We start from the raw sequence: 47797 nt of genomic DNA, 5'->3' as shown, positions 1-47797 counted from the left end.
TGAAGACGACGAGGTAGATAGGTTGGAGGTGGAAGTGCAGCAATGCATGGAGCTGACCAATACTAATCGGTCGAGGGCTTATCCAAATGATAAAACGCAGATTCGTTTCGGATTCAGTTTTCAGGAATGAAGGTTCCTGAAGCATTTACGCTGTAAATGCCCGTTTGGTGGCGATAGCGGAGGGGTTCCACGCGTACCCATCCCGAACACGACCGTTAAGCCCTCCAGCGCCGATGGTACTTGGACCGAAGGGTCCTGGGAGAGTAGGACGCCGCCAAGCACATGAAGCCATTGTTGAGCAATCGACAATGGCTTTTTTGTTGTTTTGGCGGAATTTGAGGGATACTAGTAAGGAGATGTTCTGTTTACCTTATGAGGGTTGCCGTGTTGGCAGCGAATGGCTATAGATATTTATTGATGAAGTGTCCACTCCAAACGGACTTTCGTCCAAGAATTCGCTTACTCGTAGGCAGTTTTCTGAATAACTTCTCCCGTGATGTAATATTCTTGACAGGCCAAAAACCCTTTGCTAAGATGGCAATAATATATTTTTGGACAAGCATCTCAAACCTTAACTGAAGATACGAAAACGTATAGCTTCTAGGTCTTTATCAGTGTCTATCGGGTATGGACTTGAACCTTAGTTTCTTCATTCATAAAGTTTGCAGGCGTTTAGAATAAAGACATTTGAGGAGGAATGACCCAGGTGTGGGAAGATAAGTTTGGCAAAGAGGGATTAACTTTTGATGATGTGCTGCTGGTACCGCGTAAATCCGAGGTGCTCCCGAAAGAAGTGGAATTAACTACGGTATTAAGCAAGAATGTGAAGCTGAATATTCCTTTGATGAGTGCGGGTATGGACACGGTTACGGAAGCAGCAATGGCGATAGCTATTGCGCGTGAGGGCGGCATCGGCATTATTCATAAGAATATGTCCGTGGAGCAGCAAGCGGAAGAAGTGGACCGTGTTAAGCGTTCTGAGAGTGGCGTTATCACCAATCCCTTTTCCCTTACACCAGAACACTGGGTATCTGACGCCGAAGTCCTGATGGGTAAATATCGTATCTCCGGTGTGCCTATTGTAGATGACAACAACAAGCTGGTTGGAATTTTGACCAACAGAGACTTGCGGTTTATTCATGATTTCAATATTCAGATCAAAGAAGTAATGACGCATGAGAACTTGGTGACTGCTGCCGTAGGCACTACCCTTCAGGAGGCTGAAGTTATCCTGCAGCGCCATAAGATTGAGAAGCTGCCTTTGGTGGATGAGAACAACATTCTTAAGGGTCTGATTACAATAAAAGATATCGAGAAGGCCATTCAATTCCCGAATGGTGCCAAGGATGCCCAAGGCCGCCTGCTGGTTGGGGCTGCCATCGGCATTTCCAAGGATACGTTTGAACGGACAGAAGCATTGGTAAAAGCCGGTGTCGATCTCATCACTGTAGATTCTGCACATGGGCACCATATCAATATTATTGATGCTGTCCGCAAACTACGCGAACAATATCCGGATCTTACCATTGTGGCTGGTAATGTTGCCACCGGTGAAGCCACCCGTGAGTTGATTGAAGCCGGAGCATCAGTGGTTAAGGTGGGAATTGGACCTGGATCGATCTGTACCACACGTGTTATCGCCGGTATCGGTGTACCTCAAATTACAGCCATCTATGATTGTGCAACAGTGGCCCGCGAGTACGGTGTTCCCATTATTGCGGACGGCGGAATCAAATACTCCGGGGAGATCACCAAAGCCATTGCTGCAGGAGCATCTGCAGTTATGATGGGTAGCTTGTTCGCAGGTACGGACGAAAGCCCTGGGGATTCGGAAATTTATCAGGGACGTAAATTCAAAGTTTATCGGGGCATGGGCAGTATGAGTGCCATGAAGCAGGGAAGTAAAGATCGTTACTTCCAGGATGATGACAAGAAGCTGGTTCCTGAAGGTATTGAAGGACGCGTTGCTTTTAAAGGCAGTCTCTCAGATACGGTTCATCAGCTGATTGGCGGACTTCGTTCAGGGATGGGCTATTGTGGAACCAAGACATTGGAGGAGCTTCGTAATGATACCTCTTTTATCCGGATTACTGGAGCCGGTCTGCGTGAGAGTCACCCGCACGATGTGCAAATTACCAAGGAAGCACCTAACTATTCCCTGTAAGATTGGATAATCGGCATTTTAAGGGCAGATAGGACGAAATTCGTCCTGTCTGTCTTTTTTTGAAGGTACCCCTGTGTTAGAATAGAACAAGCAATGGATATGAGGGCAAAAGGAGAGTAGTAATCATTGAAGTACAAGCATAAATTCAGCAGTAAACAATTAGTGATTAAGACAGCGACAGTAGGTTTGCTTTTAAATATGCTGGCCTCACCTGTGAATTCGGCACTGGCTGATGCAGTAAAGGCCCCCGCTACTACAGAGTCAGGCACAGCAGCTACAAGTAAAACTGGAACCAAGGCAACAACTGCAGTCAAGATTCCTTCTGTAGAATCGCTGGGTTTGAATCTGAAATCAGCCGTTCTGCTGGAACCTACTACAGGTGAAGTGCTGTTATCACTAAATGCGGATGTGCCTCTGCCTCCGGCGAGCATGACCAAGATGATGACAGAGTATCTAGTTACAGAAGCCGTTAACAAAGGCCAGCTATCATGGGATAAAAAAGTCGTGGTGCAGGAGAATGCCTCCAAACAAATTGGATCACGTATTTTTTTGGCACAAGGGGACGAACATACAGTCAAAGAGCTATACGTAGCCATGGCGGTAGGCTCTGCAAATGATGCCACGGTAGCTTTGGCAGAAGAGGTTGCTGGATCTGAACAGCAATTCGTTGCTCTAATGAATGAAACAGCACAGAAGATGGGGATGAAGACCGCCTATTTCATCAACGCGACCGGGCTCGACCGGGATGATATGCCTGCGAAATTCCGGCCTGACACAGATCGTGAAACCGTAATGTCTGCTATGGATGCGGCACTCTTGGCTAAATTCATTGTAACCGATCATCCGGATTTCACGGATTTCACTACCATTCAATCCTACAAATTCCGTGAGCGTGATAAAGCGCCAATGGTTAACTATAACTGGATGCTGGAAGGAAACAAAGATGTCACGAATTTTAAAGCTTACGCTTATCCGGGGCTTGATGGTCTGAAGACTGGACATACTTCCAATGCGGGTAACTGTTTCACAGGTACAGCTGTCCGCGGCGGGATGCGGCTGATCAGTGTGGTAATGGGAGCCGATTCGGAGCCTCACCGTTTCACAGAAACCAAGAAAGTTCTCGATTTTGGTTTTAATAATTTTGAGATTAAGCAGGTTGTTGCTCCTAAGGCAGTTATTGCGGGCAATGAAACCGTTCCTGTACTAAAAGGGAAGAACAAAGACGTCTCCGTTGTAACGGATGCTGGCGTAACATTTATCGTACCGAAGGGAACTGTATCTCCACAAATTAAAACGACTGTTGTCACCAATGATCCATCAACCTTGGTTGCACCGATAGCCGGAGCCAGCAAAGTGGGGAAAGTCACTTATTCCTACCAGGTGGAAGGTATCACCCAGGTTCAGGAGAAGACCGTTAACCTGATTACGGCTGAAGAGGCAGAGAAGGCCGGTTGGTTCAAACTGCTGATGAGAGCCATAGGAGAGTTTTTTGGCGATCTGTTTAAAGGAATTAAGAACTTGTTCTAACGGCTGAAAAATGTCGAAAACAGGAGAAAATCCGAGTAAATAGGTTGTATATATAGCCGCCTTGCGGTAAAATTATATGTTAGATTAAGTAAGTTCATACGGGAGGCTTGGTCATGGAAACAGGAACATCGCGTGTAAAAAGAGGCATGGCAGAAATGCAAAAAGGCGGCGTCATTATGGACGTCATGAATGCAGAACAGGCAAAAATTGCTGAGGCTGCCGGAGCAGTAGCCGTTATGGCACTGGAACGCGTCCCTTCTGATATTCGTGCAGCGGGCGGTGTAGCCCGGATGGCCGATCCTACGATTGTGGAAGAGGTTATCAAGGTAGTAAGCATTCCCGTTATGGCCAAAGCCCGCATCGGACATTATGTAGAAGCGAAGGTTCTGGAATCCCTCGGTGTGGACTATTTGGACGAGAGTGAAGTGCTCACTCCGGCTGATGAAGTGTTCCATATTAACAAACGTGAATTCACAGTTCCTTTTGTATGTGGCGCCAAAGATCTGGGTGAAGCGCTGCGCCGTATAAATGAAGGTGCTTCCATGATCCGTACCAAAGGCGAACCGGGAACAGGTAACATTGTTGAGGCCGTGCGTCATATGCGGTACATCAACAGCCAAATCCGAAAGGTGACCAATCTTTCACTGGATGAGTTGTATAATGAAGCGAAGACACTGGGTGTTCCTTACGAACTACTGCTTGAAGTACATCAGTTAGGTAAATTGCCAGTTGTTAACTTCGCTGCAGGCGGTGTAGCAACACCGGCAGACGCCGCTTTGATGATGCATCTGGGTGCCGATGGCGTGTTCGTTGGTTCTGGTATTTTCAAATCGGATAATCCTGAGAAGTTTGCCCGTGCAATCGTTGAAGCAACTACTCACTTCACCGATTACAAGCTGATTGCAGAAGTATCCAAGAACCTCGGCACCCCAATGAAGGGAATCGATATTGCCTCATTGTCACCGGCAGAACGCATGTCGGAACGCGGCCGTTAACAGAGAGAAGGTTGTCCCGATGAAAATAGGAGTGCTGGCGCTTCAAGGCGCTGTAACAGAGCATATTGTCAGTATAGAGAAAACCGGGGCTCAGGGCCTGCCAATCAAACGTGTAGAGCAGCTGGAGGAGATCGAAGGATTGATTATACCCGGCGGCGAAAGCACTACGATAGGCAAGCTCATGCGCAAGTACGGCTTCATTGAAGCTATCCGTGATTTTGCCGGTCAGGGGAAGCCTATTTTTGGGACATGCGCGGGCATGATCGTACTGGCAAAGCATATTGCGGGGGGCGAACCCGGTCATTTAGAGCTGATGGACATCACCGTTGCCCGGAATGCCTTTGGCCGCCAGCGGGAGAGTTTTGAATGTGATCTGCAGGTTAAAGGAATCCTTGAACCGGTGCGCGCTGTGTTCATCCGTGCTCCTCTTATTAACGAGGTTGGGCCGGAAGTTGAAGTGCTCACGCTCTATAACGATGAGATTGTGACTGCCCGCCAGGGGAATTTGCTTGTATCCTCTTTTCATCCGGAGTTGACAGATGATTATAGGCTGCACCAATACTTTGCCGATATGGTAGAGCGTAGTGTAGTGGCCAATCAATAGAACCGCATATAAGAACATTCCGACTCTTTCAAAGCTGCAAACAGCATTTTGAAAGAGTTTGGGCTGTTTTCAGGAGGGAAACTTTGTGCTAGATGTAAAAATATTGCGAAGTGATTATGCCCGAGTAGAAGAGGCACTGAACAAGCGGGGCAAATCGCTTGAACTGATTGCCGAATTTCCACAGCTGGATCTGCGCCGCCGTGAGCTGCTGCAAGAGACCGAAGGATTGAAAAACCGACGCAACACCGTATCAGGTGAAGTGGCGAAGAAGAAGAAGAACGGCGAACCCGCAGAGGATTTAATCGTTGAGATGCGTACGGTATCCGACCGGATTAAAGAGCTTGATGATGAAGTAAGAGTGCTTGAGACCCGTATTGAAGAATTGACGATGAGCATCCCTAATATTCCGCATGAATCGGTGCCGGTAGGCAGATCCGAGGAAGAAAATGTGGAAGTGCGCCGTTGGTCACAGCCGCGTGAGTTTGAATTTACACCGAAGTCACACTGGGAGCTGGGACAGCAGCTGGACATCATTGACTTTGAAGCCGCTGCCAAGGTTACTGGCTCGCGTTTTGTCTTTTATAAGGGTCTGGGAGCACGTCTTGAACGTGCACTTATCAACTTCATGATGGATCTTCACAGCGGGGAACACCATTATGATGAGATGCTGCCCCCATATATCGTAAATAAGGACAGCCTATACGGCACCGGTCAGCTTCCTAAGTTCGAAGAGGATCTTTTCAAGCTTCGGGATACAGAATATTATCTGATTCCTACTGCTGAGGTTCCGGTAACCAATTACTATCGTGAAGAGATTCTTACGGCTGCGGATCTGCCGAAATATCATGTGGCTTACAGCTCTTGTTTCCGTTCAGAGGCTGGCTCGGCTGGCCGTGATACTCGCGGGCTCATTCGTCAGCATCAGTTCAACAAGGTGGAGCTTGTGAAGCTTACTACACCTGAGACCTCCTATGAGGAACTGGAGAAGATGACGGCAGATGCGGAACGCGTGCTACAGCTTCTGGAACTGCCATACCGGGTACTGGGACTCTGCACAGGTGATATGGGCTTCACCTCAGCCAAGACGTATGACCTTGAGGTATGGCTGCCTGAGAGCGGCATGTACCGTGAAATCTCCTCTTGCTCGAATACAGAAGACTTCCAGGCGAGACGGGCTAACATTCGTTTCCGCAAGGAGCCTAAGGCGAAGCCGGAATTTGTTCATACGCTGAATGGTTCTGCTCTTGCTGTTGGCCGTACGTTAGCCGCCATTCTGGAGAATAATCAGCAGGAAGATGGCTCGGTAGTAATTCCTACAGTACTACAGCCGTATATGCGTAATGTGAAAGTGATCAGCCCGAAAGCTGCACTATAATCATAGTTGCATAATGCTTGCATTGTGTGGTACAATCCTAATGCATGTGAAATTTAGATGCATTGGAGAGGTACCGAAGCGGTCATAACGGGGCGGTCTTGAAAACCGTTAGGGTGCAAGCCCACATGGGTTCGAATCCCATCCTCTCCGCCATTTCCTTTAAGAGATGAATACATGAAGATAGAAGCTGCCTTCTTTGGAAGGTGGCTTTTTTTGATCCAGCCGGATGGCTGGCTTTCGTTTGTTATGAACAGCAACAAGTATAAAAAACGCCCTTTCTCCGCAATGTAATAGGGAAGGAGGCTGATAATAACAATGAACCGACAATTACAGCTGGATCAGCAAAGTCTAGTTTCTGCTTGGCAGGAGCGCCTGCCTGCTCTGATGGAGGAGGGAGACAGCTTTAGCCTACAGGGTGATGCGGCGGACCCGAACAGTCTGCTCATTCATTTTAATGCTGCCGGACGGCAGGCCTATTCCCTTGATTTTCGTTGTACTTATGTCGATAGCCGTGAGGTAGCCGTAAGTTTGATTGATACCGAAGAGGCTGGCCGCCCTACCGATGAGCGGGCGGATGCCGTTCAGTCATTGGCGCAGCAGTATACCAGACAAATTCATGAATGCGCGCAGGCTCTTCAAGACCTTACCAATCCATAGGAGGAAACTTAAATATGAGCAAACCGAAGAGCATGCCTGTACCGGGCGTCGAGAACAACAATCAGGAGCGCCGCAAGGATCATAAACCCTCAGGTCCAGAGCCTTTATCCGGTTCCAAAAAGGTTAAACAGGCTAACCATGTAGACCATCATAATCCTCAGGGCTAATTTGCTTCTGGAGAATATATGTTGAGAAATGTTTCTCATTTTTCCCAAATGGTTTATCATTAGGGAGGGTGAAGAAACTTTTTACATGGGAGAGGAGATTTATAATGAACAAAAAATGGGGGTTGTCCGCTGCCGCATTGCTGCTAAGTGCTGCAATGATTCTGCCTGGCTGCGCGAACAAAGAGCAAGCACCTAAAGAAGCGTTGAAGTCAGCCGCTGTCAAAGCGACAACGCTCAAATCGTATGAGATGAAGAGCAAAGTGGTCATTAATAATCTGACTATTGATGCGCCAGCAAACGGGGAGTCGGATGCCACCACGGCGCAGGTGCTCAGTATGCTGAAGAATGCCGAGGTTACCGTTGATGGTGTCTATCAGGCAGATCCTATGCAAACTGAAATGACGCTGGTGCTCAATCTGAAGGGCGATATGACGATGTCTTTTAATATTCCAATGGTCATGACCGCGGAGAAGATGTATATCAAAGTACCTTCTATTCCGTTCCTGCCGCTTCCGAAGACGGTGGTTGGCAAGTTCGTAGAACTTGATCTGAAAGAACTGGCGGAGAAGCAAGGAACCGAATTTAACCCTGCCTCCATGGATACACAGAAGGTGCAGAAGCTCTCGAATGAGGTACTAAACACACTGCTTGGTGAATACGATGATCAAAAGTACTTCAGTGACATTAAGCCCAAGGACGCCGCTTTGCCGGAGGGTGTTGAAGCAAAACAGGTAGTTCAATTCAAAATCACCAATGATAACGTCAAAGAGGCACTTACTATTTTTGTAAATAATGCCCTGCCGAAGATCATCGATATCGTGGGTAAGCCAGAGTATAAGGAAATGTTGAATATTAAAGATGCAGACCTGGCTAAAGTCAAAGAAGAGCTGCAGTCCAGTAAAAGCCGTGCAGAGTTCGACAAAGACCTGGCGGATTTGGGAACTTATCTGACAATCAATCAATTTCATATGAACACGGCTATCAACAAAGATGATTTTCCGGTGTATCAGGATCTGCTGATGGATATTAAAGTAAATGATCCTGACAAAGGTGAGAATCTCAGCGTATCCCTAAATGCCAGCAATCAATATAGTAAAATTAATGAAAAGCAGACCTTCACCATCGGTATTCCGAAGGGAGAAAACGTTATTACCATGGATCAGCTTGAAAAGGAATTTGGTTCTACGGGTACAACTTACTAACCAGACCCTGCAATTCGAAAATCCCGCATATGAGCGCCGTCTTGGCACACATGCGGGATTTTTGGCTGTATCGTATGTAAGTGGGAAGAGCTCTGTACCGGGAAACGCGGTTACTCCTCATCCGGCTGGACATCATCAGCAAGTATAGCGTACGTACGATGATCTTGCCACTGTCCATTAATTTGGATGAAACGCCGAGCTATTCCTTCAGCCTGAAACCCGTTCTTCTCCAGAACCCGGCGGGACCCGTGATTATGAAGTAAAATGGCAGCCTGCACTCTATGCAGGTCAAGGGAGCGGAATGCGAACTTAAGGACAAGCCGAACGGCTGCACTTGTGTACCCTTTTCCCTGTAAGGCATAATCCATGAAATATCCAATATCTGCAAACTGGCCAACACCGCGCACTACATTGGAGATGGTGATCTGGCCAATCAGCTGACCGTCCAATAAAAATATACCGAACATATATGCCCGGTCTTGCCTAGAATCCTCCAAGCGTTGACCGATAAGCTGCAGCTGACTCTCAAGGGTAAAGTAATCCTCCTCCCTCAGAGGCTCAAAGGGCTGATGCTGTTCTTTATTACGCAGACGCAGTTGAAGTAGCTCACTTGCATCTTTGACCTCCAGCAGAGCAATATAAATGCCTTGAGGTGAGTCGTATAACTTATGAGACATGAAACGTCCTCCTTCATCCTAAGATTTCTTCCGAAGCCGGCGAAAAAAGGTGGTTAGCAGCTCTGCGCATTCCTGCTGCAATATGCCCTGAATGACCTCGGTCCGGTGATTAAAACGGGGTTCTTCCAGCAGATTCATTAGTGTGCCTGCGCAACCGGCTTTGGGGTCGGGTGTGCCATATACAGTAAGCGGTACTCTGGACTGGACCATCGCCCCGGCACACATGGGACAGGGCTCTAGGGTCACGTACAGCTGACAGTCCAGGAGACGCCAGGAATTGAGCAGAGTACTGGCCTCACGAATTGCAACCATCTCTGCATGGGCGGTAGAGTCCATGGTTGTTTCACGCAGATTGTAACCCCGGCCTATAATTCCCCCATTTCTGACTATTACGGCTCCGATAGGTACCTCACCCAGGGCCTCCGCCTTGCGCGCCTCCGCTATCGCTTCCCTCATCCAATATTCATGAACGGCCATTTCCTCCGAGGACAGTTCACTATGTATACGATTCAAGCTCATCTTCCCTTCCAAAACTACTCTTTGTGCAACGAACAAATATTCGTTCTTAACAAATTGTGCATAACTCTGTGGATAAAGCCCGACTTATACACAATTTTGTACACATCTCCATTTGATAAAATGTTTATATGTGCATAACCTGTGGATCGTTTCTTATTCATTGTAGAGAAAGTGTCTATAAAATTCAATATTTACCGAAGAAGGCTTTAGAAGTGAAATGTCTTTTCAAATGAGGGGGCAAAAGGTATGATAATGGTTGAACGCTCCGCTAAGATTTACCAGCGGATAAGAGGTGAACAGACAGCTTGTCTATAAAAATTAAGTTATCGGTAATCATTTTTGGTTCAGTACTTTTAATTCTGGCGCTAAATCTCACACTTAATCTTCAAGCAGCCCGTAACAATCTCCGTAATGAGAGCGTACAAAATATGAAGATGACCGCCAGTCAAATTGCCGTTTCCGTCGAGCAGAGCAGCTACAGCTCCAATTACGTGCAGCACCAGATCGCCCAGAACCTGAGACTGGCTGCTATTTTGGCTTCCAAGGAGCTAGATCCCGATATTAAAAATGTTAAGGACGCACAGCTGGTTGCTCTAGCCCATAAGCTGGGTGTGTCTAATATTTCACTTCTGGTCAAGACTGAGGATGATGTGGTCGTTGCCAAATCCTCGGATCCTGACGAACTTAATTTGTCTACCAAAGGCATGGGCTATTGGTATGTGGCTTTTCTCGAGCTGTTTGCGGGGCAGGAGGTATCAGTTGGGCAAGGGCAGAGCTTTGAGCATTTCTGGTCGGGGCCTTTTGAATATTCAACCTCCAATCCCAAATATATTGAGAAGTGGGGATACTATTATGATCCATCGAGAAACTACATTATAGATCCTTACATTCGCAGCACCGCTGTAAGCGATTATGTGAAGATTATGAACCCTGATGAGATTGTCCGCCAATCCAAAGGGGTCAATCCGGGGATCTTAGAGATCACAGGGATCAATCCCAAAACGTTTGGCGTATCAACCATGCAGTCCGATGGAAGTGATTCTGTATACCTTAAGCTGAAGAACCAGGCTATTAAGTATGGTACTTACAAATACGGCAACGTTGAAGAAGACAGGTCGGCGATTATGGAAGCGCTCAGCAGCGGTGAACCCATTACCCTGGACACACAAGCTCTTGGCAAAAGATTGCTGAAAACCTTCATTCCAATTAAGCAGCCTGGAGCTGAGGATTATGTCATCAGTGTAGTTATGGATTATTCAGTCATTTCATCGGTAATCCGGGAACAGCTGTTGAATAATGTGACTACGTCGGTTGTGTTGCTTATTGTATTTTTCATGGGAAGCTATATCCTTGCAGGTATTGTTACCCGGCCAATCCAAGATATCCTGGCAAAGGTCAACGATGTGGCCCGAGGCAAGTTCGAGCCTCCGCTGAATGTGGCCAGCCGTGATGAGCTTGGGCAATTGGCGCACCGTATTAATGCTATGACCTCACATCTGCTGCAGCACACGAACCGGCTGGGACAGACACTGGAAGAGAACCGGGCCGTCAAAGAGCGTCTGGAGTCTGTGATTAACGGTACCTCCGATGCGATTCATACGATGGATATGGAGGGCCGGATTATCAGCACGAACCGGGCCTTTGAGGAGTTGTACGGCTGGAGTGCGAATGATGTATGGCGTAAGATGCCTTATCTGGTGCCGGCCACTGCGCAGAAGCAGGAAGAAGCCAGGCTGAGAGAGCTGAAGAACGGCGCCATTCTGCCTCCGCTGGAGACTATAAGGTTAAAACGTGACGGCTCGCTCGTCGAAGTCAGCGTCAGCAGCTCGGTTATCCGTGACGAGGAGGGCAATCCGCAGTCTTTCGTCCATGTCTCCCGTGATATGACAGAGCGCAACCGGATCGAAGAACTGCTGAGACGCTCTGAGAAGCTGACGACCGTCGGCCAGCTCGCAGCTGGGGTTGCCCATGAAATAAGGAATCCGCTAACTACCCTGCGGGGATTTCTGCAGCTGCAGCAAGAGAAGAAGCTTCTGGTCCCGCTCCATATTGATCTTATGCTCTCGGAGCTGGAGCGGATTAATCTAATCGTAAGTGAATTTTTAATTTTGGCCAAACCGCAGGCCGTGCATTTCCAGCTAAGAGACGTCCGGCTTATTCTGGGTGATGTAATTTCGTTGCTGGACAGCCAGGCGCACTTGTTCGGCATTGAATTCGAAGCCCGGTTTTCCGAACAGCCGGCAACGGTGCATTGTGAAGAAAACCAGCTGAAGCAGGTGTTTATCAACATTGTCAAAAATGCGATTGAGGCTATGCCTGATGGTGGTACGATTACACTGGAGCAACATATGACAGACGATATTGTAGTGATCGTTATCTCTGATGAGGGAGAAGGCGTTCCAGAGGATATGCTGCCCAAGCTTGGGGAGCCCTTCTTTACCAACAAGGAAACAGGAACAGGCCTTGGGCTCATGGTCAGCCAGAGAATTATCCAATCCCATAAAGGCAGCATGGAGATACATAGTGAATACGGGTGCGGGGCGGAAGTTACCATCAAGCTGCCTGCAGCAGGAGAGCAGGCTCCCGGACAGTCTATGAATGAAGAACGGAGTGAAGATTGAAGTGAGAATTAATAAGTTCATCAGTGAGACAGGATTCTGCTCACGGCGTGAAGCAGACAAGCTGGTGGAAGGCGGTAGAGTTAGCATCAACGGAGAGCGTGCTGTGCTTGGCAGTCAGGCTGAGCAGGGAGATGAGGTGCGGATAGATGGTAAACTGCTTGAAACGGGCAGTAAGGTCGTCTACATTGCACTGAATAAGCCGGTGGGCATTACTTCTACGACTGAAGCGCATATTCAAGGGAATATTGTCGACTTTGTCGGACATCATGAGCGTATATTCCCCATCGGACGGCTTGATAAAGATTCTGAAGGATTAATTCTGCTAACCAATGATGGAGATATCGTGAATAAAATATTACGGGCCGAGGGTAAACATGAGAAGGAATATATCGTGACTGTGGATCGGCCCCTTACCCCATCCTTCATTACCGGAATGTCGAGCGGAGTCAAAATACTGGGCAGCCGGACGCTTCCCTGTGAAGTAACGCGAATCAGTGAGCGGGTCTTTCGGATTATTCTTACGGAAGGCAAGAACCGGCAAATCCGCAGAATGTGTTCTGCTTTTGGGTACGAGGTACGGCACCTACAGCGCATCCGTGTGATGAATATCCGCCTCGGTACCCTGCAAACAGGAAAATGGCGTGAGCTCTCTGCCCAAGAGAAGCAGGAACTGGGTACCATGCTGAACTATAAGCTGCAGTAACGGCGGTTATTGGACATAGAATCAACAATAAAGAGCTGTTCTGAAGGTCTTATCCAGACCTTTCGGAACAGCTCTTGTTGAATATATAAGATTCTATTTTCCGGTAGCAGCAGGATCTATAGTCTGCGCCCCATCCAGATACTTCCGGAGGATGGAGACCTCTACGCGGCGGTTCTTTGCCCGGCCTTCAGCCGTTGAGTTGTCAGCGATCGGATGATATTCTCCATATCCGATGGGACTGAACTTAACCGGGTCCAGATAGGGATTTAACAGCAGGATCTTCATGAATTGTAGCGCACGGGCTACACTGAGATCCCAGTTGGAAGGATACTCACTGTTGGAGATTGGGATATTATCCGTATGGCCCTCTACCAGTACGTCGTAATCAGGAAATTGCTGTAGCATCGTAGAAATGGATTTCGCCAGCTGACGGGAATCATCCTTTACCACGGCTTGTCCGGAAGAGAACAAAGCATTGTCGCTAATGGTGATGGTTAACTGTGATTGATTCAGCTTGGTGCTTAGCAAATCAGTCAAACCATTATTCTTGATATACTGATCGAATTGCTTCTTCAGCTTCTCAAGCTCCTCTTGCTCTTTTTGTTTCAATTTGGCAATTTCATCCTTGCCGGTATTAGGGGCAATGACATTGTTCATTTTTTCTTCTTTACCCTGATCCATTTGAGTATTTGTAGGAGCGTCGGACTTATATTCCAGAACTCCGGACCCGCCGTTAAATACGGATTTGAAGGCTTGGGCCATTTGTTCAAATTTCTGGGCATCCGTAGCACTCATTGCGTACATAGCAAGGAAAAGGGCAACCAGGAGGGTCATCAGATCGGAATAGGGCAATAGCCAGGATTCATCGGCATGCTCTTCGTGCTCCTCATGTCTAGTCTTTTTGCTCACTCGAAGCCCCCTCCTTATTAGCTAGTTTTTCGCGTTCAGAAGGCGTAAGGAAGACGGAAAGCTTCTGATTGATGGCGATGGTAGACACCCCGGACTGGATAGATAGAAGCCCTTCTACCATCATTAGCCTGATCTCAATTTCACCTTTGGAGAGCCGCTTCAGCTTGGTCGCAATCGGATGCCATAGTACATAACCTGTAAAGATACCGACTATGGTGGCAATGAAGGCACCCCCGATGGCGTGAGCCAGTTTTTCGACTGCGCTCATATCCGAAAGTGCGGCAATCAGCCCGATAACGGCCCCGAGCACGCCCAGCGTTGGTGCGTACATACCTGCTTGTGAGAAAATCAGTGCTCCGGCTTTATGCCGATCCTCTGTAGCGTGGATATCTTCCATTAATACATCACGGACAAACTCCTGATCATTGCCGTCGATAATCATCCGCATGCCGTTTCGAAGGAAGTTGTCTTCAATTTCGTCCACCTTGGATTCCAGGGCGAGTAAGCCTTCACGACGGGTAATGGAGGCCCATTCCATGAACATGGTAATCAATTCCGATTTGCTGACCATCTTCTTTTTAACAAATATTAGCTTGAATAATGACGGGATTTTCTTCATTTCCGAGAGCGGGAAAGCTATAAATAAAGATGCGGCTGTACCTAATAAGATAATTACGTAAGCAGCGGGTGCTGCCAAGGCAGTTAACGGTGCACCTTTAAGAAACATCCCCCATACTATTGTAACCAGACCAAAAATCAAACCGATTATTGTTGAAATTTCCATTTATGCACCTCGTCCATGAGAATTAAGATATGATCTGACTATACCGCGTGTATCATCCATGACCAGCGGTGTGACACTCTGCGTCTGACCAATAACGTATATTCTTATTTATCGACAGCATTCCCTTTTTTGTGAAGTCATTTTTTCGGCTATAATGAGTAAGGCAGGTTATTATTCATCTATGGAGAAAACGGAGTGATTGACGTGGGTGTGAAGCATGGAAGAGATTACAGTGATATTCTGAGTGAACTGACAGAAGCGGTAGGAAGAATTTCTGACGGGTATGTATTTTTTGAGATGGAACCCGATGAATGGCAGGAGCTCCCGCAGGAATCGAAGACGGAGGTATGGGAAGCACTCGCTGAGGATTTGTTCTACGCCTTGGGCAATGAACCGGTGATCGAGGTTGGCAGCGGCGTTGTAATCTACGATAAAGAAACACACCGGATAAATATTTTACTGGGCGAAGAGGATCTGGCTTCAGTCCTCCTGGTCTAAAAAACAGACAACCTTAAGGCGGCCGGTTTGCCCGCAGCCTGTGCCACGTGGTAAAATTGATGGAGCGGAGTACTATTTGCCAGGGTTTGCGAATACAATAAACCGAAAAATAGCCATCATCCTGGCGCATCCCTTGGACTTTTATAAGCTGAGGGATGTTTTGTTTAAGGCATCAGGTATCATCGAATGGAGAAGAGCAATAAGCTGTTAATTTAGTAAGGGAGGAAGAACATTGCAATTTACGGAGGAAGAGCTGCGGGAGCAGGTGAGTAAGCTGGAAGGATGGAAGCTGGAACCGAGTACCCTGGTGCGCAAATACATGTTCAACGAATATATGAAAGGCATTGCCTTTGTGGATGAGGTTGCAGCCATATCGGAAGCATTCGAGCATCATCCGCATATTACGGTTGATTATAAAACCGTTGTCCTGCGTCTGTCTACCCTTGGGGAGGATGGCCTTACAGCACTCGATATCCGGCAGGCCCATGAATTTAATGAGGCTTTTGAGAAGAACCGTTAAGAATCTATCTCATATGAGGCCGATCAGATTGGAAATTCATAACCCTTATATAAAAGAATGCCCGGTACAGGATCAATATGATCCGTGCACGGGCATTTTGTGTTCCATATGATGAGATAAGAAGTAAGGTTATTTCTTCTCCGCAAGCCACATCGCTACATTCGCGATCTCCTCAGGCGCCAGCTTATCCTTGAAAGAAGGCATCTGTCCGCGGCCTTTGGTGACAATGGTGAAAATCTCTCCGGCGGCATGCTTGCCGCCTTCCTGCTGGAGGCTAGGGCCTACGCCGCCCTGAAGCTGGTCACCATGGCAGGTGATGCAATTCGCCTTCTTTACTGTGGCCTCAGCGCTCGCCGCATCCATCTGCACTTCCGGCATCGTTGGTTTGTTCTCCTCGGCGACTTCGGCTTTGCCGGGCAAGGTGAACATTAAGATTACCGCAAAGGCACAGGCGGCAAAAAACAAACCGCTCATGATCCATTTCTGCATCTGCATCCGTCCCCTCCATGTAAGCTGCTTCCTACATTATACAAGAAGGTAAAGCGTTATCATAGCGTTTGTGACAAAAAAACGAATGATTTGTGCTATTTATCATAGACCATACAATAAAATAGCTTATCGCCCGTTGGAGTCCGGCGTTCATATGTATCCGTAATCGTAAAACCACTTTTTTGATAAGCACGAATGGCTCTCTGGTTCCAGGTAAGCACCTCCAGATCTATCTCGCGCTCCGGATATCGTGCCAGGGCTGCCTTGACGATGGCGCTCATGAACAGATGGCCCATGCCTTGCCCGCATAGATCAGGCCGCATACCAATTCCGAGCCGAACTACACCTTCCATCGGGAATAGCTGTGCAAAGCCACAGAGGAACCCTTGGCTGTTCACCACCGAGACGTATTGCTCACCCCGCAGCCGGGGATCACCGAACTCAATGTCCAGAGCCTGCATTTGCTCCCAGGACATCCAGCCATAAATGTTGTACGGGGGTTTGTATACCCATTCACAAATTTCTGCAGCGTGATTAACTTCCATGGGGACAACGTAAAAAGTTACCGGAGAACTAATCATCCGCCATCCGCCTCCCTTCAGAACAAAACGTTATATCATAATTATATACAAAACGGTTCCATTTCGACGCATAAACAATATATTTTAGAAAATTACAAAAATCGCGGTTTTTTATGTTTTGCAAATAACGAGAAGGGTAAATAATTTTTATAGAGACAAAAAAACAAGCCCCCTCCAAGATTTCGGCAAAAATCCTGGATAAGAGCCTGTTCGGTTATAAAAATTACTGCTTATTGCACATCGTCATTATCTTGGGAATCGGAAGCTACCGCTTGAAAAGCATCTGTGCTCATGATTCGTTTGGCGCCAACGTAGCGGTTGACGTAGTAGCTGTCACCCAGCGAGCTGATGGTTACACCACGCTTGGAAGAAGCGTGTGCGAACTTGCCTTCACCGACATAAATGCCGACATGAGATACCCCTTTACCGGTTGTATTGAAGAATACGAGATCTCCCGGTCTAATGTTATCGCGGGATACGGCAGTGCCCATCTGGTACTGGGAACCGGACTGGTGAGGAAGGTTAATTCCTATCTTATCAAACACATACATGGTAAATCCGGAGCAATCAAACCCGTTAGTCGAAATTCCGCCCGATACGTATTTAGTGCCGACGGCTTTGTCGATAACCTGATCCATTTTAGAGTCTGCGAAAGCGCTTCCTGCTCCGATGGTAAGAATGATCGAAAAGCTGAGTAGTGCTGCTGCTAGCTTCTTCTTCAAAAGTAAATACCCCTTCCAAATGCCTACGAGGTTAGCTTAAGGGTTCGGTTGAAGGTCCCCTATGACCCCTCTGTAAATAGGAGGTCAATTCACCCAAAATCGGTTCCCCCGTTTCCCTAATTGAATAAGGAACTCGGCACCACTGTTGATTAGATTAGCTTACGGATCAAAACAATGACAAAACCTTTGTAAATCAGGTTTGAATAATTACAAAAATGTTACTATCAACTCACTGCGATAATTGTAACAAAGACAGAAGCACTTGGCAATCACTTAAAGCATATTAATACATATTTTTTGAGCCTTTTAAGAGAAAAGGGCTTGATTTACGCGAGTTCTTTACGCCGTAAGTCAGCTGCATGGAAGATCTTAATGGGGTTTTTATCAAAAAGGTGTTTCGAAACTCTAAAAAGTGTGTAAAAGGGAGAATAAGGAAAAGGGAAAACCCGGAAAATGATTACGGCAATAATCAGCTCCGGGCTCGTATAAATTACATTTAGTTGTAAAGGTGTAATGTGAGGGGATCAAGCTTCAATTAATCGTAGGCAACAGTTTTGTAGGCTGTAGTGCTCATCACTCGTTTAGCGCCAACGTAGCGGTTGGCCCAGTAAGCTTGACTCAGCGAAGTTATGGTTACACCGCGTGAGCTGGAAGATTGTGCGAATCTGCCTCCACCGACATAAATGCCGACATGGGAAACTCCCGACCCAAAGGTATTGAAGAATACCAGGTCACCTGAACGCAGGTTGTTCCGTGATACGGAAGTTCCAACGCTGAATTGAGCCTTGGACGTGCGCGGCAGGGTAAGCCCGACATTTTTAAAAACATACGAGGTAAAGCCGGAGCAATCGAAGCCGCTTGTGCTAGTGCCTCCGAATTTATAGGTGGTTCCGATGGTTTTTGCGATAACGGTATCCATCTTGGAATCGGCGAAAGCGCTACCAGCTCCGATTGTGAATACCATCACTAGTGCAAGTGCGGCTGCGGTACATTTCTTCTTAAAATTCTGACTTCTCAAAAGATGTACTCCTTCCAAGGCCTGCGAGGTTAGCTTAAGGATTCGGTAGAAGGTTCCCCTATGACCCCTCTAAAGCGAGGTCAATTCACCCAAAATATGGTTCCCCCGCTTCCCGGTGCAGGGAATTTGGCGTTTTATGCACCAGAAGAGCGACGTGTCGACAATTAGTAAACGCTTGGAATGTTAATGTGTTTGAATGTGTTGCATCTTAGAGATTACAAATTTGTTACTAGTAGTACAGGCACCATTGTACCAGAGGATTTACAGTTTTGCAAATACTCTTATTCAGTTTGTAATCCAAAAAAGAGTCCCGCTCCCTCAAGGAGCAGCGACTCTTTTATTATGCCGGCTGAGCGGCTTAATTATTGTGGAAATGATTTACTGGACCAAAGGTGGTATTGAGCGGCGATTCCCCACATTTTGAACAGTGTATTGGGAAGGGGGGAGAACTGCCGAAGCAGAAGTGCCGGCATCCCCGGACAAAAGATCGATGCCGCTCCGCAAGCAAGCATCATGATCAAACTCCCTGCTCCCATCACAAAAGATAATCCCGCAGAAGGAAGGATCACCTTCAGACACACCAAGAGAGAAGAGAAAGTGCCTGTACCACCCGTATACCCGAACTGCATGTACAGCAGTACTTTTCGGATGAAGAACAGATATAGCAGCCAGGCCAGAATGTAAGGCACCAGTTTCAGCAATAGCTTATAATCCAGAATTCCGCTTAACAGCAGTCTGTACATTTTGGGAAGAAGCCAATACAGCGGCAGGGCTGTAAGCACCCATTCTGCAAGACTGAACAGCATCACCGGAAGCCCATACAGACGCATCCCCGGAAAAAAGAACATCCCGCGCTCCCCCTTACGCTCCTGATGGAGCTCATGGAGCAGTCCTGCGCGGATGAATGGGGAGAGCAGCAGTCTGAATGCGCTTAGCGCCAGCAGCATCCAAAGCCAGTGCTGAACACCGGAATCGGAACCCAGTGCGAGCTGGCCCTCCACATAATACAGCAGCCTGCCTATCCCGCTGCCGCCCGCATCCTGATCGGGGTAACGCAGCAGTACCGGGACTACGGCGCTTTTAACGAACTTGTACATGAAATAGCCCCAGAACAGCCGGTAGATAAACAACAGAATCAGTATATAAAATTGCTCTTTCATGCTGTGCCAGCCGCGGGATATCGATCTTTTCACAATCCTTCACCTCACCAGACAAGAGTTCCGAGCAGATTTTCAATCAGGTTGGTCATGCTAAGCGTCCATCGTGAGAGCGTGTCAGGTTCCAGTTCCGCGAGTCTGAAATTATTCAGATGCTTATTCTCCAGCAGGATGGAGTGCTCGGGATCAATCTCTGCCGATATCAGCGGCGCTTTGTAGGACAGCTGAAAGGTAGTTTGCTTGTCTTTTCCATTCCAATACCGTTGAACGGTGTATCCATCCGAAAAGGTGAACTTTACTGGCACATCCCCATACTGACTGCCTTTGTTGCTCACGGCGACTGATGAATCATAACGAAGGCTATCTATATCGCTCCCTTTGTGAAAGGTGTTGATAATGTTATCTATGGAAAAATCAGGAGCGCCGCCACTGTAAACATATTGATCGAAATACGCCTGCCACGATTTTTTGGTTACTTTTTCTACGGTCTTTTGAAAATCAGCTGTGGTAGGATGCTGGAAACGGTATTTGCGGGCATAGGCGGCCATGATGGCATCCATCGTTTTGGTTCCCACTTGCTGCTCAATGTCTTTGAGGACCAGTTTGCCCCGGATGTATACGTTACGTGTATAGGCATCATCTCCGGTGTATTTCCAGGTCTCCAGTTTGAGCGGCTGTGATGAAGTTACCAGACTGGCCTGAAGTGCAGAGTTGGAGGTTACACCATATTCCTGTTCCATCAGCCGGTCTTCTGCATAAGAGGTGAAGCTCTCATCCAGCCAGGCTTCCTCAAATTCATTGCTGGCTATCATGCCATAAAAAAACTGATGCCCGATTTCATGGATGACCGTACGTTCAAGCTGGGTACCTGGAGCATCTCCGGCTGCGCCGAAGGCAGTGATGAGAGTAGGGTACTCCATCCCGCCTGCGCCATTCCCCGCCTTTGGCGGAACGACGATAGATAGTGTGGAGTAGGGATAAGAACCGTACCATTTGCTGAAGGCGCTTAGAGCAGCTTTGGCCGCCTGAAAATAACGCTCCTGTAAACCCTTATGCAACGGGTCTAGATAGAGCTTAATCCTTACCCCGGGCACGCCAGGTGCAGAGAAGGCTTCCTCGGCAACTGCAAAGTCGGGAGAGGCCGCCCAGGCGAAATCATGAACATCATCGGCGTAGAACTGGTAAATCTTCTGGCCCTGCTTCAGCCTTGCGGTCTTCACCGGGAAGCCGGTCGCTGCGACTGTATAATTGGAGGGCACGGAAAGGGTTACACTGTAGATCCCAAAATCACTGTAGAACTCGGAGGTACCGTGGTACTGATGCAGATTCCAGCCTTCCTGTTTTGCCCCCCGGGTGCCAGCAGGCTCATACACACTAAGCTTGGGAAACCATTGTCCAGCCATTACAAAGTCACCTGAAATTCCCATGCGGGCGAATATTTTAGGCAGCTTGACCTCATACTTCAGCCTGAGCGTAACACTTTCCCCTCCGTTCACGGGTTGAGGAAGATGAACCTTCACCAGGGTCCTGTCATTCACATTGCCATCGTCAGGCTGGGCATACTGCAGACGCTGCATGAGTGAGACACCGTCAGAGGTCCGTAGATCGGTCAAAGTCATGCTGCCGTAACCATTCGCTGGCATTCTATCCCCGCGTAGTGTTCCTCCGGATTCTTTCATAAAGGTGGTATCTTCAGAAGCAAAAGCATTCGGATAAAGATGGAAGTAGAGGTCTTGTACCGGTTTTTGGCCGGGATGGGTCCAGGTCACCGTTTCGGAAGCCCTTAATGACCCGGTAGAGGGGATTAGCTGCGCGTCAATATGATATTCGACCACCCGCTCGCTTAGCGCCTCTGAGACGGGGAGCGGCTTACTCTCCGGGAGAACGGGTTGCGGAGCTTTGATCTGTGCAGCTACAGGGGACTTGGCCTCTTTTGGTGCGGCAGCTGTCAGAACATCGGGGTTGTGCCCTGATAACGCCCAAATTCCACCTCCTAGGGCGAAGGCGGCAAAGGCCGCAAAGATGAGGTTGTACCTTAATGACCGTGGCTTCATACTGTGATTCCTCCCGTGACAAGCATCTACGGGATGTATATGTTTGCATTCGGCGTATTATTAGCTAAAATTAAATTATATTCACGTTCTATTAGAGGGAAGGATGTGCACTTGTGGATAACAACCAACCAGAGGGTAAAAAACCGATGGCTCTGAATATCGTAAATGCCAAGAGCAAGCATAAAGGCTTCGGAGCAGGTTCCATCGATTTGAACAATGTATCGCCGGTTATTATTGACGGCGGTGAGGCCGTTATCGATATCGGTGCCATGCATGCCAAGAGCAAAGTGGAGAAGGGGATTAAATTCAGCCCGAACCGTGAGGATGTACCTGACGGAAGACAGGTATGGGTGGTCTGGGTAGCTGTGGACCGTACCCCGGAAGGCCAGTCTTACGGGGGGATTACTGCCTGTGAGATGTGGATAGATACTGAAGCCCGCCGGGGGTGGAAAATTCTTGCTGATCATGTGAACAAGCTGGATTCCGCGTTGAAGCGCAGAGTGATTCTGGAGGGGATTGGAGCAGCTGACAAAGCAGCCCTAAAGTCACTGCTGATTGCCCATAATGCAGAATGGTGGGACGCATCGACCGAGGAGTTAAAGGCAGCATTGTCGGAATAAGATGAACACCAGTCTTTATGAGGACCAATAAATTGCGTTTCCCAAAAACAGCCAAGCCCTCCAATTCAGGAGAGCCTGGCTGTTTGAATTGTGTATGAAAGCGCAGGATGCCGGGTATAGCATTGATCCTATGATCTACTGAGCAGGTTGAGCTTGCGCTTGAGCTGGCTAACACGGGCTTGGCTGATGCCAAGCACCTCTGCGAGCTCCTTCTGATTGGCATAGGGATGATCCTGTATAGCCTTCTCCAGGCGCTGGCTCATTTCCTCTGTCTTAGTCCGCCGCCCCCCGCGGATGGGTTCAGGATTAAAGTCTGCGGCGCTCTGCGGCTGAAGGTTGTCATCGGCTGTCCGTTCTGGATTGCCGAGCTCTTTCAGACAGCTGTTGCAAATGAACTGGTCTTTATAGTAGGTCACATGGTCAAGGCTTCTGCAGAACGTGCATTCCGTTGAGGTGTACTTTCTGAGTACGATGATTTCATCATCCAAAATAAAAAATTCGATAGGATCCCCAATGTCAATATTGCGAGTCATGCGGATTTCTACGGGAACCACAATTCTGCCAAGACTGTCTAAACTCCGGATCATGCCTGTATCTTTCATCCCATGTCCCTCATTTACATCTTTAATTTTTTGTGGATATCTACGATTATAGCAGTAATTGTAAGTTATGAGAACGGGGAAAGCGCATTCATATTAGATTTTTTTGTAAAAATCAGGAAAGTTTTTCCGTGGATTTAAAAATCTCTCCATTCGGGAAGTCCGAAAGGAGAGATGAATTAGGGTTCTTTTGTTTTTTACCCAATTCCGGGTGACCGAAACAGCCTTATCAAACTTTTGGGAGACGAAACGGCTGAGCCTGTCTATCTAAGACACTGACGTAAGGGTTGCCTCTGAGGTAGAACCGCCAGGGAAGCTGGGCGTATTCTTCGGCATAAGAAATATTGATTCGTGGTGCTTGTACAATATCCAGGGCATCAGGCAAGTCACCCTGCTCCAGCCACAGTGGCCCCGCAGGATCATTCAACGGACATCCGTTCAGACTCTTATCTATACGAAGTGCCCGGCACAACTTCCCCGGACCGCCGGAGAGGTCCGATGGCTTCTTGACCGTAATGCCACGATAGGCCGCCATCTGCCCCTCATCATAGCCAGTCAGCGGCTCGACCGCACGAATCAGCACGGCATGCGGATCATCCTTGGCGGCCGTTACTACATTTACGCAGTTGTACATACCGTAAATGAGATACACGTAAGCAACTCCGCCGGTTCTGAACATGACCTCAGTACGCGCCGTGCGGCGTCCGCCGTAAGCGTGGCTTCCCTTATCTTCTGAACCGCCATAACTCTCAGTCTCGACGATCCGGCAGCGGATCTCCCCGTCCTCCGTCCGCCGGACCACATGCTGTCCCAAAAGAAGCGGTGCAGCCTGGAGCGCCGTAAGTGTATAGATATGCGGGGACAAGAGTTTTCTGGAAGACAGTGCCTCCCTGTCACCAGCGTTATCCTTACGTTCCATAGATCAATGACACCTCTCTAGCCGAATCAGGCTATTCATTAGCGCCCTCTTCGATGATTGGTCCCATCGTACCGCAGGAACGGCAGCTGAGCAACCGGGATCAATTCATCCACCAGCGTTTGATGTCGTTCCATAGGGAGTGATCATCCTTGGTGTCCGCAGCAGGTGGAACAACTTTTCCGTCCTGAGGATCCGCGGAACCGCCTGCACCGTGCTGATCACAGTATTCTGTAGGCTCCGTGCCGCTGATGAAGGTTTCTAATTCCTTTTCGGGACATTCAGAGGTAGCGAGCTTACCAGATTCAGGATTAATATACACACTGACGACCCCGTCAGGAATCGGAAAGATTTTAGGCGGTACGTTGGCCAGTGCCTTTTCTGTAAACTGGGCGAAAATGGGGGCGGCACGCCGCCCGTCTGATGTAGCAATATTACGCCCTTTGTCATAGCCGACCCAGACGGCTGTTGACAGCTCTGGCGTGAAGCCGACCATCCAGCCATCGGTGTCGGTAGTGCCGGTTTTTCCGGCAACCGGACGCTTAATAATGGACGCCACACGGTTGCCTGTTCCTCCGCTCTCAAATACGCCTTCCATTAGCCGGGTCAGCACATACGCTGCTGCCGGTTCTACGACCTTCTCTCCTTGCTTCCGGGGAGCCTCATATAGAAGATTTCCATTGGCATCGGTAATCTTCAGAATTGCCGTGGCCGGAAGCTTTACTCCGCCTCCGCCTATCACAGCAAAGGCTGACGCCATCTCCAGCGGGCTCACTGGCGAAGTGCCCAGGGCCAGAGAAGGCACTTGCTGCAGCGGACTGTCGACCCCCATTTTAGCTGCCATTGCAGCCACTTTATCCGCGCCTACTTTCATAATCGTGTTCACCGCATAAATATTGTCGGAGGCAGCAATGGCTTGGCGCATGTTGATTTCTCCCAGGTACTTGTCACCGAAATTTTTGGGCTGATAGGTCTTGCGGTCATGATCATAATGGAACAGCGTGGGCTGGCTGTTAAATACGGATAGTCCCGTCATTGTTTTGGAAGACAGTGCGGTTAAATACATAATGGGCTTAAAAGAAGACCCGGGCTGCCGGGTAGTAGCCAATGCATGGTTAAACTGATTGGTGCGGTAATTTTTGCCTCCGACCATGGCTTTGATATAACCCGTCCGGGGATCGATGGACACAAGTGCAGTCTCCAGGTCACTGGCGGAATCCATCCCTTTGTCCACAGCCTCTTCAGCCGCCTGCTGCATATCAGGGTCGAGGGTCGTATATACGTTCAGACCGCCCTGATCCAGTTCTTCGCTGCTAATGTGCAGGGAGTCAATGGCCAGGCTGCGGACATAATCGCGGAAGTAAGGTGCAGCGACGAGGGTATCCTTTTCACCCTGTGGTTTGAAGCTTAAAGTCTCCAGTCTGGCGGACGTCGCCTGTGCCTCCGTAATATCGCCCATTTCCGTCATCGCGGCCAGAATAATCCGCTGTCGTTTCTTGGCATTGTCCATATGGGTGTAGGGAGAATAATAGGTCGGGCCTTTTGGAATTCCGGCAAGCAGAGCACTTTCCGCCAGATCGAGATCTGCGGCTGCTTTACCGAAATACATCCTTGAGGCGGCTTCGATCCCATAGGCACCATGGCCATAATAAATCTGGTTCAGATACATATTCAGAATTTCATTTTTGCTGTATTTCATTTCAAGCTGCATCGTGTAGAGGGCTTCTTTCGCCTTGCGCGTCCAGGTCTTCTCATGGGTCAGGTATAGATTACGAGCAAGCTGCTGGGTTAAGGTACTCGCCCCCTGCGTGCGGTCCCCGGACTCCAGGTTGGCAAGAACAGCGCGTCCCATGCCTCTTATATCAAAGCCGGAGTGATCGTAGAATTTACGGTCCTCCACAGCGAGAGTAGCCTGAATAAGGAGCGGCGAAATTTGACTGAGTCTTACGGGATCCCGGCTTCGGCCGTCTGTGGTAAAGGTAGTCAGCACATTCCCCCGGGAGTCGAGCAGCTTGGAGCGGATATCGTCAGCGATCGGTGGAAGATCCTTTTGATACAGGTAACCCAGCAGCGCGCAGGCTGCCAGCACAAATAGCACGCTCATCACAGCCAACAGCCGGAACAGCCGGCGGAGGCGGTGTTTAGGTTTTGGAGGTGTTGCAGGTTCGCGCGGCATGGCATCGGGCTCCTTCCTTTTTTGCGTACAACTTGTCAATTCTCATTATGGGAAAGGAAGAGCTTGGATATTCATAAGGCTATAAGGGCTTTTCCGAAAAGAACAACGTTTTCTGCAATACAGAATAAGGTGGTAACCAAATTGTTTTCATTTTGTGACTTTATCCAGGTAGAAAGAAGAGAGATTGGACAGTATAACAGAGTAGTGTCAAGTAGTATCTATTAGAGACGACAAATCGTTCAGGAGGTGTCATTATGAATTGGAATAAAATGCTGCATCAGGGGAAGCTGACTCTCCTGTCCGCAGTTCTGGTGGCGGTTTCTGCTTGGGGAATGCACGCTTCTCCATCACAGGCAGCCTCTGCGGCAACAGCTGTACCGGCTTGTGGCACCGGTGATCATGGATTGCTGAAAGAACTGCAAGCACGGCATGCTGCATCAGAAGAAACCCCGCTGAGTTTCTCGGATCTGCAATTTCTGAGTGCCGATACAGGAAGGGCAGCGGGTAGCGGCTTTATGATTGGAACCTCGGACGGGGGCTGTCATTTTCAGGAGATTTACCAAGGGCAGTGGAACTTCAGGCAGATTGACTTTCCAAATAATGTCCAGGGCTGGGCATTGGCTTCCGTGAAGGATACAGCGGCAACCTACCTCATTGCCACCACGAATGGCGGTTCTACCTGGACCCGGATAGGGAATACGGCAACGGATTTTGAAAGAATTGACTTTAAGGATAGTAAGCGGGGCTTCGGCTACAGCCGGAATGCTACCTCCTACACCACAGACGGAGGACGTACCTGGAGTCTGATCCGCACTCCGGCCAACACACGCAGCGCGGAATTTACCAGCCGTGACAAGGGTTATGCACTTGTGATAGCACCGGGGGCCGGCTACCGTGTCATGAAGACTTCGAATGGCGGTTCCACTTGGTCTCTCTCACTGCAATCGGCTTTTGCTTATCCTGAGTCCGGGAGAATCTATGCGAGCGGTGATCAGGTGTACGCTTTGCTGTATGGCGGAACAGGGATGTCGCAGACCTCATACTCACTCTATGCCAGCAGCAATAAGGGCGGAAGCTGGAAACGTGTGATTGCCCAGGATTCTGCCGGGGGCGGACCTGCACCAGGCAGCGGGGCGGCACAGCTTCGGTCCGGACCTGCCTCCGGCAAGCCGGGTAATATGCAGCTTATAGGCAGCAGCGCTGCCTTTCTGGTCGGCTTCTCGCCTGCCGGCGAAAAAGTAGCCGTAGGCCGTTCCTATAAAGGCGGCAAGGCGTGGACTAATCTTCCGGCTATTCCTGGCTATGAGGGGATGATCTCCTTCACAGGTCTTAAGGAAGGATGGATGGCTGTCCGCGGGCAGAATACTTCCTCCTTATACAGCACCGGTGACGGCGGATCGACATGGAAGTTGAAATTCGTTTTTAAGGGGACCGGGCAATAAGCTGAGATGCATATCCATTGGAATAAAGTGACGTAAGAGATCGGCCCGTACTGAACAGGCAGGAGCGGCTCCATCATCGGAGCTGCTTTTTTGCGTGCAGCCAACCGGATAAAACAACAAGGCACAGAGGCGCAGCATGGGCTTCAGGTGTGATTTTGCGAACCAATATGGTAAAATTTTAGATACTTTAGGAATGAACCCTATTCCATGCTTAGGAGGACTGCGGCTGTGTCCATTCGCGTATCTGCCATACAATATCATTTATCTACCATATCCTCCTTTGAGGAGTTTGCCGCCCAGTGCGAGCATTATATAAAAACGGCTGAGGAGTTCGGCACCGAGTTCATCCTGTTCCCCGAATTTTTGACGACACAGTTGATGTCCATTGGCGATGAACGGGGGAATGCCCTTAGCATAGAAGATCTGCCGCAATTTACGGACCGTTACCGGGAGATGTTCTGCGGGTATGCCCAGAAATATGCTGTGCATATCATTGGCGGGACCCATGTGCTACGTAGAAACGACAAGCTCTATAATGTGGCGCATCTCTTTTATCCGGATGGAAGAATTGCCGAGCAGGCGAAGCTGCACATCACACCGGCTGAAGTCGAGGGCTGGAATATGGGCGCGGGGGAAGGGTTGGAGGTGTTCCAGACGGATAAAGGAACCATCGCCATGCTGACCTGCTACGATATCGAATTTCCGGAGATTGTGCGCATGGCCCGTGCCAAGGGTGCGGATGTCATCTTTTGCCCTTCCTGCACGGATGACCGCCATGGTTTTCACCGGGTAAGATACACCAGTCATGCCCGTGCCATTGAAAATCAAATCTATGTCGTGCTGACAGGCACCGTAGGCTCGCTGCCTACCGTAGACCTGATGCGGGCGAACTTTGGCCAGGCTGCGGTGATAACGCCCAATGATATTCCGTTTCCTCCCAGGGGTCTGTTGGCCGAGGGTGAAATTAACGATGATATGATTATCACCGCCGATCTGGATCTAGAGCTGCTCTACAGGGTTCGTGAACGCGGGTCGGTGACCACTTGGCGGGACCGCCGAACGGATCTGTATACGGACTGGACGTAAGGAGGACGAAGAGGCATGTATAACAAGAGCTTTTACGCTTTCGACGGTAAAATCCCAGTGCCTGCGGTGCTCCGCAGCTACACGGAAGCCGATTTTGCGGAGCTGATTACCATTCAGTCCGAAGCCTTTCCGCCTCCCTACCCTGCTGAACTATGGTGGAACCGGGAGCAGCTGTTGAATCATGTGACGCTTTTTCCGGAGGGGGCGCTATGTGTGGAGGTGAACGGGGAACTGGCAGGGTCGGTAACCGGACTGAAAATTCATTTTGACGCTGAGGTCCCGGCGCTCCATCATACCTGGTCAGAGGTTACAGCAGATGGATATATTACTACCCACCAGCCGGGCGGGAACACGCTCTATATTGCCGATCTGTGCGTCCGCCCCAAACACCGCAATCTGGGGCTGGGCAAAGAGCTGGTACAGTCGCTGTATCATGTTGTGGTGGAGCAGAGGCTGGAGCGGCTGCTGGGAGCGGGCCGTATGCCAGGCTATCATCTTCAAGCCTCCAGGATGTCTGCGGAGGAGTATTTGGAAGGAGTGACAGCAGGCAAATGGTCTGATCCGGTGCTCACCTTTCTGCTGCGCTGCGGGCGGTCCCCGGTGGGAGTGGTGGCTGATTACCTGAAAGATGAAGAGTCGGGCAACTACGCTGCGCTCATGGAGTGGCGTAATCCTTTTCTATAATAAGTAAGGAAACATCTTTATCAGAATCGGAGGAAATCCTTGAGTATGGAATATACAAGAATTACGAGTGTCGCGGATCCTTTGTTCAGACAAGTACATCATCTGCTGTCAGAAGTGTTTCCCCCTGAGGAAGTTCTTGAATTCAGCTTGTGGAAGGAACCTCTGGAAGATCCCGGCATCCGTGTATTTGCTGCTGTGCATGATGGCGCTGTTGTGGGCACTACGGAATACCGCTACTACACCGACTGGAATGTGGCGATGACCGATTTCACTATCATTGGCCGGGAGGGCCTGGGGATAGGGCGCTTTCTGGCTCAGAGCCGCCTGAAAGACTTGAAGAAGCTGGCAGCAGGCAATGGTAAAGAGCTATTTGGCATGTTTGCCGAGATTTACGATCCTTACCGGGTGGAGTATGCATTTGGGGGCATCAAGCCTATGGACCCGTTTGTCCGCAGGGAGGTCCTGTCGCATCTGGGATACAAGCGGATGGATTTCCCATACGTTCATCCCTCCTGGCAGGGTGACGGGGAGGCGGTGTCGGGTCTTGACCTGTGCTTTATGCCCGGGAATGAGGATTTGGGGCAGGTCAAGGCTTCTTTGATTGCGGACTTTCTGACCCGTTATTATGCAGTACTTGTCGATAAGCCGGAAGCCTGGACGTCTATGGTAGAGGGGCTGAAGAGCAGGGATACGGTGTCGCTGCTGCCTTTGTGACCCTGGACTTCATCTGCTAAAAGCGGTATGGATCAAGAAATCCGGAGACAACAGCTCCCGGAAGTCCAAATTAGCGATTGAATTGCCCTCCCGATCTGGATATAGTGTACAATGGGAAAGCGAATATGCCTTAGATTATATAAGTGTGAATAAGCGAGGAACGTGTGATGACTGAAGTGCAGCAAGGCAAATACGGCGTTTCCGTAACGCTTACGAGTGCGCAGGGCGGGGAACGGAATGTGGTGCACGCCTCCGGTGAAGCTATTGCCAGAGGAAATCAGCTGTATATCCGTTATGAAGAAACGCAGACAGGCCCCAAGGGGGAGCCAGTTTCTGTCCGAACCACTTTGAAGATTTCAGACAGTGAACTGAAGCTGATTCGACACGGCGGTGTCCAGTCGGAGCAGTCCTTTGTTCCGGGACAACGTCGGCCAGGATTCTACCGCTCGCCATATACACAGTTTAATCTCTCCACAGCCACCCGGAAACTGGATATGAAGCGTGAGGGAAGATCGCTTGCGGTTTCGTGGGAATATGATCTTTACGTATACGGGGAATTATCGGGACAGTTCGCTATAAGTTTGCATATACAGGAGGAACAACAATCATGACACATAGTCAAAATCCGCTTCAGTTAGCCAATGAACGGGTGAAGGAAGCGATCGCTGGCGCCATTGTCGCCGCTGGCCTGGTCACCAGAGAGGAAATTCCAGCCATCGTACTGGAAGTACCCAAGGACAAAGCCCACGGGGACCTGGCCACCAATGCTGCGATGCAGCTAACCAAGATTGCCAAGCGCAATCCACGGCAGATTGCTGAAGCGATCATTGAGCACCTGGATAAGGGCAATGCTTCTATTGAAAAAGCAGAAATCGCTGGACCGGGCTTCATCAACTTTACGTTGTCAAAAAGCTACCTCTACCCGGTAATCGCCCTCGTGGCTGAACAGGGTGAGGACTATGGCCGCATTAATGTAGGCCAGGGGCAGAAGGTCGAGATGGAATTTGTCAGCGCGAATCCTACCGGCAGTCTGCATCTGGGACATGCCCGCGGGGCTGCTGTTGGTGATGCGCTGTGCAACGTGCTGGATTTTGCCGGCTACCAGGTAACCCGCGAGTATTACATTAATGATGCCGGGAACCAGGTTCAGAACCTGTGCAAATCCATCGAAACCCGTTATCTTCAGGAGCTGGGCCAGCCGGCGGAAATGCCGGAAGACGGCTACCATGGCGAGGACATCAAGGGTTTTGCCAAAGAGCTGGTGGCTGAAAAGGGCGACGAGCTGCTGTCCATGACACCAGGCGACCGCGCAGCCTTCTTTCGTACCTATGGTCTTACCAAGGAGCTGGATAAAATCAAACGCGACCTTAACCGGTTCCGCGTGGGCTTCGATATCTGGTTCAGTGAGACCTCTCTGTACGAGAACGGTGAAGTGCTACGTTCCCTGGACGAGCTGCGCGAGCGCGGCGAAGTCTACGAACAGGACGGGGCGACCTGGCTGCAAACGACGAAATATGGTGATGACAAGGACCGCGTATTGATCAAGAACGACGGAACCTATACCTATCTGACCCCGGATATCGCTTATCACAGCGACAAATACGGCCGGGGCTATGACAAAATGATCAACATTTGGGGCGCCGATCACCACGGCTATATTCCCCGGATGAAGGCAGCCATGTCTGCACTTGGCAATGATCCGGAGAAGCTGGTCGTGTTGATTGCCCAAATGGTCAGTCTCTTCCAGAACGGTGAAAAGGTCAAAATGTCTAAGCGTACCGGCAAAGCGGTGACGATGGAAGACCTGATGGACGAAGTCGGAATCGATGCCATCCGTTATTTCTTCACCATGCGCAGCATGGATTCACATCTGGACTTCGATATGGATCTGGCGATTTCCACTTCCAACGAGAACCCTGTATTCTATGTGCAGTATGCGCATGCGCGGATCTGCAGTATTTTCCGCCAGGCTGAGGAGCAAGGAACTGTATTGCCTGATTTTGCCGAAATCGACTACGCCAAGCTGACCGCTGCACATGAATATGATCTTCTTCGCAAAATCGGCGAATTGCCGGCGGAGATCGAGATAGCTGCCAGCAGCTATGCGCCGCATCGCCTGATCCGTTACGTATACGATCTGGCTTCGCTGTTCCACAGCTACTACAAAGCGGAGCGCGTCATCACCGAGGATGCCGCCCAGACCGTAGCCCGCCTTGCTCTGCTGGGCGCGGCACGGACCACAATCGCCAACGTGCTTCGTCTCGTTGGTGTAACCGCACCGGACCGGATGTAACGGTCCAGCTCAAGCAAAAGCTCCGCCCCCGTATAATTTGGAGGCGGAGCTTTTGCTATGCTTACTGACTAAGGGAATGTGATTGATCTACGCAACTCATTCCTACTGCTCAAGCGGGCCTAAGTCAGCTGGGAGTGCCAGGGCAACTCCCGGCAAGCGGTGCGCCCGTGGCCCGCCCAAGGCCTACCCGCGGCCCTAGCGGGCCACGGGGCCGCCGCCCCTACGCCTTCGCGGCGGTAGCCCGCTTCGCCCGTACGCCTGCCCGCAGCAGGCGCAAGGCATCGGCCGCCCCGCCGCCTAAGGCCGCGCGGCGCTGGCCTTTACGCAGCCGCACCGGAGAAGCTGTGCGGCGCAGGAGCAGCTTCAGCTCCCGTGGCGAGAGGCCCGGGCGCAGTGCGAGCAGCAAAGCGGCGGCTCCCGTGACATGCGAGGTCGCCATGGAGGTGCCGCTCATCTCTTTATAGCCCTCCTTCAGCCAGCAGGAGGGCACGCCCTCGCCGGGTCCGTATACATCGATATACGGACCCCGGTTGCTGAAGGCCGCGACGCGGTGCCTCCGGTCAAGGGCGCCGACGGCGATCGTCTCGGGGTAGCGGGCGGGATAGTCCCCGCCGCGTTTGCCGTCGTTGCCGGAGGAAGCAATGATGGCGATCCCGGCCCGGTAGGCCTTGATCACCACATCGTGAAGGGCTTTACTTCTCGTTTTCATGCCGAAGCTCATATTAATGATATCGATCTTGTTCTGCACGCACCAGTCGATGCCGAGTACAATGTCCGACACATAGGCCGAGCCGCTGTGGTCAAAAGCCTTGACCGGGTACAGCTGTGCCCTCGGCGCTACGCCCATCATGCCGCGGGTACCGCCGGCCGCCGCCAGCGTACCGGCGATATGGGTGCCATGACCATTATCGTCGAGCGGCAGCATGCCGCGGTGCAGCAGATTCACGCCCGAGGCCAGCGAATGCCTGAGATCCGGGTGCCGGTAATCGGCGCCTGTATCAATCACTCCGATCTTTACATGAACTCCGGTCGAACGGGACCACGCCTGCGGAGCATGAATGGCTTTGACGCCCCAAGGCATCATGGCGGTCCCTGATTTTTCAGGGGCCACCGCGTGAACCTGTATCCGGGAATCCTCTTCGATGCTTAGAGAATCTTCATATTTATAGAGCAGCTTCCCCGCTCCTGCGGCGGGCACAACAAATGCCCGGATTAATGGGGATATTTGTACTTGCCGCAATTCCGGTTTCTTTGCTTTCAGTGCTTTCCACTCTGACAGCGCTCCGGCATACTGGCGGGCATCATTGAAGGTGACAATGCGCCGCTCGGCATTTTTGGGGGCAGCCGATATCTCACCAAGCAGCATCTGCCAAAATCCGTAGTAATCCATAAGTTACGCCGTCCCCTCCTCGGTGCCGTGCTGCCATATTGTATGAGGGGAGGCAGACGTCCGAATGGGAACTTGCCCTTTTTTAGCGAAATAGGCTGCCCATCGTGTCAAAAAGCGGAGCTTTACATAAAATAAACAGAAGAGAGCGCGAGTTCTCTTTGCAACATCCCGTAAGGAGCCGATCCTTGGCGTGGATACAGTCATGCGCGGAGGAACTTCCTCCGCCTTTTTTGCGTTAGTGGATGAACAGGTTTCAGAGCAGGTCCGGGAATACATCATTCAGCCGGATGGTTTTGACTTGCAATTTGCTGCCAAATAGGTTTTACTTAGTTTTGTTAATGGATATTATGAAATAGAAATTAACGGTAATGTGAACAATGCGTGAGAGGAAGTGTCCTTTAGTGAGTACGCCACTCAATTTAAAGCTGGACCCTGAGAAAATAAAAGAAATGCCGATGGTAGACCTGGCTTTCCTGGTACTCAAAGCAGCCAATACGCCTTACTACTACCGTGATCTGATGGTTGAGGTTGCCAGTTTGCGCGGTATGACCGATCAAGAAAGCCAAGATACTATTGCCCAGTTATATACCGAGATTAATATTGACGGGCGTTTTGCCTGTGTTGGAACCAACCTGTGGGGGCTGAAACGCTGGTACCCTCTGGAACGCTCTGACGATCCAGTCGGCAATACCAAACGCGTGCGTATCATCAACGATGAGGATGACGATCTGGAAGACGATGATTTCGCCGAAGAAGAAGAGAACTACGCTGCGGAGGAAGAGGATTTCGATGCTATCGACGAAGATCGCGACGACCTCTATTCCGACGACGACAGCGAAGAAGAAGTCGACGAAGATGTTGTTATCGATGAAGACGACATTGACGAAGATGAGGTTGACGATGAAGATTCCGAAGACGGCGAAGCAGAAGATGCCGATGATGAGGATGAGGACGAGAATTATTAAAGTAGTATACGTGTGCGCGTAATTCCTCCCTTGACATGGGTGGGACCGTCAGAGTAAACTATTGCATGGGCTTATAATGGAAGTTAATAATGTTTTCTAAAATAAAAAGTGCCCCGGGTCTACGGGTGTCACTTTTTTGTTTTTTTAAAAGATAGAACTCATATGTTTCACGTTATTAATTATCCTATTCTTTCTATAGAAACGGATGGTTTTTTCCGGGATTCATTGGAGAAGTAACTTTTTGGGTTCCCCGTTTTGATAATGGAAAAAAGGGTTACGATAAACACCAAGCGTGCCTGAATTCCTGGACTTTATTTAGGAGGGTTATACAGTGACAAAGTATATTTTTGTAACGGGGGGCGTTGTGTCTTCCCTGGGCAAAGGCATTACCGCCGCTTCTTTGGGCAGGCTGCTCAAGAACAGAGGATTGAAGGTGACTATTCAGAAGTTCGATCCCTACATTAACGTAGACCCTGGAACCATGAGCCCTTATCAGCATGGCGAAGTGTTTGTAACTGATGATGGAGCGGAAACGGACCTGGACCTTGGACACTATGAACGGTTTATTGACATCAATCTCTCGAAGAACAGCAATGTTACAACCGGTAAGATTTATTCTTCGGTCATCAGCAAAGAGCGGCGCGGGGAATACTTGGGCGGAACCGTTCAAGTCATCCCGCATATCACGAACGAAATTAAAGAGCGCGTATTCCGCGCAGGCCGTGAGACAGGATCAGATGTGGTCATTACTGAAATCGGCGGTACCGTCGGCGATATAGAGAGCCTGCCGTTTCTGGAAGCAATCCGTCAGATCAAAAGTGATATCGGCCGTGAAAATGTGATGTACATCCACGTAACCCTGATTCCTTATATCAAGGCAGCGGGTGAAGTGAAAACGAAACCGACCCAGCATAGCGTAAAAGAACTGCGCAGCATCGGAATTCAGCCAAATGTCATTGTATGCCGTACGGAATATGCGCTTTCCGATGACATGAAGGCCAAGATCGCCCTATTCTGTGATATCGACGCCAATGCCGTAGTAGAATGCCGCGATGCCTCGACACTGTATGAGGTTCCGCTGAACCTGCGCGATGAAGGCTTGGACGAGATTGTTGTTAATCACCTGAAGCTGACCACTCCTGCGCCGGATATGCGTGAGTGGGAGAGCATGCTTAGCCGGATTCAGCAGCTTGAGCGCACGGTTGAAATTGCCATTGTCGGCAAGTATGTAGCACTGCATGATGCTTATTTAAGTGTAGTGGAGTCGCTGTCCCATGCCGGCTTTGCTGCGAATGCCGAAGTGAAGATCCGCTGGGTCGATGCTGAACAGGTTACTGACGAGAATGTAGATGAACTGCTGGGAGGCATTGGCGGAATACTCGTTCCAGGCGGTTTTGGCGACCGGGGAATCGAAGGTAAGATTTCCGCCATTCGTTATGCCCGTGAACAATCCATTCCTTTCTTCGGCATCTGCCTGGGAATGCAGGTTTCCGTGATCGAATATGGCCGTTCCATTCTGGGACTGGCTGGCGCGAATAGCTCGGAGATCGATCCGTCTACACAGCATCCACTCATTGACCTGCTGCCGGAGCAGAAGGATATCGAAGATATGGGCGGAACCATGCGTCTTGGCCTTTACCCATGTAAGCTTCTTCCTGAATCACTGGCAATGTCCTGCTACGATGATGAATTAGTATATGAGCGTCACCGTCACCGGTATGAATTCAACAATGCTTACCGTGATGAAATCGAAAAAGCCGGCCTCGTGATCTCCGGTACCTCTCCGGACGGACGTCTGGTAGAGATCGTCGAGCTCCCAGGCCATCCATGGTTCCTGTCGGTGCAGTTCCATCCGGAGTTCACCTCCCGTCCGAACCGTCCGCAGCCGCTTTTCCGCGAATTTGTCAAAGCATCACTGACTCACTCCGAACAACTTTAATTTCTTATAAGAAGGCCTTTATAGGGGGCCCAGATGAGCCTCCGTATGGAGGCTTTCTTTGATTGACACCGCCTAATTTGAAAAGCATAAATTGTCTACACAGCGCAGTCTGGTTATAGGCCATAAAATGACATAGATTTACGCATTTTAACCAATTAGCAGGATTTTGGCTGTTGGGAACGAATAATAGGTTTCGTATAGACTTTTTAGGTTAAGGGGCCATTAGCTGTATGAGTGCGCGGTATGGACAATCTGCTTCAAATTCTGGGAGGGTATGGTATGGAAAAGAAAAAAGTGTTAATTGTTGATGATCAGAACGGAATCCGGATTCTCCTCATGGAAGTATTTAATAGCGAAGGGTATACCACATTTCAAGCAGCTAACGGAAAGTTGGCATTGGACATTGTCAGCAGCGAATCCCCCGATTTAGTCTTGCTGGATATGAAAATTCCAGGAATGGACGGACTTGAGATCCTGAAGCATCTGAAGGAGATCAATCCTGCGATCAAGGTTATTATGATGACAGCCTACGGTGAACTGGATATGATTAAAGAAGCAACCAAACTGGGGGCACTGATGCATTTTACGAAGCCGTTTGACATCGATGAGATGCGGGTAGCCGTAAATATGCATCTTAACAATAAGTCGATAGACCAGTATAGCTAACCTGGGAATCTGCAGTTTGGGAATGTGGGGTTATGGATACGCTAGAAAGGAACAGTCTGCCCGGACTTTGGGTTGGCCTGATATCGTCCCACCGGGACATTTTTTTGTGTATCCTATTTAGTATTTAACACAGGATGTGCTATAATAGGCCTGTATGTGATGTCGGCTTATATAAGCAACCAAACATTCTTAGGAGGATTGAAACCATGCCATTAGTATCTATGACAGACATGTTAACCAAAGCACTTGAAGGAAAATATGCAGTCGGCCAGTTCAACATCAATAACTTGGAGTGGACACAAGCGATTCTTGGTGCAGCAGAAGAAGAAAAGGCACCAGTAATCCTTGGCGTATCTGAAGGCGCAGCTCGTCACATGGGCGGCTTTTACACAGTAGTTAAGATGGTTGAAGGTCTTGTTCATGACATGAAAATCACCGTTCCTGTTGCTATTCACCTGGATCACGGTTCAAGCTTTGACAAATGTAAAGACGCAATCGACGCCGGATTTACATCCGTAATGATCGATGGTTCCCACCACCCAATCAGCGAGAACATTGAAATGACCAAAAAAGTCGTTGAATATGCTCATGCTAAAGGTGTATCTGTAGAAGCAGAAGTAGGAACTGTAGGCGGACAGGAAGACGACGTAATCGGCGGCATTCAATATGCAGACCTTAACGAATGTGTAAGCCTTGTTAAAGAAACTGGCGTTGACACTTTGGCTCCTGCACTTGGTTCCGTACACGGTCCTTACCATGGTGAGCCTAACCTCGGATTCAAAGAAATGGAAGAAATCCGCGATGCAGTTAAGCTTCCGCTCGTTCTCCACGGCGGTACTGGTATTCCTGAGCATGACATCAAGAAATCCATATCTCTGGGTACTTCCAAAATCAACGTGAACACTGAGAACCAAATCGCATTTGCTAAGGTTGTTCGCGAAGTACTGGCTGCTAAACCGGATGCTTATGATCCTCGTGTATTCATCGCACCAGGCCGCGAAGCTATCAAACAAACCGTTATCGGCAAAATCCGTGAGTTCGGTTCCAGCAACAAAGCCTAATATATTTATGACGCAAATGGACAGGCTCTGTAGAGCTGTCTTTAAGCTGAATAGTCGTGATATGGAAAGCACCGCCTAGCCGGTGTCTTTCCGTTTAATATAAGGAGTTATTTACCTATGGTGGTAACCAGTCCTTGTATTTACTGTTGAAACGGGTGCCGTCCTTGTTGTAAGGGCGGCGCATCCGTTTCTAATCGTTATAATTAAGCTTAGCCACAGCAGGTATTGCCAGGGCAAGCTGCAATACACGTAGGGGGAACCGGATAAATTTATGGAAAAATTAATGATTGGCGGTGGACGTCCTTTAGAAGGCGTCGTGACCATCAGTGGAGCGAAGAATAGCGCAATTGCGCTTATCCCTGCGGCGATCTTGGCCGAGTCTGAAGTTGTTCTGGATAACTTGCCGTCCCTTAGTGATGTAGCTGTATATTCCGAAATTCTGGAAGAGCTTGGAGCCACAGTCTCCTGGACAGGCAGCCAGATGAGAATTAATCCCTCCCGTATCGTATCCATCCCAATGCCTAACGGACCAGTCAAGAAACTCCGGGCTTCATACTACATGATGGGAGCACTCCTTGGAAGGTTCAAGGAAGCGACAATTGGTCTTCCTGGCGGCTGCAATTTTGAGCCTCGTCCAATTGACCAGCACATTAAGGGCTTTGAAGCGCTAGGTGCGACTGTGACCAACGATCATGGCTCTATTCATCTGTATGCCAAAGAACTGCGCGGTGCCAAAATTTATTTAGACGTATCTAGCGTAGGTGCCACTATTAACATCATGCTTGCGGCTTCACGTGCCAAGGGCTCAACAATCATCGAAAATGCGGCTAAAGAGCCTGAGATTATAGATGTAGCTACTCTCCTGAACTCCATGGGCGCTGTTATAAAAGGCGCTGGTACCGAAACGATCCGGATCGAAGGTGTTACGGAAATGCATGGTTGCCGTCACTCCATCATACCCGATCGTATTCAAGCTGGAACATATATGATTGCTGCTGCGGCTACGCGCGGCAATGTATTGATAGATAATGTAATTCCCAAGCATTTGGAGGCACTCACGGCCAAGTTGCTTGAGATGGGCGTAGATATCGAAGAACTGGATGAGAGTATCCGCGTCATCGGCAAAGCTAAATACGAGCATGCTGATGTCAAAGCACTGATATACCCCGGTTTTGCCACCGATTTGCAATCTCCAATGACGAGTATGCTTACCCAGGCAGAAGGCGTTAGTGTACTCAGCGATTTTGTATACAGCAACCGATTTAAGCATGTGCCTGAACTGGTGCGAATGGGCGCCAAAATCCGTGTGGAAGGCCGTTCTGCCATCATTGAAGGAAGTAAGCTGAATGCTGCGAAGGTTAAGGCTGCCGATCTGCGTGCAGGTGCAGCACTTGTGATTGCCGGCTTGACGGTAGAGGAAGGAATTACTGAGGTCACGGGTGTGGAGTATATAGACCGTGGTTACGACAATTTAGTTAGCAATTTGCGTAATTTGGGAGCCAAAGTATGGCGTGAAAACGAATAAATCAGGTTTAACCGATGTCCTGGAAGAGGTGTTTTTTGCTCTCGAACTGCATATCCTCTTCCAGAATGGGTAATGCTATCCTAATAAGCAATTTAATAGACTCCTATTTTTTGCTGGTTAACCTGCTAGAAGAACTTATCATAAAAATTGAATAGGTGGTTATTACATGGATCTTCAAATTTCCGATTTGGAAGAAATGAAGCTGACCGATTTGTATAAACTGGCGAAAAAATACCAGATTCCATACTACGGGACGCTTAAAAAGCGGGAACTGATTTTTGCCATCCTCCGGGCGCAGGCAGAACAGAGCGGGCTCATGTTTATGGAAGGCGTTCTCGAGATTTTACCGGAAGGCTATGGTTTCCTTAGACCGATCAATTATTTGCCCAGCGCGGAAGACATTTATATTTCAGCTTCGCAGATCCGCAAGTTTGACCTCAGAAGCGGCGACCTTGTATCGGGCAAATGCCGAACACCTAAAGAGAATGAACGCTACTTCGGATTGCTTCAAGTCAATGCCGTCAACGGCGAGAATCCTGCCAGTGCAGCAGAGCGTTTGCATTTCCCGGCGCTAACACCTCTTTATCCGCAAGATAAGCTGCCACTTGAAACATCCCCTACACACTTGTCCACACGAATAATGGATTTGCTTGCTCCTGTTGGCCTGGGGCAGCGCGGTTTGATTGTAGCACCTCCCAAAGCAGGGAAAACGCTCCTCTTAAAAGAAATTGCCAACAGCATTTCCACTAACAATCCTGAAATTGCCCTGTTCGTACTGCTCATTGATGAACGTCCCGAGGAAGTAACGGATATGCAGCGTTCCGTGAAGGGCGAAGTTGTGGCGTCTACGTTTGATGAACTTCCAGAGAATCATATCAAAGTAGCTGAACTTGTATTGCAGCGGGCTTTGCGGTTAGTAGAGCATAAGAAGGATGTTGTTATTTTGCTGGACAGTATTACCCGGCTAGCGCGTGCCTACAATCTGGTTGTCCCCCCGTCCGGACGTACACTGAGTGGCGGGATTGATCCGGCCGCGTTCCATCGTCCCAAGCGTTTTTTCGGGTCAGCGCGGAATGTGGAGGAAGGCGGAAGCTTGACTATACTTGCCACAGCGCTTATTGATACAGGATCGCGTATGGATGATATCATTTATGAAGAATTTAAAGGTACAGGGAACATGGAGCTTCACTTGGACCGTAAGCTGGCAGAGCGCCGTATTTTCCCGGCCATCGATATACGCCGTTCCGGCACACGCCGCGAAGAGGTGCTGCTGAGCAAGGAAGAGCTGGATACCATTTGGGCAATTCGTAAGAATATGAACGAATCGTATGACTTTGTTGAAGGCTTCCTAAAAAAGCTGCGTGACAGCAAGACAAATGCTGAATTCCTGGCGTCCTTTGACGTTGCCGGAAACAAAGAGTCCTCATCACCAAGCGGAACAGCCAGCAATGGAGGTACCTCGAACAGCGGCTCATCCGCACGCCGTACCACCCGGCCGAAGACGCCGTCTGTTCCTACCACCTAAGAAACGATAATAAGGAGACTAACATGTATTTGGTATATGCCGACGGGCAAGGAAACGTATATGATCATCCCGAGCTGTATGGGCTGGCCCGCAGCGGGGATATGATTGTTGAGATGCTAGAGGAAGAATTAATACCGCTGCCGGAGGGTGCTACCCTGGTAGGTCTGCCTAACACGCGGGCGGTAGGTATGAACCCTGAGACGGGTGAGATGCTGCCGCTTCCGGAAGGCTCACAAGCTGTCGGGGCCTTGCTTCCGCAAGGCTTTACCCGTTTGTGTCTTCCTGGGTATGTCAAGACAGACAAGTCGTATAAGCTTCCACTCTTCGGTTATTCAGCAGTAGTGTGGAAAGATGGCGGCTTCTATGTGGCCGCCGATCTTACGGATGACCCGGAGCAGTGGAATCCGCTTAATTGTGATCGGGAAGATGTAGAGGTGGGAGTAGGCAGTTTAACCGCCAAGTACCCGGAGAACCGTCTATACGATCATCTCTCCAATTGTGCGCTGGGCTACGAATGCCTGACCTCTTCTAACACCTTTCTGGGACGCTGGGAGGGGGCGGTTCCTGTCTCCTATTCGTGCAATGCCGGATGCTTCGGCTGTATCTCCGAACAGCCTGACGACAGCGGCTTTGTATCCCCTCAGACACGAATGAATTTCCGTCCCACGGTGAATGAGATTTCAGAGGTTATGCTGGAGCATCTAAAAACACCCCAGTCCATTATCAGCTTCGGTCAGGGCTGTGAAGGGGAACCATCCACACAGGCGAAGCTCATTATTGAGTCTATTCGTGAGGTGCGTTCCATTACAGATATGGGTTATATCAACATCAATACTAACGCCGGCTTAAGCGATCATATCCGCGGTATAGTTGATGCTGGACTGGATTTAATGCGTGTCAGCACAATAAGTGCACTGGATGACCATTATAATGCCTATTACAAGCCGCGCGGCTATACGCTGGCAAATGTGGAGAAATCTTTGAAATACGCAGCTTCACAAGGTGTGTATACATCGATCAATTATTTGATCTTCCCGGGGGTTACCGACCGTGAGGAGGAGATTGAAGCGATGGTGGAATTCGTTAGACGTACAGATCTGAAGCTGATCCAAATGCGCAACCTTAATATTGATCCTGAGAGCTATTTGGAATTAATTCCACCGGCTCAAGGTGAGATACTGGGAATGAAGACGATGCTGGAGATCTTCCGCGAGGAACTTCCTGGTGTTGTTATTGGTTCATATACACATGTACCGCCGGCGGATTTGGCCCGGGCCAAGCAGCGGCGTGTGCAAATATAACCGCAAACAACCAGGAACTAGACATATTGCAGAGCCAGGCCTTTCGTGCTAAAATACCGCTTAGATATTTTATTAACTCTAGGTCCGCATGAGGCCTAGGGCACGAGAGGTGAGGTTTATATGCAATCCGTTATTCAACCTAAGTACAATGTAACCAAGGTAACCTGTGCATGTGGCAATACATTCGAAGCCGGTTCTGTGAAATCAGAGCTGCGCGTCGAAATTTGCTCCAGCTGCCACCCGTTCTATACAGGTAAGCAGAAGTTCATGGATGCCGGTGGCCGTGTTGATAAATTCAAGAAAAAGTATGGCATCTAATGGAGTAACCACATAGGCGGTTATGGATTAGTCCAGCCCCCGGACATGGCGTCCGGGGGCTTCTCCTTTATTTGGAGTTTCATCTGGAGTTGATTTTTGTCCGGGTGTAAGCTATACTTATCTTCGCCGTGCTAGACGGGGAGGTAGCGGTGCCCTGTAACTCGCAATCCGCTGTAGCGAGGTTGAATTCCTGTTAGAGGTGCTGTCGATGTGAGGCCTTGGTTCCTACGGGCTGTGTTGACGGTTGGGTCCTCCGCAATGAGTGCTTATGAACCTGGTCAGGTCCGGAAGGAAGCAGCCATAAGTAAGTTTACTCTTGTGCCGGAGGGTGGCCTAGCCCGAGCAGTGTTGTAGGGTTGCCGCTTGGATCGCAGCCATCAATAACAGGTGCACGGTTTAACATATTGTCCATTACAGTATCTTTGCCACAAGCAAAGATGCTTTTTTGTTTTTGGTCAAAGTCTAGTGGATATAGTATAATAAATTAGCGACAAATGCCGAAAGCGGCAGCCTAAGAGAGGGTAATGCATAGTGGAACATATCGCGCTGTATCGTGCCTGGCGGCCGCAGTCGTTTCATGACATGGTAGGGCAACAGCACATAATTCAGACGCTGCAGAATGCAATTCGCGAACAGCGGGTTTCGCATGCCTACCTGTTCAGCGGACCGCGCGGGACCGGCAAGACAAGTGCCGCCAAGGTTCTCGCCAAAGCGGTCAATTGCGAACGCATCGAGGGTCCGGAACCCTGCAACGAGTGTCCCTCATGCCTGCGGATCACTGCGGGTAACGTCATGGATGTGCAGGAGATTGACGCAGCGTCAAATCGGGGCGTTGAGGAAATACGTGATCTCCGGGATAAGGTGAAATATGCACCTACCGAAGTTCGCCGCAAAGTGTATATCATTGATGAAGTGCATATGCTGACTACAGAGGCTTTTAATGCGCTGCTGAAGACACTGGAAGAACCGCCTCCCCATGTAATGTTTATTCTGGCGACGACAGAGCCTCATAAATTACCGGCAACGATTATTTCCCGCTGCCAGCGCTTTGATTTTCGCAGGGTGTCACTGGAGGAGCAGACAGCACACTTAGCAGTGATCTGCCAGAAGGAAGGTATTTCCGCAGACACAGATGCTCTGCAGTATATTGCCCGACTTTCCGATGGTGGAATGCGTGATGCGCTTAGTATACTGGACCAAATTTCATCCTTTACAGATGGCCAGGTTACCTATCAGCAGGTGTTAGGCATGACCGGGGGGATTCCTTCCGAACAGTTCGCTCGCCTGGCAACGGCCATTCTGGATGGGGATATGGGACTTCTTTTGGAACTTGTTGAGCAGCTTATGCATGAGGGTAAGAGTGCTGATAAATGTCTGGAGAACCTGCTGTACTATTTCCGTGATTTGCTTATGATCAAGATGGTCCCAGGGGCCGATCAACTAACGGACCGGGTGCTGAATCCAGCAGAGTTCCGTGATATGGCGGCAGCATTTTCTAGGGACCGGCTGTTTCTGATCGTAGAGACACTAACCCGTTATCTGGGTGAAATGAAATATGCGACCCATCCGCAGACCTTGTTTGAAGTAGCGCTGATGAAGCTGTGCAGCCTGCAACAGCAGGAAGCTAATCCGCAAGAGGTCTCTCCGCATTCCTTTACTTCCGTTTCCAATCAAGCCGGCGGTAACGCTGCAGCCGTGGACTCTGGTGAATTGGAGCTACTCAAACGGCAGATTGCTGCCCTGGAGAAAAAGCTGGAGCTGGCTATGCAGTCTGGTGCCATTTCTGCTGAAGGGCGTGGTGAACAGGGGAATACGGGCAGACCGTCTGCCGCACAAGCGCCTGCACCACGAATATCTTCTCCTTCGAAGCTTCCACCCCAGTTAGATAAGTTTATTGCTGGGAAGGACAGTGCCGATTTTGCAGAAGTATATAAGAAATGGAGCGCTGTCTTGCAAGGGGTTAAGGAAGAGAAGGTGACGGTTCATGCATGGTTTGTCGACGGTGAGCCTGTGGCTGTTATGGAAGATGCAGTACTGGTAGCCTTTAAAAATACAATTCACCGTGACACCACTGAGAAGCCGGCTAACAGACAGGTGATTGAGAACGTATTTGCTGCCCGTTTGGGCAGACCTTACCGCCTCGTGACCATGCTGCTCCGCGACTGGAATGAAGCTGCGATGAAATCTGCTGCTCAGACCGGTACAGAGGAACTCCGGCTGGAGCATGAACACGAAACTCCGGACACCCGGACTGAACCATGGATTGACGAGGCGATCCAGCTCTTTGGGGAAGACCTTGTTGTCATAAAAGAGTAATTAACCTATTAGCGCTAAATGCGCATTCCAAAGGAGAGACGATGAATGAATAATATGAACCAAATGATGAAACAGGTCAAAAAAATGCAGGAGCAAATGCTCAAGGCACAAGAAGAGCTGGGCAGCAAAACTATTGAAGGATCTTCCGGTGGCGGTGTAGTAACCGTGCAGGTGAATGGACATAAGAAACTGTTGTCGATCCAGATCAAACCAGAAGCTGTTGATCCTGAAGATATCGAGATGCTGCAGGACCTTGTAATTACTGCTGTAAATGATGCTCTTACGCAAGTGGAAGAATTGGCTAATAACGACATGGGTAAATTCACTGGCGGGATGAAGATTCCTGGCCTGTTCTAAACCTTACTCCATCTGTCCAAAGGAGAACCGATATTTTGTATTATCCAGAACCGCTAGCCAAGCTGATCGAAGCTTTTACGCGTCTGCCCGGAATTGGCCCGAAGTCAGCCGCACGGCTGGCCTTTCATGTGCTCAATATGAAAGAAGACGAAGTTATTGATTTTGCTAAGGCGCTGGTCAGCGTCAAACGCAACCTTCATTATTGCTCGGTCTGTTGCAATATTACGGATACCGACCCTTGCCGGATCTGTCAGGACAAAACCAGGGACGCCTCGGTCATCTGTGTAGTCCAGGATTCCAAGGATCTTGTGGCTATTGAACGAACCAAGGAATTCGACGGCTATTACCACGTGCTGCAGGGTGCGATCTCTCCTATGGAGGGTCTGGGTCCGGATGATATACGTCTGAAGGAGCTGTTGACCCGATTAAGCGATGAGAGGGTAAAGGAGCTCATCATGGCGACCAACCCTAACATTGAGGGTGAAGCTACAGCAATGTATATCTCCCGCTTAGTTCGTCCGTTCGAGATCAAAATCACCAGAATAGCCCATGGGCTGCCTGTAGGCGGCGACTTGGAGTATGCAGACGAGGTAACCTTGTCCAAAGCACTCGAAGGCCGGCGTGAGCTGTTCTGAGCAGCCTGGCGTCATGTTATTTCAATAAAGGAGCCCAATGGGGCTTCTTTTTTTTTCTGTTTTTACGGCAAAGAATATTTCTGAAGAGAAATTTCGCGGATCGTTTACTGCCATTCTGGTTCTAAGTTTGTCCCGGTTTCGATATGAATGAGAATAAAAGAGGGCGCGATTTTAGAGCGGGCCCAAATTTATTCTTATGAGGAGGTATAAGGAATGGGATGGTGGGGCAATGGGCGGCAGAGCAGTAGAGAGAAAGGACAGCAGGACGACCACTGGAACGTGTTTCTCGAGGTTCAGCAGGCGCAATCCGAGTGGGAGAGAGCACATCTGATGTTTGACGAGGCGCGGGGTCAGGATCAAATTGATTACGCCATATATATTTTGGAAGCGGCAGAGCGTAAATATCAGATTCATTTGAAGCATGCAAAAAATCTGGGTCTTAACAGAGCCCGTCTCTAAGGGTGACCAAAGAATACTAAAGGAGGATTATCATGCTGAGAATGGTCGCGATAGCTGTGCTGGTGTTATCAGGACTTTTATTACTTCTTATTGTTTTTCGGAAAAAATTGGGCTGGGCGTGGCTCAGCCTGTTCGGCACACATCTTCTCTTAGCTGCGCTTGGTATTTATGTGGTAAATTTCTCAGGCTTAGTGACAGATATATACATCCCCCTGAACCCTGCAACTATAGGCGCAGTAACGGTCCTTGGTCTTCCTGGAGTGCTGATGCTTCTGGGATTAAAAATAACTTTGTTCTAGAGGTTGACGTGGATTGTGGATATATGATACATTAAGTCTCGGCCCTTTGGACAAGGTATCCTATGATAACTTGCTGAGAAGCCAAGCGAAAAATTAAAATTAAAAAACGCTTGACTAAAATAAAGGTGCTGTGATATATTATAAAGGTCGCCGCTGACAAGCGACGATGAAGAAAAACGAGACATTGATCTTTGAAAACTGAACAACGAGTGAGTGGGATTTCACGCAAGTGAGATCCAAAAATAGAGAATATTTTATTCTCGTCAGATGTTTCAAAATGAGCAATCGCTCTTTCTAAATACCAATTTGGAGAGTTTGATCCTGGCTCAGGACGAACGCTGGCGGCGTGCCTAATACATGCAAGTCGAGCGGAGCTTATCCTTCGGGATAAGCTTAGCGGCGGACGGGTGAGTAACACGTAGGCAACCTACCCTCTAGACTGGGATAACTACCGGAAACGGTAGCTAATACCGGATAATTCCTTCACCCTCCTGGGCGAGGGATGAAAGGCGGAGCAATCTGCTACTAGAGGATGGGCCTGCGGCGCATTAGCTAGTTGGTGGGGTAA

The 47797-nt window shown here is 49.3% G+C and carries 47 protein-coding genes, 1 tRNA gene, 3 rRNA genes, 1 other RNA gene and 2 riboswitches; of the genes, 38 read left to right on the top strand and 14 right to left on the bottom strand.

What is annotated here, in order from left to right:
• From A3842_RS20960 to A3842_RS20910, 11 genes are all read left to right on the top strand, one after another.
• Positions 1–86: ribosomal RNA gene (locus tag A3842_RS20960) — 23S ribosomal RNA — on the top strand; the annotation flags it as partial.
• A 77-nt stretch (positions 87–163) separates the two neighbouring features.
• Positions 164–280, top strand: a 5S ribosomal RNA gene (gene rrf / locus A3842_RS20955).
• 426 nt (positions 281–706) lie between these two features.
• Entirely contained in the window at positions 707–2164 is a 1458-nt protein-coding gene (gene guaB / locus A3842_RS20950; protein ID WP_074086992.1) for an IMP dehydrogenase, read from the top strand.
• A 126-nt stretch (positions 2165–2290) separates the two neighbouring features.
• Positions 2291–3691, top strand: a complete 1401-nt coding sequence (locus tag A3842_RS20945; protein ID WP_074102610.1) for a D-alanyl-D-alanine carboxypeptidase family protein — start codon at positions 2291–2293, stop codon at positions 3689–3691.
• Positions 3692–3804: 113 nt separating this feature from the next.
• On the top strand, positions 3805–4686 hold the full coding sequence (gene pdxS / locus A3842_RS20940; protein WP_074086956.1) for a pyridoxal 5'-phosphate synthase lyase subunit PdxS: 882 nt from the start codon (positions 3805–3807) through the stop codon (positions 4684–4686).
• Between the two features lie 19 nt (positions 4687–4705).
• A complete protein-coding gene (pdxT, locus tag A3842_RS20935) occupies positions 4706–5290 on the top strand; it encodes a pyridoxal 5'-phosphate synthase glutaminase subunit PdxT (protein ID WP_074086957.1) in 585 nt (194 codons plus the stop codon).
• A gap of 85 nt (positions 5291–5375) precedes the next feature.
• The gene (serS, locus tag A3842_RS20930) at positions 5376–6665 is read left to right on the top strand and encodes a serine--tRNA ligase (RefSeq protein ID WP_074102609.1); all 1290 of its coding nucleotides are present in this window, start codon (positions 5376–5378) and stop codon (positions 6663–6665) included.
• A gap of 64 nt (positions 6666–6729) precedes the next feature.
• Positions 6730–6818, top strand: a tRNA-Ser gene (locus A3842_RS20925).
• A 162-nt stretch (positions 6819–6980) separates the two neighbouring features.
• Entirely contained in the window at positions 6981–7322 is a 342-nt protein-coding gene (locus A3842_RS20920) for a hypothetical protein (protein ID WP_074102608.1), read from the top strand.
• 14 nt (positions 7323–7336) lie between these two features.
• Positions 7337–7489 (top strand): small acid-soluble spore protein P, encoded by a 153-nt coding sequence (locus A3842_RS20915; RefSeq protein WP_074086960.1) that lies wholly within the window; start codon positions 7337–7339, stop codon positions 7487–7489.
• 104 nt (positions 7490–7593) lie between these two features.
• On the top strand, positions 7594–8691 hold the full coding sequence (locus A3842_RS20910; protein WP_074102607.1) for a hypothetical protein: 1098 nt from the start codon (positions 7594–7596) through the stop codon (positions 8689–8691).
• 110 nt (positions 8692–8801) lie between these two features.
• Here A3842_RS20910 and A3842_RS20905 read toward each other — a convergent pair whose 3' ends face one another.
• Together A3842_RS20905 and tadA are read right to left on the bottom strand one after the other, a co-directional pair.
• Positions 8802–9368 carry a GNAT family N-acetyltransferase gene (locus A3842_RS20905; RefSeq protein ID WP_074102606.1) on the bottom strand — a complete coding sequence of 189 codons (567 nt, stop codon included), beginning with the start codon at positions 9366–9368 and terminating at the stop codon, positions 8802–8804.
• An 18-nt stretch (positions 9369–9386) separates the two neighbouring features.
• On the bottom strand, positions 9387–9845 hold the full coding sequence (gene tadA / locus A3842_RS20900) for a tRNA adenosine(34) deaminase TadA (RefSeq protein WP_371916015.1): 459 nt from the start codon (positions 9843–9845) through the stop codon (positions 9387–9389).
• A gap of 347 nt (positions 9846–10192) precedes the next feature.
• Between tadA and A3842_RS20895 the strand changes: the two genes are divergently transcribed.
• Both A3842_RS20895 and rluF read left to right on the top strand, forming a co-directional pair.
• Positions 10193–12508, top strand: coding sequence for an ATP-binding protein (locus tag A3842_RS20895; protein WP_074086964.1), 2316 nt, complete (start codon positions 10193–10195; stop codon positions 12506–12508).
• A 1-nt stretch (position 12509) separates the two neighbouring features.
• Positions 12510–13211, top strand: coding sequence for a 23S rRNA pseudouridine(2604) synthase RluF (gene rluF, locus A3842_RS20890; RefSeq protein WP_074102614.1), 702 nt, complete (start codon positions 12510–12512; stop codon positions 13209–13211).
• 93 nt (positions 13212–13304) lie between these two features.
• Here the strand turns inward: rluF and motB are convergent, their stop codons facing one another.
• Entirely contained in the window at positions 13305–14120 is an 816-nt protein-coding gene (motB, locus tag A3842_RS20885) for a flagellar motor protein MotB (RefSeq protein WP_074086965.1), read from the bottom strand.
• Positions 14104–14904, bottom strand: coding sequence for a flagellar motor stator protein MotA (gene motA, locus A3842_RS20880; protein WP_074086966.1), 801 nt, complete (start codon positions 14902–14904; stop codon positions 14104–14106). Before motA ends, motB begins: the two co-directional genes overlap by 17 nt.
• A 204-nt stretch (positions 14905–15108) precedes the next feature.
• Between motA and A3842_RS20875 the strand changes: the two genes are divergently transcribed.
• Together A3842_RS20875 and A3842_RS20870 are read left to right on the top strand one after the other, a co-directional pair.
• Positions 15109–15402 (top strand): hypothetical protein, encoded by a 294-nt coding sequence (locus A3842_RS20875; RefSeq protein WP_074086994.1) that lies wholly within the window; start codon positions 15109–15111, stop codon positions 15400–15402.
• Between the two features lie 232 nt (positions 15403–15634).
• Positions 15635–15922 (top strand): 4a-hydroxytetrahydrobiopterin dehydratase, encoded by a 288-nt coding sequence (locus tag A3842_RS20870; RefSeq protein WP_074086967.1) that lies wholly within the window; start codon positions 15635–15637, stop codon positions 15920–15922.
• 129 nt (positions 15923–16051) lie between these two features.
• On the opposite strand, the gene A3842_RS20865 is transcribed toward A3842_RS20870, so the two are convergent.
• From A3842_RS20865 to A3842_RS20840, 6 genes are all read right to left on the bottom strand, one after another.
• On the bottom strand, positions 16052–16411 hold the full coding sequence (locus A3842_RS20865; protein ID WP_074102613.1) for a c-type cytochrome: 360 nt from the start codon (positions 16409–16411) through the stop codon (positions 16052–16054).
• Between the two features lie 95 nt (positions 16412–16506).
• A complete protein-coding gene (locus A3842_RS20860) occupies positions 16507–16992 on the bottom strand; it encodes a GNAT family N-acetyltransferase (RefSeq protein WP_074086968.1) in 486 nt (161 codons plus the stop codon).
• A gap of 230 nt (positions 16993–17222) precedes the next feature.
• Entirely contained in the window at positions 17223–17714 is a 492-nt protein-coding gene (locus A3842_RS20855; RefSeq protein ID WP_074086969.1) for a C40 family peptidase, read from the bottom strand.
• Between the two features lie 5 nt (positions 17715–17719).
• Positions 17720–17863, bottom strand: a riboswitch (cyclic di-AMP (ydaO/yuaA leader).
• A 386-nt stretch (positions 17864–18249) separates the two neighbouring features.
• Positions 18250–18678: a C40 family peptidase gene (locus A3842_RS20850; RefSeq protein WP_074086996.1), complete on the bottom strand. Its 429-nt coding sequence runs from the start codon at positions 18676–18678 to the stop codon at positions 18250–18252.
• Positions 18679–18735: 57 nt separating this feature from the next.
• Positions 18736–18874, bottom strand: a riboswitch (cyclic di-AMP (ydaO/yuaA leader).
• A gap of 220 nt (positions 18875–19094) precedes the next feature.
• The gene (locus tag A3842_RS20845) at positions 19095–19925 is read right to left on the bottom strand and encodes a hypothetical protein (protein ID WP_083609673.1); all 831 of its coding nucleotides are present in this window, start codon (positions 19923–19925) and stop codon (positions 19095–19097) included.
• 11 nt (positions 19926–19936) lie between these two features.
• On the bottom strand, positions 19937–21943 hold the full coding sequence (locus A3842_RS20840; protein ID WP_074102605.1) for a M1 family metallopeptidase: 2007 nt from the start codon (positions 21941–21943) through the stop codon (positions 19937–19939).
• Positions 21944–22056: 113 nt separating this feature from the next.
• Between A3842_RS20840 and A3842_RS20835 the strand changes: the two genes are divergently transcribed.
• Positions 22057–22563 (top strand): YwhD family protein, encoded by a 507-nt coding sequence (locus A3842_RS20835; RefSeq protein ID WP_074086971.1) that lies wholly within the window; start codon positions 22057–22059, stop codon positions 22561–22563.
• Between the two features lie 128 nt (positions 22564–22691).
• Here A3842_RS20835 and A3842_RS20830 read toward each other — a convergent pair whose 3' ends face one another.
• The 3 genes from A3842_RS20830 to A3842_RS20820 form a co-directional block, all read right to left on the bottom strand.
• A complete protein-coding gene (locus tag A3842_RS20830) occupies positions 22692–23165 on the bottom strand; it encodes an AbrB/MazE/SpoVT family DNA-binding domain-containing protein (protein ID WP_074086972.1) in 474 nt (157 codons plus the stop codon).
• A 226-nt stretch (positions 23166–23391) separates the two neighbouring features.
• The gene (locus A3842_RS20825) at positions 23392–24081 is read right to left on the bottom strand and encodes a DNA-3-methyladenine glycosylase (RefSeq protein ID WP_083606981.1); all 690 of its coding nucleotides are present in this window, start codon (positions 24079–24081) and stop codon (positions 23392–23394) included.
• Between the two features lie 100 nt (positions 24082–24181).
• Complete coding sequence (locus tag A3842_RS20820; protein ID WP_074102604.1) at positions 24182–26254, bottom strand: transglycosylase domain-containing protein; 2073 nt, start codon at positions 26252–26254, stop codon at positions 24182–24184.
• Between the two features lie 254 nt (positions 26255–26508).
• Between A3842_RS20820 and A3842_RS20815 the strand changes: the two genes are divergently transcribed.
• The 6 genes from A3842_RS20815 to argS all read left to right on the top strand — a co-directional run bounded on the left by A3842_RS20815 (position 26509) and on the right by argS (position 32473).
• A complete protein-coding gene (locus A3842_RS20815) occupies positions 26509–27696 on the top strand; it encodes a beta propeller repeat protein (protein ID WP_074102603.1) in 1188 nt (395 codons plus the stop codon).
• Positions 27697–27924: 228 nt separating this feature from the next.
• Positions 27925–28782 carry a carbon-nitrogen hydrolase family protein gene (locus A3842_RS20810; protein WP_074102602.1) on the top strand — a complete coding sequence of 286 codons (858 nt, stop codon included), beginning with the start codon at positions 27925–27927 and terminating at the stop codon, positions 28780–28782.
• A 15-nt stretch (positions 28783–28797) separates the two neighbouring features.
• Positions 28798–29466 carry a GNAT family N-acetyltransferase gene (locus A3842_RS20805; RefSeq protein ID WP_074102601.1) on the top strand — a complete coding sequence of 223 codons (669 nt, stop codon included), beginning with the start codon at positions 28798–28800 and terminating at the stop codon, positions 29464–29466.
• Positions 29467–29511: 45 nt separating this feature from the next.
• Positions 29512–30180: a GNAT family acetyltransferase gene (locus A3842_RS20800; protein WP_074102600.1), complete on the top strand. Its 669-nt coding sequence runs from the start codon at positions 29512–29514 to the stop codon at positions 30178–30180.
• Positions 30181–30347: 167 nt separating this feature from the next.
• Complete coding sequence (locus tag A3842_RS20795; RefSeq protein WP_074102599.1) at positions 30348–30791, top strand: YwiB family protein; 444 nt, start codon at positions 30348–30350, stop codon at positions 30789–30791.
• Positions 30788–32473 carry an arginine--tRNA ligase gene (gene argS / locus A3842_RS20790; RefSeq protein WP_074102598.1) on the top strand — a complete coding sequence of 562 codons (1686 nt, stop codon included), beginning with the start codon at positions 30788–30790 and terminating at the stop codon, positions 32471–32473. Before A3842_RS20795 ends, argS begins: the two co-directional genes overlap by 4 nt.
• Positions 32474–32693: 220 nt before the next feature.
• Here argS and A3842_RS20785 read toward each other — a convergent pair whose 3' ends face one another.
• Entirely contained in the window at positions 32694–33863 is a 1170-nt protein-coding gene (locus A3842_RS20785) for a S8 family peptidase (RefSeq protein WP_074102597.1), read from the bottom strand.
• Positions 33864–34053: 190 nt separating this feature from the next.
• Between A3842_RS20785 and A3842_RS33400 the strand changes: the two genes are divergently transcribed.
• The 16 genes from A3842_RS33400 to A3842_RS20710 form a co-directional block, all read left to right on the top strand.
• Positions 34054–34182 (top strand): hypothetical protein, encoded by a 129-nt coding sequence (locus A3842_RS33400; RefSeq protein ID WP_256701788.1) that lies wholly within the window; start codon positions 34054–34056, stop codon positions 34180–34182.
• Positions 34183–34264: 82 nt separating this feature from the next.
• Positions 34265–34828, top strand: coding sequence for a DNA-directed RNA polymerase subunit delta (rpoE, locus tag A3842_RS20780; protein WP_074086981.1), 564 nt, complete (start codon positions 34265–34267; stop codon positions 34826–34828).
• A gap of 331 nt (positions 34829–35159) precedes the next feature.
• The gene (locus A3842_RS20775) at positions 35160–36767 is read left to right on the top strand and encodes a CTP synthase (protein ID WP_074086982.1); all 1608 of its coding nucleotides are present in this window, start codon (positions 35160–35162) and stop codon (positions 36765–36767) included.
• A 279-nt stretch (positions 36768–37046) separates the two neighbouring features.
• Complete coding sequence (locus A3842_RS20770) at positions 37047–37433, top strand: response regulator (protein ID WP_074086999.1); 387 nt, start codon at positions 37047–37049, stop codon at positions 37431–37433.
• A 206-nt stretch (positions 37434–37639) separates the two neighbouring features.
• Positions 37640–38494: a class II fructose-1,6-bisphosphate aldolase gene (gene fba, locus A3842_RS20765; protein WP_074086983.1), complete on the top strand. Its 855-nt coding sequence runs from the start codon at positions 37640–37642 to the stop codon at positions 38492–38494.
• 271 nt (positions 38495–38765) lie between these two features.
• Positions 38766–40019, top strand: coding sequence for a UDP-N-acetylglucosamine 1-carboxyvinyltransferase (locus A3842_RS20760; protein WP_074086984.1), 1254 nt, complete (start codon positions 38766–38768; stop codon positions 40017–40019).
• A 166-nt stretch (positions 40020–40185) separates the two neighbouring features.
• Positions 40186–41544: a transcription termination factor Rho gene (gene rho, locus A3842_RS20755; RefSeq protein WP_074086985.1), complete on the top strand. Its 1359-nt coding sequence runs from the start codon at positions 40186–40188 to the stop codon at positions 41542–41544.
• A 23-nt stretch (positions 41545–41567) separates the two neighbouring features.
• Positions 41568–42845, top strand: a complete 1278-nt coding sequence (locus tag A3842_RS20750) for a radical SAM family protein (RefSeq protein WP_074102596.1) — start codon at positions 41568–41570, stop codon at positions 42843–42845.
• A 120-nt stretch (positions 42846–42965) separates the two neighbouring features.
• Positions 42966–43163, top strand: coding sequence for a 50S ribosomal protein L31 (gene rpmE / locus A3842_RS20745; protein WP_074086987.1), 198 nt, complete (start codon positions 42966–42968; stop codon positions 43161–43163).
• 126 nt (positions 43164–43289) lie between these two features.
• Positions 43290–43558, top strand: an RNA gene (ffs, locus tag A3842_RS20740) — signal recognition particle sRNA large type.
• A gap of 136 nt (positions 43559–43694) precedes the next feature.
• Entirely contained in the window at positions 43695–45479 is a 1785-nt protein-coding gene (dnaX, locus tag A3842_RS20735) for a DNA polymerase III subunit gamma/tau (RefSeq protein WP_074102595.1), read from the top strand.
• Between the two features lie 45 nt (positions 45480–45524).
• Complete coding sequence (locus A3842_RS20730) at positions 45525–45836, top strand: YbaB/EbfC family nucleoid-associated protein (RefSeq protein WP_074086989.1); 312 nt, start codon at positions 45525–45527, stop codon at positions 45834–45836.
• Positions 45837–45871: 35 nt separating this feature from the next.
• The gene (gene recR / locus A3842_RS20725; protein WP_074086990.1) at positions 45872–46471 is read left to right on the top strand and encodes a recombination mediator RecR; all 600 of its coding nucleotides are present in this window, start codon (positions 45872–45874) and stop codon (positions 46469–46471) included.
• Positions 46472–46684: 213 nt separating this feature from the next.
• Complete coding sequence (locus tag A3842_RS20720; RefSeq protein ID WP_074086991.1) at positions 46685–46930, top strand: DUF2508 family protein; 246 nt, start codon at positions 46685–46687, stop codon at positions 46928–46930.
• 32 nt (positions 46931–46962) lie between these two features.
• Positions 46963–47229: a pro-sigmaK processing inhibitor BofA family protein gene (locus tag A3842_RS20715; protein WP_178382385.1), complete on the top strand. Its 267-nt coding sequence runs from the start codon at positions 46963–46965 to the stop codon at positions 47227–47229.
• A 303-nt stretch (positions 47230–47532) separates the two neighbouring features.
• A 16S ribosomal RNA gene (locus A3842_RS20710) occupies positions 47533–47797 on the top strand; the annotation flags it as partial.

The organism is Paenibacillus sp. P3E (genome assembly GCF_001909045.1).
Lineage (GTDB): Bacteria > Bacillota > Bacilli > Paenibacillales > Paenibacillaceae > Paenibacillus_AQ > Paenibacillus_AQ helianthi.
Note: the sequence above shows the minus strand (reverse complement) of the source record. Positions and strands in the feature narration are given on the sequence as shown.

Excerpts from the sequence above, each read along its gene's own strand:
- A3842_RS20905 (WP_074102606.1), bottom strand. The coding sequence starts at position 9,368 with ATGTCTCATAAGTTATACGACTCACCTCAAGGCATTTATATTGCTCTG.
- pdxS (WP_074086956.1), top strand. The coding sequence starts at position 3,805 with ATGGAAACAGGAACATCGCGTGTAAAAAGAGGCATGGCAGAAATGCAA.
- A3842_RS20820 (WP_074102604.1), bottom strand. The coding sequence starts at position 26,254 with ATGCCGCGCGAACCTGCAACACCTCCAAAACCTAAACACCGCCTCCGC.
- A3842_RS20910 (WP_074102607.1), top strand. The coding sequence starts at position 7,594 with ATGAACAAAAAATGGGGGTTGTCCGCTGCCGCATTGCTGCTAAGTGCT.
- motA (WP_074086966.1), bottom strand. The coding sequence starts at position 14,904 with ATGGAAATTTCAACAATAATCGGTTTGATTTTTGGTCTGGTTACAATA.
- A3842_RS20760 (WP_074086984.1), top strand. The coding sequence starts at position 38,766 with ATGGAAAAATTAATGATTGGCGGTGGACGTCCTTTAGAAGGCGTCGTG.
- rpmE (WP_074086987.1), top strand. The coding sequence starts at position 42,966 with ATGCAATCCGTTATTCAACCTAAGTACAATGTAACCAAGGTAACCTGT.
- A3842_RS20850 (WP_074086996.1), bottom strand. The coding sequence starts at position 18,678 with ATGGTATTCACAATCGGAGCTGGTAGCGCTTTCGCCGATTCCAAGATG.
- A3842_RS20800 (WP_074102600.1), top strand. The coding sequence starts at position 29,512 with ATGGAATATACAAGAATTACGAGTGTCGCGGATCCTTTGTTCAGACAA.
- tadA (WP_371916015.1), bottom strand. The coding sequence starts at position 9,845 with ATGGCCGTTCATGAATATTGGATGAGGGAAGCGATAGCGGAGGCGCGC.
- A3842_RS20840 (WP_074102605.1), bottom strand. The coding sequence starts at position 21,943 with ATGAAGCCACGGTCATTAAGGTACAACCTCATCTTTGCGGCCTTTGCC.
- argS (WP_074102598.1), top strand. The coding sequence starts at position 30,788 with ATGACACATAGTCAAAATCCGCTTCAGTTAGCCAATGAACGGGTGAAG.
- A3842_RS20860 (WP_074086968.1), bottom strand. The coding sequence starts at position 16,992 with ATGATTAGTTCTCCGGTAACTTTTTACGTTGTCCCCATGGAAGTTAAT.
- A3842_RS20865 (WP_074102613.1), bottom strand. The coding sequence starts at position 16,411 with ATGCAGAAATGGATCATGAGCGGTTTGTTTTTTGCCGCCTGTGCCTTT.
- rho (WP_074086985.1), top strand. The coding sequence starts at position 40,186 with ATGGATCTTCAAATTTCCGATTTGGAAGAAATGAAGCTGACCGATTTG.
- A3842_RS20715 (WP_178382385.1), top strand. The coding sequence starts at position 46,963 with ATGCTGAGAATGGTCGCGATAGCTGTGCTGGTGTTATCAGGACTTTTA.
- A3842_RS20720 (WP_074086991.1), top strand. The coding sequence starts at position 46,685 with ATGGGATGGTGGGGCAATGGGCGGCAGAGCAGTAGAGAGAAAGGACAG.
- A3842_RS20830 (WP_074086972.1), bottom strand. The coding sequence starts at position 23,165 with ATGAAAGATACAGGCATGATCCGGAGTTTAGACAGTCTTGGCAGAATT.
- A3842_RS20730 (WP_074086989.1), top strand. The coding sequence starts at position 45,525 with ATGAATAATATGAACCAAATGATGAAACAGGTCAAAAAAATGCAGGAG.
- A3842_RS20785 (WP_074102597.1), bottom strand. The coding sequence starts at position 33,863 with ATGGATTACTACGGATTTTGGCAGATGCTGCTTGGTGAGATATCGGCT.
- A3842_RS20815 (WP_074102603.1), top strand. The coding sequence starts at position 26,509 with ATGAATTGGAATAAAATGCTGCATCAGGGGAAGCTGACTCTCCTGTCC.
- A3842_RS20915 (WP_074086960.1), top strand. The coding sequence starts at position 7,337 with ATGAGCAAACCGAAGAGCATGCCTGTACCGGGCGTCGAGAACAACAAT.
- A3842_RS20805 (WP_074102601.1), top strand. The coding sequence starts at position 28,798 with ATGTATAACAAGAGCTTTTACGCTTTCGACGGTAAAATCCCAGTGCCT.
- A3842_RS20770 (WP_074086999.1), top strand. The coding sequence starts at position 37,047 with ATGGAAAAGAAAAAAGTGTTAATTGTTGATGATCAGAACGGAATCCGG.
- A3842_RS20825 (WP_083606981.1), bottom strand. The coding sequence starts at position 24,081 with ATGGAACGTAAGGATAACGCTGGTGACAGGGAGGCACTGTCTTCCAGA.
- pdxT (WP_074086957.1), top strand. The coding sequence starts at position 4,706 with ATGAAAATAGGAGTGCTGGCGCTTCAAGGCGCTGTAACAGAGCATATT.
- fba (WP_074086983.1), top strand. The coding sequence starts at position 37,640 with ATGCCATTAGTATCTATGACAGACATGTTAACCAAAGCACTTGAAGGA.
- A3842_RS20795 (WP_074102599.1), top strand. The coding sequence starts at position 30,348 with ATGACTGAAGTGCAGCAAGGCAAATACGGCGTTTCCGTAACGCTTACG.
- A3842_RS20920 (WP_074102608.1), top strand. The coding sequence starts at position 6,981 with ATGAACCGACAATTACAGCTGGATCAGCAAAGTCTAGTTTCTGCTTGG.
- A3842_RS20750 (WP_074102596.1), top strand. The coding sequence starts at position 41,568 with ATGTATTTGGTATATGCCGACGGGCAAGGAAACGTATATGATCATCCC.